This is a genomic window from Streptomyces sp. enrichment culture, from assembly GCF_964272895.1.
Classification (GTDB): Bacteria; Actinomycetota; Actinomycetes; order Streptomycetales; family Streptomycetaceae; genus Streptomyces.
Genome location: NZ_OZ186832.1, coordinates 1 through 57,671 on the forward strand (window position 1 = coordinate 1; position 57,671 = coordinate 57,671).

General features: G+C 68.6%; 40 protein-coding genes and 6 pseudogenes (1 of these 46 running past the window's edge). 25 read left to right on the forward strand and 21 right to left on the reverse strand.

Translation table 11 applies throughout. The features are described 5' to 3' along the window. Positions 1 to 496: 496 nt before the first annotated feature. Complete coding sequence (locus ACSU6M_RS00005; protein ID WP_437065873.1) at positions 497 to 1,360, forward strand: helicase associated domain-containing protein; 864 nt, start codon at positions 497 to 499, stop codon at positions 1,358 to 1,360. 120 nt (positions 1,361 to 1,480) lie between these two features. On the opposite strand, the gene ACSU6M_RS00010 is transcribed toward ACSU6M_RS00005, so the two are convergent. Beyond that, positions 1,481 to 2,251, reverse strand: coding sequence for a transposase (locus tag ACSU6M_RS00010; RefSeq protein ID WP_437065875.1), 771 nt, complete (start codon positions 2,249 to 2,251; stop codon positions 1,481 to 1,483). Positions 2,252 to 2,323: 72 nt separating this feature from the next. Here ACSU6M_RS00010 and ACSU6M_RS00015 point away from each other — a divergent pair, with 72 nt between their 5' ends. Together ACSU6M_RS00015 and ACSU6M_RS00020 are read left to right on the forward strand one after the other, a co-directional pair. Further along, positions 2,324 to 2,707 (forward strand): hypothetical protein, encoded by a 384-nt coding sequence (locus ACSU6M_RS00015; RefSeq protein WP_437065877.1) that lies wholly within the window; start codon positions 2,324 to 2,326, stop codon positions 2,705 to 2,707. Positions 2,708 to 2,850: 143 nt separating this feature from the next. Continuing rightward, on the forward strand, positions 2,851 to 3,036 hold the full coding sequence (locus ACSU6M_RS00020; RefSeq protein ID WP_437065879.1) for a hypothetical protein: 186 nt from the start codon (positions 2,851 to 2,853) through the stop codon (positions 3,034 to 3,036). Between the two features lie 997 nt (positions 3,037 to 4,033). Here ACSU6M_RS00020 and ACSU6M_RS00025 read toward each other — a convergent pair. The 5 genes and pseudogenes from ACSU6M_RS00025 to ACSU6M_RS00045 form a co-directional block, all read right to left on the reverse strand. Next, the gene (locus tag ACSU6M_RS00025; RefSeq protein ID WP_437075459.1) at positions 4,034 to 4,615 is read right to left on the reverse strand and encodes a hypothetical protein; all 582 of its coding nucleotides are present in this window, start codon (positions 4,613 to 4,615) and stop codon (positions 4,034 to 4,036) included. A 797-nt stretch (positions 4,616 to 5,412) separates the two neighbouring features. Beyond that, positions 5,413 to 6,112 (reverse strand): annotated as a pseudogene (locus ACSU6M_RS00030) (hypothetical protein); the annotation flags it as partial. 3,432 nt (positions 6,113 to 9,544) lie between these two features. Then, positions 9,545 to 10,141: a hypothetical protein gene (locus ACSU6M_RS00035; RefSeq protein ID WP_437065881.1), complete on the reverse strand. Its 597-nt coding sequence runs from the start codon at positions 10,139 to 10,141 to the stop codon at positions 9,545 to 9,547. An 858-nt stretch (positions 10,142 to 10,999) separates the two neighbouring features. Next, the gene (locus ACSU6M_RS00040) at positions 11,000 to 12,736 is read right to left on the reverse strand and encodes a LamG domain-containing protein (protein ID WP_437065882.1); all 1,737 of its coding nucleotides are present in this window, start codon (positions 12,734 to 12,736) and stop codon (positions 11,000 to 11,002) included. A gap of 222 nt (positions 12,737 to 12,958) precedes the next feature. Beyond that, a complete protein-coding gene (locus tag ACSU6M_RS00045) occupies positions 12,959 to 14,704 on the reverse strand; it encodes a hypothetical protein (RefSeq protein WP_437065883.1) in 1,746 nt (581 codons plus the stop codon). 974 nt (positions 14,705 to 15,678) lie between these two features. On the opposite strand from ACSU6M_RS00045, the gene ACSU6M_RS00050 reads away from it, so the two are divergent. The 4 genes from ACSU6M_RS00050 to ACSU6M_RS00065 all read left to right on the forward strand — a co-directional run bounded on the left by ACSU6M_RS00050 (position 15,679) and on the right by ACSU6M_RS00065 (position 22,039). After that, on the forward strand, positions 15,679 to 18,741 hold the full coding sequence (locus tag ACSU6M_RS00050) for an FG-GAP-like repeat-containing protein (RefSeq protein WP_437065885.1): 3,063 nt from the start codon (positions 15,679 to 15,681) through the stop codon (positions 18,739 to 18,741). A gap of 183 nt (positions 18,742 to 18,924) precedes the next feature. Continuing rightward, on the forward strand, positions 18,925 to 19,680 hold the full coding sequence (locus tag ACSU6M_RS00055) for a calcium-binding protein (RefSeq protein WP_437065887.1): 756 nt from the start codon (positions 18,925 to 18,927) through the stop codon (positions 19,678 to 19,680). Positions 19,681 to 19,851: 171 nt separating this feature from the next. Beyond that, positions 19,852 to 20,910, forward strand: a complete 1,059-nt coding sequence (locus ACSU6M_RS00060) for a helix-turn-helix domain-containing protein (protein WP_437065888.1) — start codon at positions 19,852 to 19,854, stop codon at positions 20,908 to 20,910. A gap of 196 nt (positions 20,911 to 21,106) precedes the next feature. Then, positions 21,107 to 22,039: a hypothetical protein gene (locus ACSU6M_RS00065; protein WP_437065889.1), complete on the forward strand. Its 933-nt coding sequence runs from the start codon at positions 21,107 to 21,109 to the stop codon at positions 22,037 to 22,039. 362 nt (positions 22,040 to 22,401) lie between these two features. On the opposite strand, the gene ACSU6M_RS00070 is transcribed toward ACSU6M_RS00065, so the two are convergent. The 5 genes and pseudogenes from ACSU6M_RS00070 to ACSU6M_RS00090 form a co-directional block, all read right to left on the reverse strand. Beyond that, positions 22,402 to 23,088: a GNAT family N-acetyltransferase gene (locus ACSU6M_RS00070; protein WP_437065891.1), complete on the reverse strand. Its 687-nt coding sequence runs from the start codon at positions 23,086 to 23,088 to the stop codon at positions 22,402 to 22,404. 1,486 nt (positions 23,089 to 24,574) lie between these two features. Beyond that, positions 24,575 to 25,039 (reverse strand): annotated as a pseudogene (locus ACSU6M_RS00075) (hypothetical protein); the annotation flags it as partial. Between the two features lie 424 nt (positions 25,040 to 25,463). Beyond that, positions 25,464 to 25,904, reverse strand: coding sequence for a transposase (locus tag ACSU6M_RS00080; protein WP_437065893.1), 441 nt, complete (start codon positions 25,902 to 25,904; stop codon positions 25,464 to 25,466). 373 nt (positions 25,905 to 26,277) lie between these two features. Further along, positions 26,278 to 26,388 (reverse strand): annotated as a pseudogene (locus tag ACSU6M_RS00085) (hypothetical protein); the annotation flags it as partial. A gap of 232 nt (positions 26,389 to 26,620) precedes the next feature. Beyond that, entirely contained in the window at positions 26,621 to 27,346 is a 726-nt protein-coding gene (locus ACSU6M_RS00090; RefSeq protein ID WP_437065895.1) for a hypothetical protein, read from the reverse strand. A gap of 504 nt (positions 27,347 to 27,850) precedes the next feature. Here ACSU6M_RS00090 and ACSU6M_RS00095 point away from each other — a divergent pair. The 3 genes and pseudogenes from ACSU6M_RS00095 (at position 27,851) to proS (ending at position 30,244) form a co-directional block, all read left to right on the forward strand. After that, positions 27,851 to 28,102 (forward strand): discoidin domain-containing protein, encoded by a 252-nt coding sequence (locus ACSU6M_RS00095; protein ID WP_437074934.1) that lies wholly within the window; start codon positions 27,851 to 27,853, stop codon positions 28,100 to 28,102. Positions 28,103 to 28,336: 234 nt separating this feature from the next. Next, a pseudogene (locus ACSU6M_RS00100) lies at positions 28,337 to 28,678 on the forward strand (hypothetical protein); the annotation flags it as partial. Positions 28,679 to 28,831: 153 nt separating this feature from the next. After that, positions 28,832 to 30,244, forward strand: a complete 1,413-nt coding sequence (gene proS, locus ACSU6M_RS00105) for a proline--tRNA ligase (RefSeq protein WP_437065897.1) — start codon at positions 28,832 to 28,834, stop codon at positions 30,242 to 30,244. A gap of 697 nt (positions 30,245 to 30,941) precedes the next feature. On the opposite strand, the gene ACSU6M_RS00110 is transcribed toward proS, so the two are convergent. The 6 genes from ACSU6M_RS00110 to ACSU6M_RS00135 form a co-directional block, all read right to left on the reverse strand. After that, entirely contained in the window at positions 30,942 to 31,703 is a 762-nt protein-coding gene (locus ACSU6M_RS00110; protein WP_437065898.1) for a maleylpyruvate isomerase family mycothiol-dependent enzyme, read from the reverse strand. 100 nt (positions 31,704 to 31,803) lie between these two features. Then, entirely contained in the window at positions 31,804 to 32,214 is a 411-nt protein-coding gene (locus tag ACSU6M_RS00115) for a peptidase inhibitor (protein WP_437065900.1), read from the reverse strand. Positions 32,215 to 32,492: 278 nt separating this feature from the next. Beyond that, entirely contained in the window at positions 32,493 to 32,963 is a 471-nt protein-coding gene (locus tag ACSU6M_RS00120) for a protein kilB (RefSeq protein WP_437065902.1), read from the reverse strand. A gap of 93 nt (positions 32,964 to 33,056) precedes the next feature. Continuing rightward, entirely contained in the window at positions 33,057 to 33,257 is a 201-nt protein-coding gene (locus ACSU6M_RS00125) for a hypothetical protein (protein ID WP_437065904.1), read from the reverse strand. A gap of 172 nt (positions 33,258 to 33,429) precedes the next feature. After that, positions 33,430 to 33,921 carry a hypothetical protein gene (locus tag ACSU6M_RS00130; protein ID WP_437065906.1) on the reverse strand — a complete coding sequence of 164 codons (492 nt, stop codon included), beginning with the start codon at positions 33,919 to 33,921 and terminating at the stop codon, positions 33,430 to 33,432. 237 nt (positions 33,922 to 34,158) lie between these two features. Continuing rightward, on the reverse strand, positions 34,159 to 34,737 hold the full coding sequence (locus tag ACSU6M_RS00135) for a GNAT family N-acetyltransferase (protein ID WP_437074935.1): 579 nt from the start codon (positions 34,735 to 34,737) through the stop codon (positions 34,159 to 34,161). A 655-nt stretch (positions 34,738 to 35,392) separates the two neighbouring features. Here ACSU6M_RS00135 and ACSU6M_RS00140 point away from each other — a divergent pair. Continuing rightward, positions 35,393 to 36,316: a squalene/phytoene synthase family protein gene (locus ACSU6M_RS00140; RefSeq protein ID WP_437065908.1), complete on the forward strand. Its 924-nt coding sequence runs from the start codon at positions 35,393 to 35,395 to the stop codon at positions 36,314 to 36,316. Between the two features lie 214 nt (positions 36,317 to 36,530). Here the strand turns inward: ACSU6M_RS00140 and ACSU6M_RS00145 are convergent, their stop codons facing one another. Continuing rightward, on the reverse strand, positions 36,531 to 37,196 hold the full coding sequence (locus ACSU6M_RS00145; RefSeq protein ID WP_437065910.1) for a hypothetical protein: 666 nt from the start codon (positions 37,194 to 37,196) through the stop codon (positions 36,531 to 36,533). A gap of 221 nt (positions 37,197 to 37,417) precedes the next feature. On the opposite strand from ACSU6M_RS00145, the gene ACSU6M_RS00150 reads away from it, so the two are divergent. The 7 genes and pseudogenes from ACSU6M_RS00150 (at position 37,418) to ACSU6M_RS00180 (ending at position 43,868) form a co-directional block, all read left to right on the forward strand. Then, a complete protein-coding gene (locus ACSU6M_RS00150; protein ID WP_437065912.1) occupies positions 37,418 to 37,624 on the forward strand; it encodes a hypothetical protein in 207 nt (68 codons plus the stop codon). A 32-nt stretch (positions 37,625 to 37,656) separates the two neighbouring features. Further along, positions 37,657 to 38,086: pseudogene (locus tag ACSU6M_RS00155) on the forward strand (IS630 family transposase); the annotation flags it as partial. A gap of 385 nt (positions 38,087 to 38,471) precedes the next feature. Continuing rightward, positions 38,472 to 39,464 (forward strand): acyl-ACP desaturase, encoded by a 993-nt coding sequence (locus ACSU6M_RS00160; protein WP_437065914.1) that lies wholly within the window; start codon positions 38,472 to 38,474, stop codon positions 39,462 to 39,464. Next, the gene (locus tag ACSU6M_RS00165; protein WP_437065916.1) at positions 39,461 to 39,727 is read left to right on the forward strand and encodes a phosphopantetheine-binding protein; all 267 of its coding nucleotides are present in this window, start codon (positions 39,461 to 39,463) and stop codon (positions 39,725 to 39,727) included. Before ACSU6M_RS00160 ends, ACSU6M_RS00165 begins: the two co-directional genes overlap by 4 nt. Further along, positions 39,717 to 40,979 carry a beta-ketoacyl-[acyl-carrier-protein] synthase family protein gene (locus ACSU6M_RS00170; RefSeq protein WP_437065917.1) on the forward strand — a complete coding sequence of 421 codons (1,263 nt, stop codon included), beginning with the start codon at positions 39,717 to 39,719 and terminating at the stop codon, positions 40,977 to 40,979. The genes ACSU6M_RS00165 and ACSU6M_RS00170 overlap by 11 nt, the downstream gene beginning before the upstream one ends. 146 nt (positions 40,980 to 41,125) lie before the next feature. Then, positions 41,126 to 42,211 (forward strand): type III polyketide synthase, encoded by a 1,086-nt coding sequence (locus ACSU6M_RS00175; RefSeq protein WP_437065919.1) that lies wholly within the window; start codon positions 41,126 to 41,128, stop codon positions 42,209 to 42,211. A 28-nt stretch (positions 42,212 to 42,239) separates the two neighbouring features. Further along, positions 42,240 to 43,868 carry an MFS transporter gene (locus tag ACSU6M_RS00180; RefSeq protein ID WP_437065921.1) on the forward strand — a complete coding sequence of 543 codons (1,629 nt, stop codon included), beginning with the start codon at positions 42,240 to 42,242 and terminating at the stop codon, positions 43,866 to 43,868. Positions 43,869 to 44,183: 315 nt separating this feature from the next. Here the strand turns inward: ACSU6M_RS00180 and ACSU6M_RS00185 are convergent, their stop codons facing one another. Beyond that, entirely contained in the window at positions 44,184 to 45,017 is an 834-nt protein-coding gene (locus tag ACSU6M_RS00185; protein WP_437065923.1) for a hypothetical protein, read from the reverse strand. Between the two features lie 332 nt (positions 45,018 to 45,349). On the opposite strand from ACSU6M_RS00185, the gene ACSU6M_RS00190 reads away from it, so the two are divergent. Continuing rightward, entirely contained in the window at positions 45,350 to 46,150 is an 801-nt protein-coding gene (locus ACSU6M_RS00190) for a hypothetical protein (protein ID WP_437065925.1), read from the forward strand. Positions 46,151 to 46,601: 451 nt separating this feature from the next. Further along, on the forward strand, positions 46,602 to 47,009 hold the full coding sequence (locus ACSU6M_RS00195) for a TIM-barrel domain-containing protein (protein WP_437065927.1): 408 nt from the start codon (positions 46,602 to 46,604) through the stop codon (positions 47,007 to 47,009). Here the strand turns inward: ACSU6M_RS00195 and ACSU6M_RS00200 are convergent. Beyond that, a complete protein-coding gene (locus tag ACSU6M_RS00200) occupies positions 46,993 to 48,408 on the reverse strand; it encodes a non-reducing end alpha-L-arabinofuranosidase family hydrolase (RefSeq protein WP_437065928.1) in 1,416 nt (471 codons plus the stop codon). The two genes, ACSU6M_RS00195 and ACSU6M_RS00200, sit on opposite strands and share 17 nt — an antisense overlap. Before the next feature lie 62 nt (positions 48,409 to 48,470). Then, a complete protein-coding gene (locus ACSU6M_RS00205) occupies positions 48,471 to 49,901 on the reverse strand; it encodes a glycoside hydrolase family 43 protein (protein WP_437065930.1) in 1,431 nt (476 codons plus the stop codon). A gap of 464 nt (positions 49,902 to 50,365) precedes the next feature. Between ACSU6M_RS00205 and ACSU6M_RS00210 the strand changes: the two genes are divergently transcribed. From ACSU6M_RS00210 to ACSU6M_RS00230, 5 genes and pseudogenes are all read left to right on the forward strand, one after another. Beyond that, positions 50,366 to 51,790, forward strand: coding sequence for a family 43 glycosylhydrolase (locus ACSU6M_RS00210; protein ID WP_437074936.1), 1,425 nt, complete (start codon positions 50,366 to 50,368; stop codon positions 51,788 to 51,790). 65 nt (positions 51,791 to 51,855) lie between these two features. After that, positions 51,856 to 54,164 (forward strand): annotated as a pseudogene (locus tag ACSU6M_RS00215) (beta-L-arabinofuranosidase domain-containing protein). Between the two features lie 146 nt (positions 54,165 to 54,310). Then, positions 54,311 to 55,921, forward strand: a complete 1,611-nt coding sequence (locus ACSU6M_RS00220; RefSeq protein WP_437065931.1) for a glycoside hydrolase family 43 protein — start codon at positions 54,311 to 54,313, stop codon at positions 55,919 to 55,921. A gap of 190 nt (positions 55,922 to 56,111) precedes the next feature. Next, complete coding sequence (locus ACSU6M_RS00225) at positions 56,112 to 56,609, forward strand: SRPBCC family protein (protein ID WP_437065933.1); 498 nt, start codon at positions 56,112 to 56,114, stop codon at positions 56,607 to 56,609. Continuing rightward, positions 56,602 to 57,671, forward strand: the 5' portion of a protein-coding gene (locus ACSU6M_RS00230) for a phytoene desaturase family protein (protein ID WP_437065935.1). The gene runs 550 nt beyond the window's last position; only the first 1,070 of its 1,620 coding nucleotides appear in the window; it begins with the start codon at positions 56,602 to 56,604; the stop codon falls past the right edge of the window. The genes ACSU6M_RS00225 and ACSU6M_RS00230 overlap by 8 nt, the downstream gene beginning before the upstream one ends.

Consider the following 57,671-nt stretch of genomic DNA (forward strand, 5'->3'; position numbering starts at 1 on the left):
GACGCGCCCTGCGTATCCGGCCCGGCGAAGGGAAAATTGCGTCCTTGGTCGTGCCGGTGTTCCTCGCACCAGGTGAAGAGCCCGATGAAATGCTCACCTCACCGGCCTACGGCACCCTCGCCAAGGTCCTCGGTGCGTTGCGGGCGCATGACAGTGACACCATCGAAGCCCTCGCCGACCCCCGCCCCCGCACCGGCCACCGCGGCAGTCTCGAACACAGCGAGCGCGGTGCACGCTTCACGGATCGCGGGGACGGCCAGGCCCTCGAAGACCAGGTTCCGGGCCTCGAGGAGGAGGCTCTAGTCGAAGAGGAGAGCACGGTCACGGGGAGCCGGGCGGCGGCCCAGCTGCTGCGGTTCAGCGAGGAACGCGATCCCGCCCTCCTGGCCCAGTTCGTGCAACTGCGGGTCATCGACCCCGAGAACACCTACTGGCGCCGATCGGCATCCAGGCCGCCACAAGGTGGCTCCGCGAAACCGGCAACACGCAGCTACGCGTGCCCCAGGACTACCGGGCCCCCGACCAGTGGGCCGGCACCGCCGGGTTCCCGCTCGGGGTATGGATCGCCGACCAACGCCGCTACTACAACGCCGGTGACCTCGACGCGGGGCGCGTCGAGCAGCTCGAGGCCCTGGGGATGGTCTGGTCCCACCACGACATCGCCTGGGAACAGGGCATTGCCGTCGCCCGCTCGTACACCGCCGCCCACGGACACTTCCTCCCACCCACCAACGCCGTATGGGAAGGCTTCCCCATCGGCGTATGGGCCAAGAACCAACGCGCCGCCGCCCGCAGAACTTTGCACAACGCTGAACGACGCGCTGCGGGCGAGACAGTGCCCTCCGGGGCCGGGGAGCCTCCTGACAGCCGTATGGAGGCCCTCGAAGCCCTCGATCCGGCCTGGTGCCCTACCGGATGGGACATCGCCTGGCAACGCACCTTCCACCTCACCCGCACCCACCTCGCCGCCGGCGGCACCCTCCCACACAACCCAGGCCAGATCATCGCCCAAGGCGAAGACCTCGGAGCCTGGGTCAAGGCGCAGCGGCACGCATGGGACACACTCCTGCCCGCCCAGCAATGGCTCCTCAAAAGCGTCCTCGGACTCCAACCCGCCGAAGACGAGGCGGAACAGCCCAAACGACGATCACAAGACGAACGATGGAACGCCAGCATCACCGCCGCACGACAGTTCTACGAGCGCGAAGGCCACCTCGTCGTACCCAGACACCACACCGAACACCTCGACGACGGCACCCAGGTACGCCTCGGCACATGGCTCAACAACGTCAAACGCCGAACCGCAGGACTCACAGAGGCCCGCCGCGCAGACCTGAAGCAGCTCGGGGTGAAGTGGTAGCCGGGTCGTCAAACGATGTCCAGGGCCCGTTGCGAAAGTGCTGGCAGTGGCTGCTGTGGTTGAGTAAGTGTTGTCCCGTAAATGATCTCGGCATGCTGGTTGACCAGCGTTGTTTCCCGGTCATCCGGCAATGGTGAGGGTGTGGAGCCGGGCGATGCCGAGCATGGCGTAGTGAACCCCGTTGCCTTTCAGGCGGCAGTCGCGGAGGATTTTCCAGGTCTTCATGCGGGCGAAGGCGTGCTCGATGCGGGCGCGGACCTTTCGGTGCGAACGGTTGTGCTCTTCTTTCCAGGCCGGGAGTTCGGCCTGGCCGCGTTCACGACGGTGCGGGATGACCAGACCGGTGCCGCGGTAGCCGCCGTCCGCGATCACCGTGGTGTGGCCGACGGTGTTCTTCGCGCCAGACGATTCCCACGCCTTGCAGTCGTTGCGGTTGCCGGTCACTGGCCGGCCGACGGCGACGACGAGCCGAGTGTCCGCGTCGATGACGACCTGGTGGTTGGTGGAGTACCGGTAGTTCTTCGACTGCTCGGCGATGCTGTGGTCGCGGGTGGGCACCAAGGTGCCGTCCACAATCAGCACGGTGTCCTTGCGGAACCTTCTGCGGGGCTGGAACGCGAGCGACGGGCCGAGGTCGTCGATGATGCGGTCGGCCGCCGACTTCGACACCCCGAACAGCGGCGCCAATTGGCGCAGTGTGAGGTTCGTGCGCCAGTAGGCGGCGACCAGCAACACTCGGTCCTCCAGTGGCAGGCTCCAGGGCCGGCCTTTGCGGATCGGGTCGGCGCCCTCGCGCCGCAGCGCGGTGACCAGCTTGCCGAACTGCCGAGGGCTCAGCCCAGTGAACGGGGCTATCCAGGAGGACTCCGACGCCGTGATCACACCAGCCACAGCGAGATCATTTCAGTTGCTGGTGGCCTTCCCTGAGGCCGATCCTGTGTGCACGGTCAATGAGGAGGACATGTGGGGCTCGTTCTGTTCCCAGGAGACGATGACACCAGCAGCCCAGACGTCTCGTGGTCCTACACCGGCTTCGGAGTGTTCCGGCGGTGGCTGGCACAGGCCGAGGGGTTCGCACTGGACGAGATGCACGGCTTCGGCGGACAGCGCCCTTGGAACGACGTCTGCACCACCCTGGCACCACTCCTCAATCATCCCGATGATGACGGCCCCGACCTCACTCCGGCCCAGTGCGCCAAGATCCTGCCCCGCCTGCAGGAGATCGCCGAACAGTCCCAAGGCGGAAGCACCGACCCACTGCTCCAACGGCACATAGACGACGCCCGCCAGTTGGTGGTCGTCCTGCAGCTCTGCATCGAGAAGGACGTCGACCTCCTCTTCGGCTGACGCCGGTGGACAGTACCGGCTCGCTCCGACCAGCAGTTACGGGACAGCCATTAGTTCGAGGTGAAGGAGGGCTGGGGTGACATCTCGGCTGCCCTTAGCTATGGCAAGGTTCGGCAGTACTGCCCGGCCTTGTAACCGCCGAGATGCTCGCCCAGGCCATATCGATCGGCCTGGGCGAGGCGGAGGACCTCGACTGGAAGCGCGACGCCGACGGCGTCAAGGACAACCGAGAGAACGCCAATGATTGCGCCGCGCTGGCCAACGCACGCGGCGGGCTCATCATCACCGGCGTGGGAGAGGACGGTGCCGACATGCCGCTGAACTCCTAGGCGTGGAGAATGACCGTGCCAAAAGCCTCCTAGGCGTGGAGAATGACCGTGCCAAAAGCCTCGTCGGCAGGTTCCGACAGGTGGCCGGTTCGGGACGATGTCGATGCGGCCAGGGAGGCTGGGACGATACTGGTCGAGACGGCGAGGGTGGCTCGGGCAGCGTTCCCGAACGGGGAGCTCGGGGTGCTCTGTTAACCGATGAGTGTTCCTCGAGCTGATTCCGGCGCGGGGCTAGCCGTCGTGGCCGCCGGGACGGTTCACACCCCGGAGCCGTGGGAACCCGGCGCCCACTCGATGCGCCACCAGCATGCCCGCAAGCGGAAATCTCCCCTCTGCAGGAGCAGAAAGGGTCCGTCAACAAGCTGACGAACCCTCTGCAAGGTCGAGGTTAGAGTGGCAGTGCCGGGCCCTTGAGAGTGATGCAGGCATTGTCGTGCCCCAGCACAGTTCACTGGGGGAAGTTTCCCCGTGATCTTGGACACGGGGAAACTTCAGTGCGGTGTGGGCCTCTCACCCCTGCAGCAAGGTGACTCGTTCATCGCAGGATGAGGGCGCGCCCCTCCCCTCCCTGCGTAGCCCAGAGAACCGTCCTACCCTCGGACTCACCGGCCCACAGAGTGGCAGAGCAGCCATCTTCGAACCGAATCAATACGGATGTGGAGCCACCATCTTCGATCGTGCTCCAGCTACCATCACCCGACTTCCGCTGGATTCCATCCGAAGGACACTGGAAGTACCTAAGCTGGAGCCTGGACGCCGAGAAGGCATCGTTCGCCTTCAGGACCAACTGTTCCCCTTCGCCAGTCCACTCGCGCACCAATGACCCACTTTGGACTATCTTCCCTTCCGGATATGTTCCGTAGTCGGTGGAGGCGTAGCAGCTGGACACGCCGACGATTGCGACGCACGACAGCGCTGCCCACCTCAAAACTGCTTCCCCTCGCTTGCGCATGGCGTCTGACTGTGTCGATGCTCGGTCACGTACCCGTCCTGTCCATCACATGGGAATCATCACACGGAAGGTGATCGTCATGAAGTGCGATTGCATCGCGCTTCCCGACGTGAAGGGTCGACTCGCTACGATCCCATCATGATCATAGCGCTGCACCATTCGGTCTGCAGCAGTGCCATAACCAGTCGCTATGTGCGCGAATGAGGACATCGTCATGTTGTTCTCGATCGTTATCCTTGCCTGGATACCTGTCGTGTTCGCGCGAAGGATCTTGTAACGCGCCGTATATGAGCCTAGAACCGCGGTCGCCGTATTGTGGTCTCCGGTCGCGATGGACCACTGATCGGCTAGAAATTGTTTGATTTTACCCGCCGTGTCCTTGCTTCCGATGAAGTACGGCTCGAGATCGCCCTCTAGCTCACCCCGCATCCATAGACGCTGAATACTCTGGCGCTGCGCGGCCGTGATGTCGCTCATAGCAACCTGTTGGGCAACGCGGCTGTCGTCACCGTAGGTGGTGGAACCGTCGAGGAGCCCGGCGGCCCACTTCAGACCGATCGTCCGAAGGTCATCGTCGCCTCCGCCCAGGATTGCGTCCTCGGGATTGCAGCTGAGCAGAACAGGCACAACGGCGCAGTCCCGCGCCTTGAGGTAGTCGGGGTGCGCGATGCCGGGGGGTATGTAGGGCAGGTTGGACGGTCCGGGGCCGACGTCGGGGCCGGGTGAGTATCCGCACAGGGCGAGCGGAACGACACCGCACGTAGGCGATCCTGTCGGCTGGCCCGGACTACCTGCGCTTGCGGTGCCGCCACCCCCCTGGCTGGGAGCGGGACCATCGCTTCCCCTGCTGTCGCCGTAGTTGAGGCCATTGCCGGAGTCGTCCGGTCCCTCGGGCATGGGGTCGCCGTCGTCCGGGCATCCGTATGCCCCGCCATTACCACAGTCAAGGGCCATACCGCTGGGGTCGGAGAAGGTGGCCGGGTTCTGGGCGGTGTAGGAGTAGCCGTTGACTGTTTGGTGCTTGTCGAGTTCCAGGAGCGGGTCGACGCTGATGAATGGCCGATGGCCGGATCGTATTCTCGGGCCCCGATGTGTGTCAGGCCGGTTGTGCTGTCGGCCGGCTTGCCCAGGAAGGCCTTGTCGTCGGGCCAGGTGCCGGGGCTGGTGCCACGCGGGGCGCCGAACGGGGTCGTGTAGCGCTTCGTGAAGGTGAAGGTGCCTGCTTCCATGGCGACGTTGGAGGTGCCGTGGTGGTCGGAGGCCAGGAAGCTGAGCTTCGAGCCCGTGACGCCCGAGGTCGCCGTGCGGACGGCGATGGTCTGGCCGTTCGCGGTGTAGTAGCGGGTGCCGCTGAGGGTCTTGGTTGTGCCCTTAACAGTGAGGCGGACTTCGGTGTCGCCGAGGTAGAGGATGGTGTCGCCGTCGCCCGTGGCCCTGCGGATGAGCAGGTCGCCGTTGGCGTCGTAGAGGTAGCCGGTTTGCTTGGTGCCTTCCGTCAGCTTGGACAGCTCACCCTCGGCGTTCCACTCCATGGTCTGGCCGTCGCGGCGGTAGCGGGTGCCGCTGAGGGTCTTGGTTGTGCCCTTAACAGTGAGGCGGACTTCGGTGTCGCCGAGGTAGAGGATGGTGTCGCCGTCGCCCGGTCTGCTGTGCGGTCGGTCCGGGGCGGGAGGTGGTGTTTCCGCTGCTGTCGTAGGTGTAGCTAGCGGTTCGGGCGCCGGTGGTCTTGTCGAGTGTGTGGGGTTTGGTGTCCTTGGTGGTGTCGTTGTAGGTGTACGTCGTGGTCGCGTCGCCGGTCGACGTGTGCTTTATCTCGGTCGCGCGCTGGCCTGCCTGGTTGTAGGTGTAGGAGGTCCAGTAGGGGGCCGAGCCGTCGATGCTGGCGACGGTGCGTCCGGTTGCTGCGCAGTCGGCGGTCTTGGGGGTCCAGGCTTCGGTCATGCGGCTGTAGCCGTCGTAGGTGAAGCACTGGTGGTCGGGCTTGGCGGTGCCGCCGAGTGTGGTGGTGTCGAAAATGGATGTGACGTTGCCGGCGTCGTCCTGGGTGAAGGTGAGGTCCTGCAGCGGGTAGCTGTGGATGTCGTCGGTGACCTGGATTCCGGTGAGGCGGCGGGTGCCGTTCTCGCCGGACACGCCGTCGGTGCCGAGCCTGAGGAGTTGGTGATGTATGCCTGCTTGCCGGACACGCCGTCGGTGCCGAGCCTGAGCTGGCGGAGGTCGCCTTGGGGGGAGAACGCAGCTCCCTGCAGGTAGCCGGTGGTTCCCTTCGAAGTGAGCTGCTGGCCGGTGGCGTTGTAGGTGTAGGAGACGATCTCGGACGGCAGGCCGCCCACGGCCGGTGAGCCGGTCTGGCTCACGGTGCCGTCAATCCGGTAGGCGGCAGTGAACTTCAGTGGCGTCGTTCCCAGTTGTGCCTTGAGCGGATCACCGTCGGGGAGGAGGAGTTCGCTGCTGGTGACGTTGTAGAGGGTGTCGTAGGCGTTGATCCTCTTGGTGTACGCCTTGCCGGTAGCGACGGCACCGCCGTCGTAGCGGGTGGCTTCGTAGGGCTGTCCCTTGGCGGTGGTGTCGAAGGTCCAGGCGGCGAGCTGGTTGGCAGCCGTCTTGTCCTTCTGCCACATGCCGGTCTTGCGGCCGAGTTCGTCGTAGCCGTACAGCAGCTTCTTGCTGTCGTCGGCGTTCGGGGTGGTGCTGATGACCTGGTCGAGGTCGTTGTATTGGGTGGCTGTGCTGCCCTTGTCGGGGTCGGTGGTGGCGACCTGGCGGCCGAACAGGTCGTAGGTGTAAGTCCACTTGGACTGATCGGGGCCGGTGATGGTCTTCTGCTGGCCGGCCGGGTGGTAGGTGAAACCGGTGGTCGTGTACTGCGTGCCGGTCGGCTGCGGGCCCGCGTATTCCCGGCGTTCGATCACCTGGCCGAGCGCGTTGGTGACGACGGCTGTGGCCTGGCCGCCGTTGGGAGCGCTGGAGGAGACCGTATCTCCGGTGTAGGTGGTGGTGGTCGTCCAGCGGGTGGCGCCGTAGATCTTCGTTTCGGCCTTGATGGCACGGCCGGCGCCATCGTATGTGGTGTCCGTCTGGATGGGTGCCTGGCCGCCGTAAGTCTCGGCTGCGTTTGGTTCGGGCAGAGTGGTGCTGTCCCAGATGTCGTTGTGCTGGCTGACAGCCATACCGCGCGTGTCGTAGAGGGTCACCGTGATCAGGCGGCCGCCCTGAGGGGTCGGTGACTGGGTCTGACGGGGGCGCAGCTGAGAGTCGTAGAAAGCGTAAGTGGTGTTGTAGCCGGTCGCGTCTCCCTTGAGGGTGCTGGTGGACACCCATGACATGTCGGTGCTGGTGACGTTGTAGGCGTAGACGTAGTTGGGAGTCTTGCCCAGGGCCTTGAGGCGGTTGGGCAGCCAGACCTTGGTCAGGCGTCCGAGGCTGTCGTACTCGGACTCGGTGACCTTGCCGTTCGGGTCGGTGACCTTGGTCGTCGCGCCGGTGGCGAAGTCGACCGTGGTGGTGGTCTTGTGGGCCTTGACGTTCTCGACTGCGGTGGCGGTCAGCGGGCCTGTGGCTGCCGGGGTGTAGGTGGTGCTGGCGACCAGTTGGCCGTTGGTGTCCTTGACGGTCAGGGTGCGGCCGAGGGTGTCGTAGCTGGTCGGTGACCTTGTGGCAACCTTCTGCCACAGGGGGGCGTCGTCGGTGCCGTAGCCCTTGGCTCGGCCGGCCCAGGTCGCCTCGCCCTTGGTGGGCCGCTGGGTTGCGGACCAGGCGGTGGCGGTGGGGTTGTCGTAGACGGTGGCGATGTCAGTGATGACGTCACCGGGGCGGGCTGAGTCCGCGGGCAGGTCCAGGCTCGTGTCGGTGGTCGCACAGGTCTTGGCGACGGTGCGACTGCGGGAGACGAGGGCGTTGATGCCTGCGCTGTCGTTGCGGGCGTACCAGGTGCGGGTGCACTTCTCGTCGCCGGTGACGGCTTCGTCGCCTTCGTCTTCGACGGTCTCCGCCATGCCGTAGTCGTCGTAGGTCGTTCTGACGGTACGGATCCGGTCTCGGGGTGTGATGCCACTGGTGATGTTGGTGCGGGTGTGGGTGGCCGCGGTGCGGACGTAGTAGGCCTCGGTGTCCGCGTACGACTTGTGCTGGGTCGCTGTGCGCTTGGACCAGGGGTCGTTGACCGTGCCGCCTACTTCGGTGCTGCCGTTGTAGGTGACGGTCTCGCGGGTGAATCCGGCGTACTGGTCGAGGTCGGTGATCTCTGCGGCCTTGATGCCGGTGACGGTGGCGGTCTTACGGGCGGTCGGGTCGGGGGTCTTGCCGTCGGGGCCCAGGACACGGTCGCCGTGCATGCCGCGCATGAAGACAGTGACGGTCTTGCTCTGGGTGCCGGTGGAAACGCCGGTGAGGTGGGTGACGCGCTCGAAGCCGCGCCAGATGGACCAGGTGCGTTCCTTGGCAGGGGTCAGCGGGTCCTCGTTGTAGTGCCAGGCACCGCCGGTTGACGGGTAGTGGTAGGAGTGCTGTACGGCGAGGCCGCCGCCTTCAGGGTCGGTGACGGAGACGGCGCTGACCGGGTACTTCTGGAACCAGTCGAGGATGGGTTCCTGTTCGCCGTTGGGTGACCAGTACACCGGGTAGCAGCGCTTGGTGTTGGTGTCGACCTTGGGCATGGTCTGGCCGTAGGCGCAGTCGGCGGGCAGGTAGGTGACGATCGTCTGGGCGCCGGTTTCGGAGGTGACGGTCTTCAGCCGCGGCCGGTGCAGCGGCAAGATGTTGTCGGGGCCGTCGACGCGGTTGGCCATCATCTCGTGACCGAACTTGACCGGGTCCAGGGAGAGGTCGGTGCCGCGCTTGCCGGTGTGACGGATTTCTTCCAGCCACAACGACTGGTCGGCAGTGTCCCCTGTGTCGCCTGGATCGAGGTAGCGCTGCTTGAGCGCCCATGCATCGACGGGTTCGTAAGCCGGGGTGGCGGCGTTCGCGTTCCAGGCGTAGGTGGTGATGGCAGTCAGGCGCTTGCGGGTGAAGAACGTCGGCCCGGTGTTGCCGGTGCACTTCACGTCGGCCTTGCACACCGCGTCGAACGGCACGTCGGGCCAGTTGTCGCGCGTCGTTTCGGTGAGCGCGTCGCAGCCGGTGCCGGTGGCCTCGCAGCGTTCGTCGTAGCTGAAGACGACCTTGTTCGAAGCTGCCGGAGTGGCAGTGAACAGGGCACCGAGGCGCTGGCCGTAGCGGATTTCCCGTAGGTAGCCGCCGCGCACGTACTCGGTGCCGATGGTGTCGTCACCGAGCTTGTCGTAGTGGTTGGTTTCGGCGGTGTACCAGTAGGAGCTGGCGTTGCCGTGGGTGTCTTCGACGTAGTCGAGGTTCCATCGCCATGCCTGGGTCCTGGCGCGGCTGGAGAAGGTGGTGCCGTCTTCGAAGCCGGGTTCCTTGTCGTCATCACCGAAGACCGGGACCGTCCAGACGGAGTTGGTGCGGTCGTCCGTTCCCGCGCCTTCGAGCTTGTTCAGGCCGAAAACGTATTTGGTGCCGTTGCCGGTGATGACGGTCCAGTACTCGCCATCGTCATCACCGTTCTGAACGCCGTTGCCCTGGATGACGGTGGAGGCGTCGTCGTTCTTGAGCCGCCAGACGCCTTCTGTGTCCTTGACCGTTGACCAGTTCGGTGGCCTTGCCGTTCAGGACGAGGGAGGCATTGTCGTACTTCCAGCACAAGTCGTGCTTGTCAGTCTGGCCGTCGTCGTCGCAGGAGCCGTACTTGCGCTCGATGTAGGACGAGGTGATCTCGAAGCCCTCGCCTACCTGGCTGGCCTGGTTGTTGGTGGTGGCGGTGCGCCCGTCGACGTTGCCGGAGTCGTAGGAGATCGCGAGGCTAGGCTGAGGGCCTGCCGCGGCTGGGGGGACTCGCAGGGGGTAGGACCAGGTGAAGGTCCCCGAGCCGCCGCCTGCTTCCCAGGTGGAGGACGAGGACAGCGGGGTGGCCTTGTAATCGCCGGCACCCGACTGGGCGCCGGCGGCCAGTGCCAGCATCATCGGCTCGCTGCGGGCCGGCATGCTCAGCGTGCTCGTGACGTTCTGCTGGACGCGGTCGTTGGTGGAGGCCAGTTCGGTGCGGGTCCGCAGGCGTCCGGCCCAGTCACCCCCGTATGCGGCGAAAGCCAGCACGCCTTGGCTGGGCTGGTGTCGGCACAGTCGGGCAGGCGGAACATCCGCAGGCGTCCGGCCCAGTCACCCCCGTATGCGGACGCGAAAGCCGAGTAATTCACGCCGAGGCGGGCCTTGCCACCGGCAGGGGCCGTGATCTTGAGCACTACGCCCTTGACGCCCAGTGCGGTCGCGTCCCTGTGGTCCAAGACCTCAACGACAAGGGACTTCGCCTTCTTGCCCTTGGCGGGGGCGGCGGCCGTAACGGGCAGAGATCCTGCTGCCGTCCTCGCAGTGACCTGGGCTGCCAGGTCCAAGGTTGCCTTGCCTGCTGTGGGCCAAACGGTGGCGTGCTGCTGGTCACGGCGGGCACGCTCGGCCGCCGTGCGGTCAGCCTGGGCGACCTTGTTCACGATCGCCGCGGTTCTCTTGTCCGCCTTCGCGCTGAAGGGGGTGACCTTGGCCGAGCGGGGCGACGGGGGTGAGCAGGCCGGGGAGCAGCGCCAGGCCGGTGAGGATGGCCAGGCGCCTGGTCCAGCGTCTGCTGCTTCCGCTCCCGCGGCCCGGACCGGGCCGGGGTATGCCGAAGGGATTCACGTGATGTCTTCCTGACTCGAGCCAGGCAGCACTGCGCCTGGCCATGGACAAGAGGGGATCGCCGTGCCGCGAGCGCACGGCAAGGGTGAGGACTGTGCAGGCGACAGACGTATTGGCGTCTGTCGCCCTCACAGCGGGCGGGCAAAGCTCAGATGCGGACCGGGTTCAGGACCTGGGAGCTGACCTGATCAGCCGTCATCGCGCCAGTCCACACGCGCAGACTCTCCACTCCGCCGGGCAGGTAGTTTCCGGTGGTGCCAGCCGCAGTTCCACGGCCCAGGCTCACCTCTCCGCTGCCCTGCTCGACGGGGCTGGTGAAGCCGGCACCCAGTCACTGGACATCGTCACGACCTCCGGCACGACGGCACTCTGCGCAGGTGCCTGCTCGACGAACAGGCGCAGCTTGCCGTCCTGGGCATCGAAGACCCCCGTGACGGCCACCCAGTCACTGGACATCGTCACGACCTCCGGCACGACGGCACTCTGCGTGGCCGTTCCGTCGGAGCCCACAGCGGTGCGGGTGAACTCCCATAGGTACGTGGTTTCAGACGGTTTGGTCACCCACAGCGCCCACGACGACTCCCCGCCCAGACGCTGTCCGGCTATCTGAGCCCGGTATCCGACCGGCTTACTCGCCAGGCCTGCCGCGTCCAACCGCAGCTTGGCGGCAACGGTGAAGGAACCCGTCTCGTCGACCACCGGCCCTGCGGCGGAGGCGTAACTGGCTGTGCCGTCCAGGAACAGCGCGTTGTCCTCCTCGTTGATCACCGTACCGGACACCGTCATGGCGGGCACCGGGTAGGCCGAGAGTTCCCGCATCTGTGTGCCCGTGGCTGTGGTGGCGTCCCAATGGGCGACGAGTTCGTTGCAGCACCCGGGCTTCCCCGTTCTGCAGCACCCGGGCTGGTAAGAGCTGTAGGCGCCTGCGAGCTGCTCAGGGGCCATGAAGCGCTGCCATACGGCGACCTCGTCGATCAGACCGACGTGGTAAGAGCTGTAGGCGCCGGCGGACTTGAAGCGGCCGAACTGCAGTCCGCCGGTGGCTGTCCAGGGGGTGTAGGTGCTGGCCGTCTGGGACAGGACGACCGGCTGGCCCTGGGGGCGGCCGTTGATGAACAGCTGGATGGTGTCGTTGGCGGGATCGGTGTCGGGGAGGTTGTCGTCGCCTTCTGTCTTGAACACGCCCGCGACGTGGGTCCACACATTCAGCTGCGGACTCTCCTGGTCTGCCACCGACCGGATATAGGCGGGGCTGGCCACGTCCTTGTCCGTGCGGTTGAACACCCACTTCTTCGCGGCGCTCGAGTAGTACAGCGCGAAGGCACTGCCGTTGGTGCCGGGGGCCGACAGCACGACCCGGTTGGCGGAGGCGTCGGTCAGCTGCACCCAAGCGGAGACGGTGAACGAGTCACGGGTGTTGACCGCGGGTGCGGATGTGGCCGCGTAGCCGGTCTGTGTAGGAACCGTTGTGTAGTCGTTCAGGCGCAGGGAAGAGTCCCCGCGGGTGTTGACCGCGGGTGCGGATGTGGCCGCGTAGCCGGTCTGTGTAGGAACCGTTGTGTAGTCGTTCAGGCGCAGGGAAGAGTCGTCTTCCCCGCGGCGCGCCTGGTCGGACCATCCCGTCCCGCTGCCGGTCAGAGTGGCGTGGTGTCGGGTGGTGCCCTCCTCGGCGGTGTCGGTGGCGGTCGTCGTAGCAGCACCCGGAACCATGTGCCAGCGCCCCACGGCACCCGACGCAGGGGCCACCTTGAAGATGAACTCCTGCCAGGCGCCCAGGCGGTACGCGTCCTTGGCTCTCACGGAGAGCACCTGGGTGCCTGCCAGCGGTGGGGTTACGTTGTTCACTGTCGTCGAGAGGGTGGATCCGCGGGGCACGCTCTTGGCCGGGGTGGACAGCAATTTCCACTCGTAAGCCGTGACATCGGTGGTGCCGTTGATGATGTCGGCGGTGTTCGGCTCGAAGCGGAACGTTCCGGGTATGCCCGGGCCGCCCTTGCCCTCACAGACCGTGGAGCACAAGGTGTAAGGGGAGACCGACGTGATCCGCGGCGCCTTTGGCGCGGTGGAGCATCCACGGTGTAAGGGGAGACCGACGTGATCCGCGGCGCCTTTGGCGCGGTCGCATCCACCTTGAAGTAGCACCAGGAGCTGTAGGAGGACCACAGGTCGCCAGGGACGGTGTTGTAGGTCCAGTGCGACTGGGTACGCGCCTTCACCCGGTACATGTACCCGTCGGCAAGCTCAGCCGTTTCCATCCTCTCCACGGTGTTGTCCGGATCCCAGCCGGCATCCGGGCTGTGGCCCGTCCAGATCTGGCGCCAGATGTTGTCGGTGCCGCGCCGCTCCAGGGCGAACTCGGCCTGCAACAGGGCGCCGGACGTCGAGGGGACCTGGGTCTGCACCCGTGCCTGAACCTTCGGTGTCTCCATCGTGACGACGAGAGGGTCGGCGGACGGGTCGCAGTATGCGGTCGTGCCGGTGCCAGGGATGATCCCGACGTTGGTCGGGACACCGGGCTTGTAGGCGTAGATGACCTGCAGTTCGGCGTTGTCGTCGAACCGTTTCCAGGCGCGCGGCTCGGTCTCGTCGTGGGCGCGCAGCATCAGCGTGAGGCGGCTGAAGGAGCCGCTGGCGAAGGAGCGGACGGTGCTGGTGCTGGCGAAGGAGCGGACGGTTCTCGTCCGTCTCGCCGGCATTGTCGTTGAACTCGATCCACGCGTCAGGCTGGTCGGGTGAGCACAGGGTGCCGCGGCCGGCGGACACGGAGCGGTCGCCCAGGTGGTCGAGCTGGGATGGTCCGGGCCAGCTGGTGGCTTCGGAGATGTTGTTGGTGCGCTTGAGGTCGACGGTGTGGGCGTCGCAGTTGAAGGACCAGGTCTCGCGGGCTCGGAAGGTGGCGTCCAGGATGTGCTTGCCGGACAGGGCGGTGGGGGCGAACTCGAAGTACATGCGGTCGATGTAGCCGCCGCCGCAGTAGTAGCCGTCCGCGCTGCCGCACTTGCCGACGCCCTTGTCGCCGTCGAACATCCAGAACTTGTCGCCGTCGGAGGAGATCTTGGTGCGTTCCTGCGCGCCGAGGCCGACCGGCGGGTCGATGTAGACGGGGTAGACGGTGTCCGGGCCGCGCAGCAGGTCGAGGTCGGGCTGCACGGTGATGGAGCCGTCCTGGACCTGCACGGGCAGGATCGCGCTGGCGTCTCCGTCGCCGGGTTGCGCCGGGTCTTCGGGCTCGCCTTCGCCGGTTTCGCCTTCGCTGGTTTCGGCGGTGGTGGAGGCGCGCATCAGCTGGGGCTGGGTGCCTGATTCGGTGTCACCGGCGGAGTCCCACATCTGGCCTGCGGGCCCGCGGAAGATGGCGTTGCCGTCGTCGTCGAGGGCGCGCAGGCCGCCGCCGGCGCCCGGGACCACCGTCAGCCCGTCACCGCGGGCCGTGAGCTCCACCTGTTCGAGCGCGGGGTTCTGTGCGGCCTGGGGCGTCTTGACGACCAGGACTTCGCGGTAACCCTCGGCGGTGGCGGTCAGCTGCAGGTCCACGCCGTCGAGCACGTTTGGGTAGGTGGCCGTCGCACCGTCAAGGACCGGTGATGGGAGGGTGTTGGCCCAGCCCAGGGTGAGGGACCGGCCGTCCTTGCCCAGACGCAGCATGTCGGCGCCTGAGCCGCCACCGGAGAACGACAGGTCGACCACCGCCCCCTTCGGGGCGATACGCCCATCCGAGCGCCGCTCGAGCGTGGGGTCAACCTGTCCCCAGGTGCCGTCGTCCTGCTTGACGCGCTGGGGAGTTGTGGACTGTGTCAGCGTGAGTGTGCCGTCGGGATTGGCGTGCGTGGTGGTGTACTCGCTGCGCGCCGCCGTCACCTCCACCTGCTGCCCGGAGGCCTTCGCCTGCGCTATCGCGGTGGCCTCGTCGACCACGCTCGTGGACGTCTCAGCCGCGGCTGCGGAACCGGCCGTCGCCGGTATCGGCAGCACGGGCAGCGCCGTCACCACCAGCGAGGCGGCAACAAGGCCCCCCAACACCCCTGCTCTTGTTATTCGCGCCCGCCGTACCGGCGCCCCACCCCGCCAAACTTTCACAGATCCCATCTCCAGGACACATAGCTCTCACAGAATGCAGAGAGTAAAAGCGGGGTCACTGATTCGGGTCAATCAGGTGTGGTGCAGGTCACGAAAAGATGTCCGAATATGCCCTGACCAGCCGAAACGCGTTCCCTGACGCTCCACCAGACGATCAACTAGATGTCCGGACATTACGTGCTTCAGCCCGCTTCCCGGGTGAAGCAACCAGTTCCGGCCGCTCCTCATGCGCCCGCGAATACCAAGGCCCCAGTGGATGCCACCGGCTCCGGCCGGCGGGCCCCCTGTGACACCGACCGGTTGCCGCAGGCCCGTAGCAAGCCGAAACCCGGCATCGATCCGGTAGCCGCAGCACACGGGACCAGGCCGCAGGTGGACCAGCGGGCTGCGCTGCCCTGCAGCGCCGGACCCCGGCACCTTGGCTGGACAGACCCTCCGCTCTCCCTCCGGTCGTTCCGACCGGTCATGGCGTCAGCACCCATCGGTGCACTCACGGGCCCTACGCCCGGCGCCCACGCATGGACGCCAGCCAGAAGCAGCCCGCGCCATGCCGCCTTGAGCGCACCGTCAAAAAGAACCGGCGTTCGTCTCAACACAGCGCGCTCCTCGCCGGTGTGTGTCTGTCCGGCAACACCCAAACGACAGAGGGAACGTACAAAGAAACCGGAACCAGGGCGTCTGTTGGCGAAACGGTGTGACCAGAAACCCCTTGCTCCGGGACCCGCGTACGGGCTGTAAGATCACCTGACTTTCGATGAGGCGGACGCGATCGGCCGGGGGCTGGCGACACCCAATGCGGTGCGTGTTCTGTCTCGTGTCCTTGGGGAGGGGTCCTGTTGGCTCGTCATGCCCGTGCACACCTGCGTGCGGCTGCCGCTGTGGCCGTGGCGCTGTCCTTGACGGTCGGCCCGGTCGCCTGGGAGGCGTCCGCTGAGACCGGAACGTTCGGCGAGACCATCATTCCAGCGACGTTGCGTGTCACGCCGGGCTACGGCTCCGTGGCAAGCGTCGGACCCTCCGGGTTCCTGCACTACGCCACCACCACCGGCGGTCCCTCAAGCCTGCAGTGGACCGGAGTCGACGGATCGACCCGCAAGCTCGAGGGCACGCACCCGATGAATCCCCTGGAGTACCACGGGGCGGCGTCGGACGTCGTGGCCCTGCGTCCGGCCGGCAGCCGCGACGTCGTGCTGCGGAACATGGTCACCGACGAGACCGCCACCGTCACGGTTGCGGCCGGGCAGACCTACGACAGGACCGTCGGGACCACCGTGGTGACCAAGGGCGGGGCCACGGCCGAGGGGCAGTGGACCGAGTTCCACCTGCTCAACAGCGACAACGGGACCACCATCGACCGCCGGGTGACAGGGCTTCCCGAAGACTCCTCCATCATCGCCGTGGGGCGGGCAGGTCTTCAGGGATTCCTCGCCGTGCTGAAGAGGCCCGGGCAGGACGCCGGCCTGACCGTATGGGTCAACCTGGACACCGCGCAGGCCACGCTGCTGCCCGGCGGCACGAGTTTCACGAACACCGTGGTGACGGCCCGGCACCTGGTCCTCCCCCAGCCGGGCGGCGTGCAGATCTACGAGCAGGCCCGGCTCGACACACCCGTGCGCGAGGTGCAGATCAACCTGACCGACGCCAAGGTTGTCGGTGTCGTCGGCGACTCGCTGATCGTCGCCCGCTACGACCCCTCACTCGGCTCCAGGACGCACGGGGCGTCGATCTGGAGAATCGTGGCCGCTCCCTTTGACGGATCGGGCGAGCGTACGCTGCTCGCCCGGGCGGTGGCGGACCGCGTTGCCGTGCGGCCGGACGGCGGAGTGCAGCTCGTCGGCGGACAGTCGGCCGAGGACTACGGCTACCAGGCCGTCACCGCCGCCGCGGACGGCGTGCCGCGGGCGACCAGAGTCCTGCGCATCGCTCCCGTCCCGATGCAGATTCGGCAGCTGACACTCGATCACGGCACGGTCCGCAGCCTGGAGAGCGGTGACGGAGCCACCCTGCCCTACGCCCGGCCGCTCACCACGGCCGTACCCGGCTACGGTGCGCGAGTGCGGGCCGGCAGCCTGCCTGAGCTGTATGACACCTGCAACCCCTACGAGCTGTCATGCCCCGAGCTGTTCCCCACGGGGGACGGCCGAACCGTGTACCGCGCAGCGGTGATCGGAGACAGTGGGCTGGAGCCCGAGCTGTTCGTCGTAGGAAACGGCGAGGTCTTTCCCGGCACCCCGCGGGAGACGGGGCTGCAGGACTCCTTCGACGACGTCCGTCCCCAGATGAGGATTCTGGGGGCGTCCGGGAACCTGGTGCTGGTCGCCGGGACACCGGCGGGCGGCAGTGAGGAACTGCGGGTCATCGACATCGACACCGGCAAGGTCCTGCACACCGAGCCCTACCGCACGAGCGCGCTGTGGGGCACCACCTTGTTCACCTCCGCCCCCGGCGGCACGGTGACCGCGAAGGACGCGCGCACCGGCGCCCCGCTCACCTCTTTCGCGGCGGGCACCGGGTGCACCAACATGTTCGAGCTGCAGGGGGTGGGCCGGTGGCTGTACTGGAAGTGCAACACCAGCACGGCCGACACCGCAGGCGTGTACGACCTGCACACCAAGAAGAACATCCGGCTTGCGTCGGCCGGGCAGGCGTTCCTGGGAGACGGTCTCGTCGCCGTCCGCAGCGGGCAGGCGCTGGCCGTGTACGGGCTGGGCACGGGGACGGCCGTGCGGCAATGGTGGACCGATGCGGCGGGGCTGGTGGCGATCGACCCCCGTGACGGTGGCCTCGCCTACACCACCGCCGGCCAGGCCGTCCACGTCCTGCACACCGGCCGGCCCGCAGCGGCCCTCATCTCCCCGTACAAGAGCGTCACCACCCGCACGGAGACGGACTCCACGCCGCTGTCCTGGCGCGGTGAGTGGTGGTTGTCCGAACCGGCCGCCTCCTGGAAGGTGGAGCTGCGGCACAAGGGCACCGGGCGGTTGGTGGCCACCCGCAGCGGCGGAGCAGCGCAGTACTCGATCGCGGCGAAGTGGGACGGCCGCGATGCCCGCGGCGGACTGCTTCCGAACGGCTCGTATACCTGGACACTGACCGCCCAGCCCGCGGACGGGCAGGGCGCACCCCTGGTGCAGTCCGGCACCGTGCGTCTGACCGGCGGCACAGCCGTGTGGCGCGACCACATCGGCGCCTCGTCGCTGCCCGACGGCATCGGCGACCTGCTGACGGTGAACTCCGCCGGAACGCTGACCTTCCACCGGGGCGACGGGGCCGGGAAGTTCTCCGGGACCGTGTCCTCGACCGGATGGCCCGCATCGGCCCGCGCGATTCCGATCGGCGACCTGAACAACGACCGCTGCGCCGACGTCCTCGTCCGGCCCGGCGACGGCAGTCTGCGGCTGTACAAGCCCGCCTGCGGCACCGTAGCGAAGGCGACGACGCCGTACACGGCGCTGGGCACCGGATGGAACCAGTACGACGTGCTCACCTCACCCGCAGACGTCACAGGCGACGGCCTGCCGGATCTGATCGCCCGCAACGCCTCGACCGGCACGGTGTACCTGTACAAGGGCACCAGAACCGGCAAGCTCGCGGCGCGCGTGAAACTCGCCGACAACTGGACGATCTACAAGAAGATCGTCGGCGCCGGCGACCTCAACGGCGACGGCATCGGCGACCTGCTCGTGCAGGACAAGTACAACAACCACTACCGGTACACCGGCAGGGGCAACGGCACCTTCACCGCCCGCGTGAAACTGGCCGCCGGCTGGGGCAGCACGTACGACACGGTCGTCGGCGTCGGGGACATCACCGGTGACGGCAAGGCCGACCTCGTCGCCCGCGACACCAGCGGAAACCTCCACCGGCACGCCGGTGCGGGGACCGGGACCTTCAACCGGGCAGTGAGAATCGGCACCGGCTGGCAGACCTACAAAGCGCTGTCCTGAGCCGAACCACCGTCCGGCCGCCGCCTCGGCCGTTGCCCCGGTGAACCCCACCGGGGCAACGGCCCGCACATCCAAGAGGTGATCAAAAGGACGTGTGACGCCAAGCAATAGAATCCGCCCGCCGCATCGATCCTCCCTGATCGCGCAGTTCAGGGACCGGCGTTCCACCTGGGGGTTTCACACATGGGCAAGCGTGCCGCCGCAACCGGCGTCGCCTCACTCACGGTTCTGTGCCTGAGCGCATCGACGGCCACAGCGGAAACCCGACAGGGCGACACGCAGATCCTGGCCGCCCCCGTCAACGGCGGCCGCCCTCTCGTGATCGCGGCTCCCACGCAAACCTCCTTCACCGCCACCGTCACCGCCACCGACCCCGCCGGCATCGACTACATCGACGCCTGGTTGTACCGAGGACCTGCCACCGCACCCACAGGCGGCTTGGGAGCCGCAGACAAGCCCCCGTGCACCGCCTTCGACGCAACCGCCACGCGGTGCACCTTCGAGTTCTTCATGGACGAGAACTGGTTCCAGAATGCCGACGCCGGCACCTGGCGCCTCTACGTCAACGCCGTCGCACTCGACGGCGACTACCACCGCAAGTCAGCAGCGTCCCTCAGCCTGCTGCGCGATTCCAACGTGACGGCCAACGCCGCCCCCGAACCCGTCACCAAGGGAAAGCCGATCACCGTCACCGGCGCCCTCAGCCGCGTCAGCTGGAACGACTCCCGGTACTACCGCTACGCGGGCCAGCCCGTACGCCTGCAGTTCCGCACCCCCACCGGCACCTACACCACCGTCAAAACCGTCACCGCCAGCTCCACCGGCTACCTCAAGACCACCGTCACCGCCACCCGTGACGGCTACTGGCGCTACAGCTACCCCGGCAACACCACGACCGGCCCCGCCAACGCCCCCGGCGACTACATCGACGTCCGGTAAAGCGCCAGGGCCTTCTCAGCCCACGTGCAGCCGTGCGGCGGGCAGCGACATCCTCAAGCCACGGGACGGCCGGGCGAGTACTGCAGCACCCGGTGCCGCCAGGCAGCGCACAGGCACCGCCAGACGACCGCGGACAGGCCGGACACCGGACAGTTCGACCAGGCCCTGCGGGTGAAACTGCGGCAGACCGAGCAGGCGGCCCGGGACATCCTCGACGCCCTCGACGCGCCGGAGGCTGCCGTGTCCGAACCCCTGCAGCAGATGGTCCGCCTGCAGGTCTTCGCCGAAGACCTCACTGCGAACATGGTGGCCAGAACCAAGCAGCGCGGCGCCTCCTGGGAACAGATCGGAGCGCTGCTCGGCATGAGCAAGGACACCGCACGTAAGAAGTTCTCTCTGCCGATGCGCCGATCCGCTCCGCGAACGGCCATGCCCACGGCGTTCCCGCCCGCCCGAGCCGGCCAGGCCCCGAGAGGGTGCGCTGGGGCCGACAGCAGCGGCGACGGCACGGACCGCTCCTCACCCGCGCCGGTGTCGGCCGCCGTGCCGGGCGTCCTGGCCTCCACCGCAGGGCCCGGAGACCTGGCCTCCGTCCTCAGCAGCCTCCAGCGGGCCTCCGGGCTCAGCCTGCGCGCTCTGGCAGGCCGCAGCAACCTGTCCCCCAGCTTCCTGTCCCGGACGATGTCCGGGGAACGCTTCCCCGCGTGGAAGAACGTCGCCGCTCTCGCCCGGGCCTGCGGCGCCGACCCCGAGGTCCTGCGCAAGGTCTGGGAAGCGGCCAACGCCCGCCGCGACACCCAGCCCAGCCCCCTGTCGCTCGCCTCCGCACTGCGCTACCTGCACCTGCGCGCCGGCAGCCCGACCCCGTGGGCCATCTCCGTCACCAGCGGCCACGACCTCGACCAGGACCACGTGGCCGAACTCCTCGACGGAACCGTCTACGGCCCGTGGGAGGACATCGAGCGTCTCGTCCGTGTCCTCGACGGCGAACCCTCCTTCTCCCTGCCCTTATGGGAAGCCGAAACCGCCGCCGCACCAGACCCCTCCCCCGCCTCCCCGCCCCAACCCACCAAACCCCCCGCCCGGGAAGAAACCCCACCCCCGGCCACCCGCGTCGAAGAACTCCTCACCGCCTTCAGAGAAGCACTCGGCCCCCCGCGCCTGGGCGCACCAGCCCGCCGCTACCTCGCCACCCCCATACCCAGCGCCACCCACTGGAGCCCCCGCTGACACACCCCCAGACCAGCCGCAGCCCGCAGGGCACAGCGGACGGTGGCGAGACCCCTGCGCCCTCCGGCCTGGCCGGCACGTTGCCGGGCACGCCACGGTGGAACATCCGGGTGATCCCGGCCGACGCGCAGCGCACCCCTGGGCGACGACACTAGCGCCCCGGTTCCGGGGCGCGGCAGCAAGAAGACCGGGCCGGATGGACCCGGCCACGTTGTTGACGTCAGGCCACCCGATCGCCGTATCGATGCAAGCGGCTCTCATGGCCGATGAAGAGGGCATGGTCGACTACACATGCTGGATTGAAGTGCGGCTTTCCCCGGCCGAGCCGTGGCGCCGCTATGACGTTGTCTCCTCCGGGAGTGAGTGCCGCGGGGTCTACGAATACGACGAGTGGCCCTTCACGCCGGTGGAGCTGGCGCAGCAGGAACTGTCGTATAACGTGCCGGAGATCATTTGCGACCAGGCAGGCTTGAAGGACTTCCCGGTACGGGCCAGGGTGTGGGAGGGAACGGATACCGAAGCCGACCCAGTCGTCGTGCTGCTGGCAACGGCGGCCGACAAGGCACCGGGCTGGCTGCGAGCGGCAAGTGCCGCTGTGCGCAAGGCCGAGGCACAGCGGACGAATGCCTGGTGCGAGCTGCGGGAAGCGGCAGTGCGCGGGCTGTCGGCGGGCATGTCGGAGCAGACGATCATGTGGCGGTCCAAAGGTCTGCTGGATGAAGCAGCACTGAGTGCAGCGCGGGAGGCTTCCTACGTCCGTCGTCAGGTGGGAGTGCTGGCTCGGTGCGCCCTGGCCTCAGGGGATCAGGAGCGCGTTACGGTCCGGCTGAGCGAGGCGGGCGTGGCCGTCACCGTCTCCTTGTCCTCGCCTGCCGGCCTCGACCCGGATGAACTCTCACACGAACACGACGAGGGTTGGCGGGGAGAGCTGGCGCGCGAGCGTCTGGCCAGCGACCAGGCCTGCGCTCGCAGGTTCCTGGAGAGTCTGGCGCCCCGGTTCCAGGCGGTCACCGAAAGCGGTGAACCGGCCGAACCCGCTTCGATGGTCCCCGGCGCCTACCAGTACGCGCCTGTGACCGTCCGCCCGCTCGCAGTCCCCGCCACGGCACCGAGGGTCGCCTTGCCGTAAGCGTGGGACAGGGGAAGCGGTGCTGCCCGTCGCCGTCGATGTACAGGGGAGCCGTTAGACGCGGACCGCGCCGCGATCCACACTCCGCCGCGGGGCCTGTCAGCCGCCGCGCTCGCCGCCCAGCCCCTCACCCCACGCGGCGCCTCGGCCTGGACACCGGAACAAGGCGTACGCCAAACACCAAGGCGCCGAGAGTCCCTTGTCGCGGTCACCGAAAATGTCAACCAGGCCAAGGGCGACAGGGACCGAGCCGAGTGGCTGCCGCCCGCTGCGCGCTCCCGTTGGCTCCCCAGTGACGGGGGCCGCGCGATTCCCGGGCGTGGTGCGACCGCCGACGGACACCGTCCCTGCACCATCAGCTCTCAAGGACTGACTGCGGGCTCGGCTTTCGTGTGCAGAAGCGCACGGGCCTGTGGGTGGACTCTGGAGGATCTCACTGTCACGTATGTGCCCGCTCCCATCCGGGCGCGGCGCAGCGATACCCCAAGTCCTTTCAGGGCGAGTTGGTAGCCGTCGTTACCGTCGTCGCACCGAAGATCAAAGCCTGGCAGTGATGCCCAGAATGGCTCCTGTTGCGCCGCGATCAGGTAGCCGCGCCTGCGGTACCAGCGCATCACCTCATAGTCACCGCGGGCGACCTTCGCCATCACAACCCGGCATCCCCGGCTCTCGAGCCACCGCTCCGCCTCGCCCAACACGGCGGTGCCAATGCCCCGTCCTCGCACATCGGCGTCCACCGCAAGCAGGTCGATCTCCGCGATCATGCGAGCGAGCACGCTCTGCGCGGCCCTCCCCTGGGCCGCGTGGTGGCGCATCAGCCGGCCTGGAGGAACCACATACGCCAGGCCGCACGCTCGGCCGCCTGCCTCCCGCTCGGCCACCACTGCTCGCGCCCGCCCGAAAGGCTTCACGGAGAACTCGCCGCCGAAGCGGGAGACGATCGCCCCGAGAGTCTCATCCTGTGACTGCGCCAAGGACGATCGCTCCCCCATGGCAATGTCGGACAGCCGGTCGAGATCATTACTGTCTTCACGGCTGGCAGTTCTCACACCCAACGCTGAAGGCCCTTCCTACTGCATCTCACTCAGGACCTCGTCCGCATCAGCGGAGGATCTGCCGCATTCAACGACGCCCGCCCCGTTCCGAAACGGACACACATTCCGGTGGCGGAGAGCACCAGGCATAGGGGGCTGCGTACGTGGAGTCAGTCCACGGTGGCTTGGGCCATCAAGTCCATGGTGTGCACGTCGACGGCGAGGTCCAGCTTGACCATTGAGGCCACCGCCTGGCGGCGGCCTCCCAGGGCGTACCAGTGTGCGGTCGGTGGGGACGGCCTCCGCACCTTTGCCGGTCTCCCCGACCAGGCGGCCCGCCTTCCAGGACTGACCAGTCGATCAGCGTCATACGATCCCCCACCCCCGTGATTACGGTTTCCCACCGGGACGCTGACCGCGGGTGGTGCAGCTGACCGCACTCGAACTGGCGGCGGTCCGCATCCAGCGGGGCACCGGCCGGTCCATCTCAGCCTGGCGGTTCACGAATCCTGCATGGCCCGCGCCGTCGAACCCCCGTAACACTGTCCAGCATCGAAGTCCGCTGTGACACAGCTATGCCCGGAACGATCCGCCAAGTCGGCTGCGTGAATCTCCGCAACGGGCCGTGGTCACAACTGGTTGACCCAACTACCTGCACAAATGTACGAGTCGCCACAGGTCAAAGGTCGGGTAAGGAAGTCGGACAGCCGGAGCCGACGCCGGGCACTATTGATGGAAGGCATACTTTTTGGTCCTCTTGTGAATCAGAGATCGTTGAACCGATTGAGAACACGTCCGGGCATCGATACAAGCGCACCGCCCACCGACAAATTCCGTGTACAGACGCCCTCAACAACGAGCGCGACACTAATGTCGAGGGCGTCCGCCTCGCCGAAGCAGGTCCCCGAAATCGTGCGGGGCTTCCTCCAACTGGATCGTGCCATTTGCACACCGGCACCGTTCCGAGCTAGTTCGTGCCCGCACTTGCCGCCCCGCTGTGCGTACGGATAGGAACGCCCCTTGATCTGAATCCGCAGGGCACGGCCCTTCGTCCCGGCCACCATGCATGTCCGAGAGGACGGCGGGATCCCAGTCGACACGAAACTCGCCGCGGGCAAACAGCGGCCGTCGAAGGTACCGGAGCCCGAGATACGTGGTGAGTGGGAAGCTCTCACCGCTCACCGCCACCTCGCAGTACTCCGATGGATAGTCGCTGTGCTCCGTGGGAAAGGCCAGTTGGATTCCACCGAGCCCGTTCACCTGCCCTACCCACGACAAGACCTCCCCACGGCCCCCGTTGACGGACGCAACGCGTTGCAGCTCGAAGGTGACCCCACTCATATTCCTGACGCCTCTCGTTCCTCCGCCGACCAGCTGGAAATGCGCGGCCGGGCGGTCGTGAACCGGTAGGCGGATCCGACCCTTCCGACACGCCAGGCCATCGTAAAGGGCAGGTAGTCGAACTCGGCCCATACAGGTGGCCCGAGCCCTTTCTCACTGCTCATCGGTTGATGGCCTGGATTTCCTGCACGGTGACGGCCAGGTCGTTACCGAACGTGCCGTCGGGCAGGTCGCCGCCGGCGCCGCCGGTGCCGGTCCAGGTGATGTCCCAGGTGATGGTGGCTTTGAGGGTGAAGGTGCCGTTGCCGGAGGAGCGGAGGTAGCGCAGGCCGCAAGGTGGGGTCCGGTCGGCCTTGCCCTTGGCGTAGGGCTCGCCGATGGAGTCGGCGGCGTTCAGGGCGCATTCGCCCGAGGGCGGGTACGTCTCGGCGTCGGGGGTGCCGGGTTCCAGCTTGAGGGCGGCGGGCTTGGCGGTCGTCGTGGCCTCGACGTTGAAGCCGGCGACGCTGAGGGAGGCGGTGGCCTGGACCTCGTCGAAGACGGCCTTGTCGAGCCAGGCCCAGGTCGGGAGGTTCACCGTGGTGGTGTCCTCCGGGGCGAGGCTGACCTTGGCGTCAGGGAGTGCATGTGCTGGCAGGCTCAGCCGCCCGAGACCAGATCACCTTGCCTCGGATGTCGGTACGCGCATTTTGATGGCCTCATCCGCCGGCCGCGTGCCGACGTACAGCCAGCCCAGGAGCTGTTCGTCGTCGTCGATGCCGAGGTATTTGCGGACCGTGGTGCCTGGACTGCGCCGCCGGTGCGCCAGATCGACGCAAAGCCGTGGCCGTGCAGGAGCGGCGACAAGGTGGTGACCATGCCGGCGGTTGCGGCCAGTTGCTCCCACTCGGGGGCCTTCGGGTGGTTGAGTACGGGCCGGTGCACGATCGTCAGAAGTAGGGTCGCGCGCAAGGGCTTGCTGGCGGCGCGGCGGGCCTGTTCCGGTATGGCGGCGGCTTCTGCAAGCGCGTCGCCGAGCCGGCCCCGCTCGTTGCGCTCACCGCGACCAGTCACCAGGGGCGAAGCCGCCCGCGGCGGGTCGTACTGCGCCGGGTGAGGACCACATCCAGGACCCGACTGCCAGCAGCGGTCGACGTCCGCCGGGTCCGGCACCGGTGCGCGACCACCAGAGCCAGACTGGCCGGTTCACCCCACCTCTGGGCAGCTTCTCGAGCGCCAGCCGGATCACGGTGCCCCTCGATCACCGGCAGCGGTCCGTCGTGCTCCAGCCAGGCCACCACCCGCTCGACGCCCCAGGTGGCGGGGTCACCCAAGACGAACTCGCCACCGTGCTTGGGCGACCGGCCACCGGCCGGGTTGGCGGCGGCGAACTCCACGCGGCTGGGCGCCGGGCGGCGCATGCCCCGGTCCGAGCGGAGCCGGCCGAGGACCTGCACCGGCAGGTCGCCGAGCAGGTGCGCGATCCGCGGGGCGTCGTAACCGGCGTCCATCACTACCAGGATCTACGGATCACCGGCCTTCCACTGCCCGGCACCGGTCAACCGGACTGCCGTGCCGCGAGGGGAGGCAGTGACGGACGCGATGTCGGCGCCGGGCTCCAGCCGCACCGCGTCGAGCACCGCCGATCACGACGTCCGCCCGGTCTCCAGCACGACCACGGACGAGTAGGGCCAAGCCGGGATCATCTGGTGCTTGGCGTCGCCACGGCCGAAGGTGTGGCAGAACGAGTGTGGCAGAACGAGCGGTCCGAGCACGTCTACGCGTCCGGCCGCAGCCACGGCGAGACGTCCACCCCCAGCACCAGGGTCCGTCTGCGGCCCTCGGCAGCGGCAGGCCGGCCAGATCCGACCGCAGCCGCTCGACGTCCACCCGGCCGCGGTTCAACGCACCGTACTGGGCTCCGTGCCCGCGCCGGTGCTCGGGCGCCAGCGCCAGGCCCGCCAGCGTCCTGGCGGGCCCGTGGCTGCACAGCACCGCGTCCGTGAGCTCGAACAGTGCGTCGCGCCGCCCGGTCAGGCAATCGTAGAAGACCCCCGGAACCGTGACAGTTCCGCAAGCGGATCGTCCAGCACGCCCTGTTCCACCACGCTCACCAGCACTGTCTTCGCGTCGGGTCCTGTACCTCCTGGAGGTCCAGAATCATGCGGGGGCTGGTCCGCTGTCCTGGAAAACCCCATGCGGGTGACCTGCGCTCGCCGCCGGACCGCTACTGCGGCAGGCAAGGATCCCCGATCGTCGGCTTTCTCCGATCGCCCTCGGGGGTGAAGGTCAACGATCCGCGGAACGAGCCGCCGCCGAAACGCACTGCGAGGAGCAACGGTTGCGCATGCCCGGGCGGCCACGTTTCGGCCCCCGGCTCGCTGCCGTTCCATAGGTGGAAGACCACCGTCGGCTGCTGCGGATCCTCCGAGAGATAGCCGAGCGTCTTCCCGTACAGAGGATTGCTCCCTCCGAACAGCACAGAGGGAGGGCCGAACTCCGCCGTCACGTCGGCCCAGGTACGGTCAACTGCGGCCCACCCCCGGACTCGGCTTGTGAGGGCCTCGTACTCCTCAGCTGTGAGAACCCGATCGGGCTTGAGCCAGCCGCGCCGGTGCGCGAACTCCGCGTATACCGAGGCCACTTCGCAGCAGTCAGCCTGCGCCGGGAAGACATCCTGGAATGCCCCGCTGGGGCCGATGGGGGTCCAGAGCCCCTGCTCTTCCCAATTCTGCTTCAGCTGGTTCCACGCCTCGGGCTGGTGCTCGATGAACAGCAGGTGGTCAATCAGGCTCCGGAAAGCCACCTCGCCCCCGTACATCCCGGGCCGGCGCAGGACGAGGTTGAGCTGATCAATGAGGTGATCGTAGATCTCTTCAGCAGCGGCAAGCGGAGTAGGAAGCGTCACGCACACAGTCTTCCGCATGATGATCACCACGATCACCTGTGCCACTGACAAAGACGAGTGGATAAAGCACAAGCTGAACGGCCTGCAATGTGGGGGACACCGCCCGCGCGGCAGCGCACTGTGCCCACTGGGTGACTCTGGCCCTCGGCACGCATCAGTACGCAGGGAGGGACCACAGCCTCCGCTGGGGAAGGATGGCGAGAGCGACTACGGGGCGTCGTTCGGCTGACGATCGATACCGAGACCGAATACCTCCAAGCAGGCGGTTGCTGCTCCAGGTCGCCTACGGCCTGCGCCCAGCCGTCCCTCGCGGCTGGCCTGGCGCCCCGGTGGTGAACGCGTTCGCGGGACCGCAGGACCTGAGCGACGAAGATATTGGGGACGGTTGGAGCGACCGGATGCTGTTCGAGATGGTCGCATCGCTGATGCCAGGGGCGCTCTTCTGCGCCGGATCGCTGAAGTGGGCGGGACCGCTTCGTACGACGACGTGCAGCGGCGCCGGGCGCCGAGACCCTGCTCTCCCAGGGCAGACCGGCCACCGCCTCCTCCATCCAGGGCGCCGGCTACGAGCCCGGCAAGGCCGTCGACGGGCAGACCGCCACCCGCTGGGCCTCCGCCGAGGGCAGCGACCCCCAGTGGCTCGCCGTCGACCTCGGCACCACCGCCGCGCTCTCCCGCGTCCGGCTCGACTGGGAGGCCGCCTACGCCTCCGCCTACAAGATCCAGTCCTCCACCGACGGAACGTCCTGGACCGACCTCACCCCACCGTCCACAGCGGCGACGGCGGCAGCGATGAACTGACCGTGAGCGGCAACGCCCGCTACGTGCGGATGTACGGCACCCAGCGGAGCACCCCGTACGGCTACTCGCTCTACGAGTTCAAGGTCTACGGCACCACAGGCGCCTCCCCCTCGCCGACCCCCACTCCGACACCGACACCGACACCAACGGCACCGGACAGCTGGCAGACAGGCATCGCGTACGCCATGGGACCAGGTCACCTACGCCGGAACCGGCTGCCGCTGCCTCCAGGCCCACACCTCACAGACAGGCTGGGAACCGCCCAACACCCCCGCCCTCTGGGAACGCTCACCTGACCCAGCACCGGGGGAGCCCGGTCCGTCCGGCGTGCCACCTGTGCCGTGCCGACCCGCTCCCCGGCCACGCCACCGGCCCGCGTCCCCGCACCCGTACAACGCGAAAGGCAGTCATGGACCTCACCAGACGGACCCTTCTCGGCACCGCCCTCGGCGTCGCGGCGGGCACAGCTGTGGCCGGCCAGCACCACATCGGCGGCCGCGGTGGGCACGCGAACCCCCACTCTGTGGGAGGAGTTCATCGCCAACCCGTACGCCCACCCGCAGATCCCTTACATAGCACGCGCCGGCTTCCACTCCGGCCACCTCGCCTTTCCCAGTCCGCCCGTGCGCGCCGATGTCCTGCGTAACGGTGCCCGGCCCGATGGCTCTGGCGGCGGCCCGCACGTAATCGGGTCGCGCCTTGGTGGAGCCACGTCCTACTCTGCGCGTCATGGCAAAAGCACCCGTTCTCACACCGCAGGCGGACGACTTCCCCCGCTGGTACCAGGACCTGGTCAGCAAGGCCGAACTGGCCGACAACGGGCCGGTGCGCGGCACCATGGTCATCCGACCGTACGGATACGGCCTGTGGGAGCGGATGCAGCAGGAGATGGACGCCCGGATCAAGGCGGCCGGCGCACAGAACGCGTACTTTCCGCTCTTCATCCCGCAGTCGTACCTGACGAAGGAGGCCGAGCACGTCGAGGGCTTCGCGCCCGAACTGGCCGTCGTCACTCATGGCGGCGGCAAGGAGCTGGAGGAGCCCATCGTCGTCCGCCCCACGTCGGAGACGATCGTCAACGACTACTTCTCCAAGTGGGTGCAGAGCTACCGCGACCTTCCGCTGTTGATCAACCAGTGGGCGAACGTGGTCCGCTGGGAGCTGAGGCCGCGCGTGTTCCTTCGTACGACGGAATTCCTGTGGCAGGAAGGCCACACGGCACACGCCACCTACGAGGACGCCCGGGACTACGCCGCACGCATCCACCAGGAGGTGTACGCCGACTTCCTGGAGAACGTCCTCGCCATGGATGCCGTACCGGGTCGCAAGACGGTCAGGGAGCGGTTCGCCGGCGCGATCAACACGCTCACCCTGGAAGGCATGATGGGCGACGGCAAGGCCCTCCAGCTGACCACAAGCCACGAACTGGGCCAGAACTTCGCCAAGGCGTTCGAGACGCGTTACCTGTCGAAGGACGGCCGTGAGGAATACGTCTGGCAGACGTCCTGGGGTTCCACGACCCGGATGGTCGGCGCACTGGTGATGATGCACGGCGACGATGACGGCCTTCGCATCCCGCCGCGTCTGGCCCCGGTTCAGGTGGTCGTCGTGGCCGTCAAGGGCGACGACGCGGTCCTGGACACGGTCCGCGGGATCGCTGACCGGCTGAAGGCGGCTGGTCTCCGCGTACACGTCGATGACCGCACCGACACGCCGTTCGGCCGCCGGGCGGTCGACTGGGAGCTCAAGGGAGTGCCGGTACGTATCGAGGTCGGGCCACGTGACGTGGAGAACGGGACTGCCGTGCTGGTCCGCCGCGTAGCGGGAAGCAAGGAGCCGACGCCGATCGGGGCACTGCCCGAGATCCTGCCCACGGTACTGGAGGACGACCAGGCGCTATTGCTGGCGCAGTCCCGTAAGCGTCGCCACGACCGCACCGTCGAGGTGACCACGGTCGAGGAGGCTGCGGAGGCGGCGAGCACCGGCTGGGCGCGCATTGCCTGGGAAACGCTGGGCGTGGAGGGTGAGGCCAAGCTCGCCGAACAGGGCGTCACCGTGCGGTGCCTGGTCGCCGCAGACGGTTCGGTTCCCGAGAGCGACGACCAGCCCGGCAACATCGCCGTCGTGGCACGCGCCTACTGACCCTGCCGAGATCGATGCTGCTGCTCCACCTGGTCACCGTGGGCGGACCGGGCGGCCTCACGGCACGGATCGCTGCGCCTTGCGCAGCCCACGGCGCAGCGATCCGCTGGTCTCTCCCGCTTCCTCCCGTTGTGCGGCGAGTTTTGAGGCAGAGAAGGTCAGGTCGTCGGAGAGGGCGGCCTGACCCGGCTCGACGGCGCGGACGGCACCGGAGACGACTGCTGCATCGCCGGAGTGGTTACCCGCAGAGGGGTCTTCATCTGGCAGACCTGCGAGAGGTCCAGCGCCACTCAGGGTCAGTTGGTGAAGTACAGGTACTTCCATGCGCCGTACGTTGTGTCGAGCACTGCACCTTGCTCGATGACAAGTTGACGCCCGAGGAGTGCCAGAAGGATGCGACGCGGATCACCCTCGCCCTCGGCTCGTGTCTGGCTTTCCGCGCCCACGCACCCGTGTGAGAGGCCGGGTGACACGGGCACATCTTCGTGGGTGTAGCAGGCGGGCTGAAGGACGACGTCAAGGTTAGAGACATCGTGGTTGCCACCAAGGTCTCACCACGACTTGTCGGATAGAGCCAATCGCCCCCTGCGTCACCCGTCTCCTGAGTCGGCATGGGGCGCCTGCTTACCAGGCAGTGGCGTGTCTGGGATCTGACTCGGGGGGGAGGTCCGCCAGCCCTCGGCGCTCCGAGACATGGCTACTCCTCGGGCTCCCAGGCGATCAGCTGCTCGAACACCTGCTGGTCGCCCTCGACCTTCAGGTCGCTCAGGGTGAGGCGGCCCCAGACGAAGAGGAGCAGTTGCTCGGCCGTGCCCGTGGCTGAAGCGGAGGCGGGCGCGGCGTCGTGTGTGAGGGGTGCGGGCCAGGCGCCGGTGGCGTCCAGTGAGAGGAGCCAGGAGCGGCCCTCGGTGGCGTGGTAGTGGATGGTGGCGGGCTCGTGCGGCCAGGCCGCCGGGGTGGAGTTGCAGGTGTCGAGGAACTCGGCCACGCCGTCGAGCGCGACATCGGCCGGCATCGGCTGCACGGCTCCTGCGGCGAGCTGGGCGTCGTAGGTGTGCACCAGCACCTCGTGCACCCGGCGCCGGGCAACGCCCCAGGCGTTCGCCGGTGAGACGCCGGCGCGCCACCATGTCCAGCACTCGCGTTCCGGGCCGGCCTCGCGCAGCGCGCTCAGCAGCAGTTCGTTCGACTCGTCGTACCAGGCCAGCAGCGCCTCCAGCTCGCGCGGCACCTGCGCGGTGTCCTTGGCCGGCGGGGCCTCGGCCGGGCCGGCGGCAACGATCGCGGCCCACCAGCGCTGGCCCGTACCCAGGTGCTGCACCAGATCGAACAGCGTCCACTCCGGGCAGGACGGCACGGGCGCGTCGAGGCTGGGCGCGGCCTCAACCGCACTACGGAACGCGGCCGAACGCTCGTCGATCAGTTGCAGCAGGGCGGAATACTCAAGAGTCTCTGTCACATCGCTTGCCTATCACCCCGGCTCAGCCGACCGCACCTTACTTTCCGGGCCCCTCACTGATGGTCGTGTGGCGGTGCGGCGGCATGGCGGTGTGGCGGTGTCAGACCTCTTCGAGCACCGGCGGCCAGTACGGTCCGGCGCCGCCCGTGCACATCAGGTTCGCCTCGTCCAGGGCCTGCGAGGTGTTGCTGCTGGAGCCTCCGGGACGGGTGGTACCGATCAGGTAGGCGGTCGTCTGCGTCGCCTTCCAGTAGTCCACCTTCACCGGCAGGTTGTTGTCGTAGGACCAGATGCTGTAGAGGCCGGGACCCAGGTCGTAGTCCGCCAGTCTGAAGCAGCGGTCGGTCCTCCCCGTCTCGAACATCATGGTCCGGTACAGCGTGCTTCGGTACAGACACAGCTTTCCGGCGTCGCACGACTCCGCGGCCGATGCCTGTGGTGCGGCGGCCAGGGAGCCGAGGACCACGGCGCCCGTGGCAAGAAGAGCCGAGATGTTCCTGCTAGAACGCATACTCATCCTCCGTTTACTGACTTATTGGCTGACCGCCATCGGACCCGCACCCCGGCGGCACAGGCATCGGGCGGCTCCCGGCCAGAGTCTTGCCGCTGGGTGATCATCCTTTCCACGGTGGGAAAGTGCAGATAATTCGGGCCGCCCTGGCTGGTGCCCGGGCTCAGCCCGAGTGGACAGGGCCGTGGGGCGTGCCGCCGCCGCTCACAGGGAGCGCCCTCGCCAAGGGCAACCCGCGAGGGCTGCAAGGGGGTACCGGCCTGCAGGTCCCCTTTTACTCAGCGGTTGTCTGGGCTCAGCAGCGCGGCGGCCGCGGAGACGAACGCCGTGGCCGCTTCCTTGGCCGCATGCCGGCGGGCGTCCAGATCGGTGCGGTCGCTGGCCTTGCGGAGCGCGTATGTGGCGTCTGCGGCCTGCTGAGCGGGGCCGGCCAGGTCGGGGATCAGGACCTGAAGGCGGATGTGCGGCGCGGTGACGGCCGCCCGGGTCTCGTGGGACCTGGTCTGGGCCTCCATCTGGTGCTCGGTGCCCGCCGCGGACAGGGCCAGGCGTTCGCGGTGGAAAATCGCCGAGCGGTGCGCGTCCAGGGCGGCCGCGAAGTCGGTGACGGCGGCGAGTTGGTCCTGGCGGTGGTTGTCGGCGCGTTCCTCGGCGCGTGCGGTGCGGGCTGAGCGGTGTTGGAGGAGGCCGGCGGTGAGGGCGCCTGCGAGGGTGCCGAGTACGGCCACGATCGACGGCCATATGGACATCTGGGGATCTCCAGTCGGGTGGGCGGCGGGTAGGGTCGCGGGCGGGCCGGCGTCCGAAGCCAGGTCCGGTGGTTGCGGACGCCTTCTGTGTTCTTACCGGGTGAGGGCGGACGCCGGGACGGCGGTGCCGTCGTCCAGGAGCACCGAGCCGTGCGCGGCCACGGCGTGCCTGCGTTCGTGGCGGTACTTGAGGGCTGAGCCGGTGGCGTGGAGGAGCGCGGCCAGGGCGTCGGCGAATGAGCCGTCGGGGCGCGGGACGATGTGGATGCAGGCGGTGCCGGTTTCGTCGTGCACGTGGACGCTCTCGGCCTGCTGTGTCCGGGGCTGCTCGGCCAACGGGCTGAAGGCGCGTAGGCGGTGGGCGAGTTCGGCGGCCGTGTGAGCGCGCGGCTTGGGTTTCAGCGGCCGGTCGCCGTTGAGGTGGCTGCCTCTTGAGCGTTATCGCCTTTGTGTGGAATCGGCGATGTCAAGCTGTGTACGTGTGCATCACGTCGAGGTAGTGACGGTCTCGGTGAGGCACGTGGTTGTCCCGGCCCGGGAGGCTGAAGACGGCGTAGACGTCAGCGGGCCGGGTGAGGATGCTGGACTGCTGGCCGAAGGTGAGGGTGTCGTTGACGTGATGCTCACAGCCTGCGGTGTCGAGGGCCGTGATCAGTTCCTCACGGAGTACAGCGGCCTCAAACGACTCTGACTCGGGCAGGACGAGAGCGGGCAGCTTTGCTGTCGAACCGGGCCAGAGATGGATCCAGATACCGCTGACCGCCCGCCTGGTGACGTCCAGCCTGAGTCCGCCCCAGGAGTACGGGTAGCCGTCGATGTCGGGCCCCTTCAGGACGTGGGCCGGGTGCGGCCGCCCCGGACCGAGGAGTTCCTCGGCCTCGGCCAGGGGCATTCCACAGTGGAGCGGACCGATCCGGCCGGTTCGCGCAAAGTCGACGAGCACGTTCATCAAGGTCACGGCAGTGACTGTCTCACTCCCCCGGACCGGTACGCACACCGATTTCATCGCGGTGCGGAGCCCGGCCCACCCTGTCGGACGTGGACGAGCGGCAGAAGCCGTGCCCTGGTGGTGCCTTTGGCAGTCACCCTGCCTGCGGGCACCGGCCGCACGCTGATGAGCGCGGCGCACCATGGAGTCGACGCTCGGGTCCCACCTGATCGCAGTCCATCGCCTCGGCCAGGGACTGGCACCGGGTTAAGGTTCCCGTGCCACGTGCCGTTCCGCTGCCATCGGCGCGACAGGTCGTAGACGGGGGGACCGCAGGCCGAGCCACTGCTCGGCATCCCAGGCATGGAACCGCTCTACCTCAGTGAACCCCAGCTTTGCCGCGAGGCGCATCGAGCCGACGTTGGCGGTCTGGGTGTGGAGTACGACCGGGTCGCCGGGAAGGACGCCATCGAACCAGTCGAGTGCTGCCGCGCATGCCTCGGTGGCATACCCGAATCCCCACGCTCGCGGCAGGAACAGGTAGCCGAGATCGATCTCCCCCGCAGCAGCCGGGCGACCGTGCCCCGGTACTCTCCTGAACAGGATCTGGCCGATCATCGCCCCGCCGAGATCGACGACGAAACTGCCGGGCCACCGTTCGGGCACCTCGGGCATCTCGCGCTCAAGCTCGTCACGCGGGCGGGGCCCGCCGAGGTAGGTGTGCACCTCTGGCGACGCCAGCAGCTCGATGAACGCCGCACGGTCCCGGGCCTCGGGCTCACGGAGCAGGAGCCTCTCGGTCCTTATCGGCGCAGGTGGCCAGGCGGCCGGTCCAAGATCAGACATGTCAGCCACCCAATCAGCAGGCTCGGCGGCAATCAAGACTCGCGGGAATAGCGCCGGTTTCATTGAACTCCTCGGCGATGACGGCCATATGGTGCCGGTCACCTTCACCTCCGGCCCCATGAGGCGGGTTGTTCCGCCCGCTTGTCTCGAACAGGGGGGCCGGAGGTGAGTCGGTAGCGCGGGAGTCGTGACACTGGGACTGATGAGCAGTCACCTCGGCATGGCGCAGGCGGCGAGCGGGCCGGAGACGACTACGTGGATCTCACTGACCTGGGGTATGGCCACGGCCGCCACGTCTGCTGGCGAGCAGCCCGCACCTGCCGTGCCAGCTTGGACTCCGCGCGGCGCTCGAGGCGGCTCTCAGCAAACCGGAGCTGGAAAATCCGGAAGGCCCGGAAGTTCGGGAACTCACGGACACCATGCTCTCCCTGCCGACGAAGCACCGCCGCCATATCCTTCCGCTCATCAAGGACACGCTCGGTCTTGTCCGGCCGAGAGGCGGTCCTGCCTGGCGGGTCCGCACCTGGTCATACTTCGTCGGCGCGGGCTGCGAGCTGGCGACTCGCGTGAGTGCTCGAACGACGACGCGAGGAGGCCCGGATCCTCGACCTCCGCGTCAGCGGGGGGCGAGCTGCCGCTGGCCTACGATCAGCCCATGACCGCATGGAATCGCTGCCTGGAGTCTGCGGGGATCCAAGGACCGGAGTTACGCAGTGCCTACGACGCCCAGCGCAGAGCGGTGAGGCGGTTCCGCCCAGCCTCGTACGTGGCGGCGCGAGTCCTGCTGCCGCCCGCCGTGCTGCCCCACGTTGTGGCCGCTACCGCCTTCATGCATCAGGGGGACAACCTTCTGGACACCGGGTCGGCGTCGCAGCGAGTCACGGCATGGGAGAAGTGGGAACAGCGGGTCCGCACGGCACTGGAGACCGAAGAGTGCGATGACCCACTGATCCTGGCACTGTGTCACACGATCAGTGCCTATCCGCGGCTCCGAGAAGTCGTGGAGGAGTATCTGGCCACTGCCACGGCCGAGTTGGAATTCTCCGGCTTCACCTCCGAGACCGACTACCAGGTCTACTTGGATTCCTATTCGCTGCCCGCCTTCATGCTGGTCGGCACCTTGCTCGGCCCGCACAACGACGACGGCAGGTTCCGCAGTGCCTGCCGGACGCTCATCGACGGCAGCCAGCGACTCGACTTCCTCAACGACCTCGCCGAGGACCTGCGGGAAGGGCGGATGGGCATCCCGGAAGAAGCACTGAAACGCTTCTCGCTGACCGTGGACGACCTCGCTGCAGGCCACGAATCGCCGGAGCTCGAAGAACTGGTGGCCGATCAGGTCCAGACAGCGCGCAGATCCCTGCTGGCTGCCAGGGAAGTGACCCACGTGGCCGCCGTCCCCGGCCAGGCCCTGCTGCGAGCAGTGGTCGAGATCGAACTGCTCACCGCAGATGCAGCCCTCGCCCGCGGTGCCCGACTGCTGCGCGGCCCGGCCAAACCCCCACTGTGGGGCACACTGCGGACACTGCTGAGGGCCCGCCGGAGGGCGGGGCGCCACAGCGCCCCCTCCGCCCGTTAAGGACGGGGCTCACACCAGTTCCGAGCAAGACCTGAATTCTCAGCCTTGACTCGTCGGAAGGGCTGGCGGCCGATCCCTACGCTTCGAGATGTCGAGTCACGAAGTGCAAGACAACGGGCGTTGCGTATCCGTCTGTCCGTCGATGCGCTCGCAGGCGAGGCGTTGGACGTGTTGTCGAGCTCTTTCGGGCCGGGTCCTACAAAAGGCTCTACGCTCACACCCATGCGCTCTTCGAGCTCACCGACTCGGTGCTGTTCGCGAATGGCTCGTGAACGCGCTGGTCGACCCTACGGGCCGATGGTGGGCGCAAAACGCAGGGCAAGGCTGGATGCGCGGCGCACAGTACCGCGGGGGACTTCGGATGTGCCTGCCGCCAGGACCGACTCAGCCGCGCCCTGCTGCAGTGGCCGGGCCGGTGATGCGGCTGCGCTCGGACCCATACGCTTCTCGGGCCGCCGGTGATCTGGTCGGCCCCGTGGCCGATCAAGGATGCGGCTTCACTGTCGTCGGTGGGCAGGGCTGCCAGGAGGACGGGCATGTCGATCTGTGCGAGTAGTGCGGAAACGTGCACCACTTGAGCCGTGGCAAGGGTGGTGGGTGGGGGCCCGAAGGGGCCGACGGCGTGCGGGTGGGTGGTGAGGAAGCGCAGGTCGAGAGCGGTGTCGCCGCTGGTCGCCTGGCGGAGGGCGTCGAGATGGACGTCGTCGAGCCCGGCCGGCTCACCGGCGCCTATCAGCAGGGTCGACGCCCAGTCCAGGTCCAGCACGTCCGGCGGCGGCGGATCCCAGTGAGGGTCGCCGTCGGGGGACGCGCTGGCGGACTGGCGGCAGGCGGCGAGATACTCCGCCGGGATCCGGGCGAGCTGCTGGGTAACGGCCATGACGGCAGTATCCCGATGGCGTCCACCGAATTCTCAGCTACCTTCCTGGAGGATGATCCCGCTTCTCGGTGGGTTGTTCGCCGCCTGTCGGGGCGGTAACTCGGGCCGTTGATGATGGCCCGGCGGCTGGTATTGATCAGCCGGTCGAGGAGGGGGATTCCCGCTGACGAGGTTGGGGAAGCGGGAGCACCAGTCGCTAATGCCGCGTCAAGCACCTTGTCGTGGGTCGGCTGAACAGGGACGAGGCCGATCGCTGGGCGGCCAGGTGGGTGATGGAGGACGGGATCGTCTGGGACGACCTCTCCTGGTGGGCGCTGAACCGCCTCTACGGAATCGATCTCCCTGCGGGCGAGAGCGGCGGCTACCTGCACGACGACGAACAGGTGCGGACATGGCTTGCTGAGCTGAGGAAGCGCCGAGCGATGTGAAGCGGCCGCAGCCCCGTCCCAGAGCCCGGTTGCTGTCAGGATGTGCGCGTGGCCGAACGGGTCTAGGTACGGGGATCGAGGGCCGAAGACTTCTGCGGATCATCCGCAGGGGCACGGGATCGGTGGTGGCCTGGCGGCGAGCCCAAAGAGCAGTGCTTTCCGCGCAGGGCGTGCCCGTGCCGAAGATCATCGAGGTGGCATTCACCAGCGCGGGCCGCCCGTCCGGGACGTGATCCACAACTTTGACGCCGACGGCTTCGAGGCGCTCTATCCCGAGTGCAGGGCGGCCGACCCGGAGCCTTGGTGGTCGACGACATCAGCCACGAGGGCCTACGGATCCTGCTCCGCGAGGAGGGTGTCTCCTTTCAACGCATAGAGATCTGGAAGACCTCCCTCGACCCCGGACTACGCGGCCAGCAGGCCCGCGTCGAGCACTTCTACGCGATCACCGACGGTGAGGTCAGGGTCTGGCGCCCACCCCCGCCATGCCGGCGCGGGCTGGCGGCGGCCCCAGCGACCGCGCACCCGCCGCCGCATCGGCCGGAGCGGCGAGCAGCGAGCGGCGAGCAGCGAGCAGCGAGCAGCGAGCTTCGGACCTTCCCGGTGGCCCACCCCGCTGATCCCGTCTCCGGCCCATGGGCCGCGCGCGAGGTCCGCTGCCTGTGCATTCGGCGTGTGGGCTACCTGGCGCAGCCGCGGAGGCTGCGCGTACCTCGGTGAGGTGACCTTGGGAGGGGTCGGCTGCCACCGGTGCCGGGGATGGTGAAGGGTCGTTGCCCGACCCGCCGTACATCCGTGACACAGAGATGTACGGCCGTGGCCGCGCAAGACGACCAGGAGGGGATGCATGACTGAGGCCGCTGCGGGAGCGGCGCGTGTCCTGCGGGAGCTGGAGCCGTCGGTGGAGCGTCTGCTGGAGCGGCATCTGGACGCCGCACGGGACTGGTTTCCTCACCAGTACGTGCCGTGGGGCGCGGGCCGGGACTACGACGGGCCGCTGGGCGGCACGGCGTGGGCGCCGGAGCAGTCGGGGCTGCCCCGCGCCGTTCAGGACGCGCTGATCGTCAATCTGTTGACCGAGGACAACCTGCCGAGCTACCACTTCGAGATCGCCATCCGGTTCGGACGGGACGGGGCCTGGGGTGCCTGGGTGCACCGGTGGACGGCGGAGGAGGACCGCCACGCGGCGGTGCTGCGCGCCTATGTCCACGCCCGCCGGGCCGTGGATCCCGTCGTCCTCGAGGATCTGCGGATACGGCAGGTCGGGACCGGTTTCCGGTCGGATCTGCCCACTGTTCTGCACTCGTTGGCGTACGTCACCGTCCAGGAGCTGGCGACCCGGCAGGCCCACCGCAACGCCGGTGAGGCGTGCGGGGACGCGGCCGGACGGAAGCTGATGGCGCGGATCGCCGCCGACGAGAACCTGCACATGATCTTCTACCGGGATCTGTTCGCCGACGCGCTCGCCCTCTTCCCCGATGCTGCGGTCACCGCACTGACGGACGTGCTGGTCGGCTTCGAGATGCCCGGCGCGACGATTCCCGGCTTCCGGGCGAGGGCGGCGCGCATCGCGGCCTCCGGCATCTACAACCTGGATGTCCACCTCGAGTACGTCGTGACTCCCCTGCTGCGGGCGCTGAGGGTGATGTCCCTGACCGGCCTGGGGCCGGACGGGGAGCAGGCGCAGGAGCGGCTCCGCCTCCACATCGGACGGCTGAGCGCTCAGGCCGCCCGCGCCCGGGAGCTTTTCGCACGCATGAACACCGACAGGGACATTGGTCGGCCCACCGACAGGCGTACCGCAGCCGCTGCGGTGCGCGGACAGGAGGCACAGGTATGAGCCGGGCGGTCGAGAGCACCCTTCCCGAGGAGCTAGTGACGTTGTTGACCGACCACTTGGACCTGAAGGTCGCCCCGGCGAGCCTCACGCCGTCGGCCAGCTTCGAGAGTCTCGACGTGGACTCCCTGGCCCTGATGGAGCTGGTCGTGGCCGCCGAGGAAGAGTTCGGGATCATTCTGCCCGAGGAGACCCTCGACCTCTCTCCCGCGTCCACGCTCGCCGAGGCGGCCCGCGCCTTCGACGAGGCCCGCCGTGCCCGCTGAGATCGCGGTCACCGGTCTCGGTCTGGTCACTCCGGCGGGCCACACGGCCGAGGACAACTGGACGGCGCTGTGCGAGGGACGCTCGTTGGCCACCCGCGACCCCGAACTCGCCGGGTTACCGGTGGACTTTTCCTGTCAGGTGACCGCGTTCGACGCCACCGGCGAGCTGGGCCGACCGCTGGCCCGGCGCACGGACCGGTTCATCCAGTTCGCCTTGGTGGCCGCCCGCCGGGCCGTCGCCGGCGCCGGCCTCGGTGACGACCTCCGCCCAGGCGCCGGCGGGGGTCTGGGCGCCGGCGGTGGCGGAGGTCTGGGCGAGCGGGTCGGTGTCGTCCTCGGGGTGGGGTCCAACTCCCTGAGCACGTACGTCCCGGAGTTCGGGCACCTCGGTGCGGGCCGCCCGGAACGGGTTTCACCGCTGGCGCTGCCGCGCAGTGTTCCCAGCATGGCCGCCGGGGAGGTCGCGATCGACCTGGGCGCACGGGGGCCGAACTTCACGACCGCGAGCGCTTGCGCCTCCGGTGCCACGGCCCTCGGGGTGGCGCGCGATCTGCTGCGGTCGGGCACGTGCGACATCGTCCTGGCGGGCGGCAGCGAATCGGCCCGCTCACGGATGACGGCCACCTGCTTCACCCGTATGCGCGCGCTGTCCCGCCGCCGTGACCAACCCGCGTCGGCCAGCCGGCCGTTCGACGCGCGGCGGGACGGTTTCGTGCTCGGCGAGGGCGCCGCCGTCCTCGTGCTGGAGCGGGCAGCCGACGCGCGGGCGCGCCGCGCCCGGGTGCTCGCCGTGCTCCGTGGATTCGGAGCCGGTGCCGACGCCTACCATCCCGTCGCCCCGCATCCGTCCGGTGAGGGTGCCGTGCGCGCCATCACGGCAGCGCTGCGGGACGCGGACTGCGGGCCGGGGGACGTCGGACACGTCAACGCGCACGGCACCGGTACGCCTCTGAACGACGCGGCGGAGGCCGCCGCCCTCACCCGCGTGTTCGGGGACAGTGTGCCGCCGGTGACCGCGGCCAAGGGAGTCGTCGGCCATGCGCTCGGCGCGGCCGGGGCCGTCCAGGCGGCCTACACCGTGCTCGCTCTGCGCCACGGCACGGTGCCGCCCGTCGCCAACTTCGAAGGGCAGGGCGGCGAGCACAAGCTCGACATCGTGGCAGGTCCGCCCCGGCCGACTGCCGGCGCGGGAATCAGCTGCTCCTTCGGCTTCGGCGGTCAGAACGCCGTTCTGCTGCTCACCGCGGACTAGCCGGCCACGGCACTCCGCCGCCACCGCCGACCGGACCACGCGGAACCCAAAGGAAAGGCCACAGCCCCTTGCAGACAAGCCGGACGACGACCCTGCCGACGACCACGCGCCGCGACGGCTGGGGCCCGAGCGCTCCCGGACCTCGCGTGACGGCCATCCGCACCGCCGTGCCACCGCACCGCTTCCCCCAGGAAGAGATCATGGAGGCGCTGACCAGTACGACGCTGGGGCGGTCCCGAGCCGGCCGGCTGATGCTCCGCAAGATCCAGTCCAACGCCGGCGTGGCCACCCGCCACTTCGCCCGGCCACTGGCGGAACTCCGCGCCCTGACCGACTTCACCGACGCCAACCGGGTGTGGCTCGACACCGCCCTGGAACTCGGTGAACGGGTTCTCACGGAAGCTCTGGCGGCGGCGGGTGTGTCGCCCGGCGACGTGGACGCCGTGATCAGTACGACCGTCACGGGTCTGGCCGTACCGTCGTTGGAGGCCCGGCTCGCGCACCGGATCGGTCTGCGCCCAGACGTACGCCGGATTCCGCTGTTCGGCAACGGATGCGCAGGGGGCGCCGCCGGACTCGCCCGGCTGCGCGACTACCTGCTCGCGCACCCCGGCCACATCGCCGTGCTGCTGTCGGTCGAACTGTGCTCCGTCGCGTACCAGATACAGGACACCTCCATGGCGAACATCGTCGCCGGCAGTCTGTTCGGGGACGGCGCAGCGGCCGTCGTGGCCACCGGGGCGCGGCGGCACCGAGAGAGCGGCGGGGGCGGTGAGGACGGTGGGGACGGCTGCCAGGGCGCCCCGGAACTCGTGGACAGCCGCAGTCATCTGGTGCCCGATTCGGAGGACGTGCTGGGTTGGGAGATCGGTTCGCACGGCCTGCGGATCCTGCTGTCCCCCGACGTACCCGCCCTGACCGCAGAGCACCTGCCCAAGGCGGTCCGCGAGCTTCTCGGTTCGCACGCCCTCACCCCCGAGCAGGTCGCCGCGTGGATCGTCCACGGCGGCGGGCCGAAGGTGCTCACGGCCGTCGAGCGGGCTCTCGACCTGCCACCGCACGCGCTCGAACCGACCCGGCGGTCGCTGGCGGACAAGGGCAATCTGTCCTCCGCCTCCGTCCTGCACGTTCTGCAGGCGTACCTGCGGACGCCGCCGCCCGCGGGTGCCGCCGGTGTCGTCGCCGCCATGGGCCCCGGGTTCTCCATCGAACTGGTTCTCACGCGGTGGTGAACACGAGAGACGAGGGGGCCGCCCGCCCATGACGTCCACCCCGACCGTCCCGGCCGCCGCCACCGTCGTACTCGACCCGGCCGCGCGCCGACGCGTCCTGACCTGCATGTGCCTGGCCCTGATGCTCGTCGTGGCCTTCATGCCTGCCCTGAACTTGGCACTGCCCGACATCGGCCTCGACCTGTCGGCCTCCTTCACGGCGCTCACCTGGATCGTCGACAGCTACACGGTGGCGCTGGCAGGTCTGGTGCTCCCCCTGGGCGCCCTGGGTGACCGTGTCGGGCGCCGCGCCGTCCTGGTCGCCGGGACGGTCGTCTTCGGCGGCGCCGCGTTCGCCGCCGTGGCGTCGTCGAGTTCGACCGCCCTGATCGTGTGGCGCTCGGTCATGGGCCTGGGCGCCGCGATGATCATGCCCGGGACCCTCTCGACCGTCACCGCGGTCTTCCCGCCGGACCGGCGCGGCAGGGCCGTGGCGATCTGGTCCGCCTGCGCGGGCGTCGGCTCCATCCTCGGCATGCTCGCCTCCGGAGCGCTCCTGGAGTGGTTCTCCTGGAGGTCCGTCTTCCTGGCCGGCGGCTGCGCGGCCGCCGTCATGGCGCTGGCGAGCGTTCTCTGGGCCCCCGAGACGAAGGACCCCTCGCCTGGCCGTTTCGACACCGCGGGCGCCGTGTGCACCGCTCTGGCGCCCGGCGCCCTGGCGTACGCCCTCATCGCGGGCAACGAGGAGGGGTGGGGCGCCCCTCACGTCGTAGCAGCCATGGCCGTCGCGGTGACCGCCGGCATCGCCTATGCCGTTCTGGGAAGACGTGCCGAGAATCCGCTGCTGGATCCGCGTCTGTTCCGCGTGCGGGACTTCGCCGCCGGCAGCATCGCGCTCACCGTGCAGTTCATGGTGCTCTTCGGCTTCTACTTCGTCGGCCTGCAGTACCTGCGGCTGCTCCTGGAGTACGGGCCGCTGAAGTCGGCCGTCGCCCTGGTGCCCGTAGCCGTCGTCGTCGTGCCCGTCTCGCTCGTCGCGCCTCCCCTGGCGCAGCGGTACGGCGTGCGCGCGGTGCTGGCCTGCGGTCTGGCCCTGCTGGGCTCCAGCCTGGTCGCACTGTCCCTGCTGACGGCCGCCTCCGGTTACCTCCCCTTCCTCGGCAGCCTCCTGCTCGCCGGTGTCGGCCTGGGCCTGACCGGGCCCGTCGGCACCACCGCCATCACCGGTTCCCTGCCCGCCGACCGGCAGGGGGTGGCCTCCGCCGCCAACGACGCCACCCGCGAGGTCGGCGCGGCCCTCGGCGTCGCCCTCATGGGCTCCGTCTTCGGCAACCGGTACCGCTCCTCGCTCACCCTGGACCTCGCAGGGCTCCCGGAGTCCGCGACCGACGCCGTACGCCGTTCCCCGGTCGGCGGACTGTACGTCGCCGACCGCCTCGGACCGCGGGGTGCGGCGCTCGCCGAGGACGTGCGGAACGCGTTCATGAGCGGTATGTCCGCGTCGGTCATCGCGGTCGCCGTCGTCACCGCCGCTGGGGTCTGCGCGCTCGCCGGGGGCAGGAGGCGGCGGAAGCCCGGTGGGGCTCGTACGGGCCAGGTCGGCGAGGCGCACGAAGGCATGGCCAGGCGGTGCGGCGGGAGTGGGGGAACGGACGCTGGGTGGCGGGCGAAGCCGTAGGTGAAGAGGGGAAGGAGCCGTCCTGAGGTACGGAAGGGGGTCGACAGGATGGTGCAGGACTTGTGAGGAACAAGTCGGAGGCGCACAGACGTGCCGATCCCTCGGGTCGCTGCCGAAGCGGGTAACGGGTGGCGCCTTGTGCTTCCTTCCATGTCCGGCGAACTTTGGGGAAGTGTCACGCCGATGAGACCCGCCATCTCCCAGTGGCCGAAAGGGTCACGTACCCAGGGCGGGGCCGCTCAGGGGCCGGCGGCGTAGCGGGGCCGCACGAGCCCACAGGGCGTCAGCAAGGAATCAGGCGCTACCTGCACCGGCTCAGTATCGGGGGTACTTGCCCTGGAAGGAGCCGATCGCTACGCCGATGACCGTCGCGTCGACGATCAGCCCGAGGACGAGGAAGCACAGGGCGCCGAATGTGTCGCTCGCGCGGCTGGACCGCGTGCCGATTTCGATCACGATGCCTGGCTTGTTCGGGTGATAGGCGACCTGGACCGTCGCGGATCGGCTCTTGACGTTCACGCTACGGTCCACGCCGCGCATGTCGGTGTACACAAACACCCCGAACTCACCGCCCAGAACGCGCGTTTCACCGACTCTTCTCGCTTCGACGGTGACGCCGTGACGGAGCAGGTACCGGGCGCGGTACCGCAACCGCACCATGTCGGCACCGACTGCTGTGAGCAGCGCACCGATGGGGCCGATCAGCATGATCAGGAACGCGAAGGTCCACACTCCATGGGCGGCGACGGCCACCGCAAGGCCGGCACACACCAGGACGACAGCGGTTCCCCACCGCCTGCGCCGTCGCTTGTCCCTCTCCTGTTGGGACTCGGTCACCGCACGGGTGGTGACGAGTTTCGAACCGTCTGCGCTCGCGGGACGCTCAGGCAGGACCGCGCTGACGGCTTCGGCGAACACGTTTGCAGCAGCCTGGCTCACGTCGTCAACACGGTGCACCGCAGGCAGCGTGCCGGGCGGGGCAGTGAGTTCGACGGCCAGGCTGCGCCCCTCGGAACGGATGCACCCTATCGCCAGGAGGGGAATCCGGACTTCCTCGGTCTTCCGGCTCAGAACCAGTGCGTCACCGTCGAATCGGAGCAGGGTGCCATCGGAGGAGCGTAGAACCGGTATTGGCGATGTGATCGACATGCGCCCGATCGTAAGGGGCTGGGCGGGGACAGCGGGGACCTGACGAGCAGCGCGGTGGGTGCCGGTTCTGGGTCGCGCTGAGCGGCGATCTGGGGCGGGACCGGGGAGCTTGCACCCATGCCGAGTCGGCGTTCGACGGGCGGATGCGCTTCGAGCACGACAGTGGCGCCTCCTCCGCCGTCCGGGCAGACGGCTCGTTCGGGTGACGGCAGCCGCCGACCGGGGACCGGACAAGTGCCGTCCGGCGTTTCCGTCGGGCCCCGTAGCCGTCCGGTCCATGGAGTAACCCCGGCGAACCCATGCGGTCCGAGCACTAGCCTGTTACCGGTCTGGTGAACGACCGTCAGGGGTGGGCAGTGGGCGGCAGACAACAAGCGCGATCGAGGGCCATGCAGCGGGCCGGGACGAGAGCCGTGCGGCGGCGTCGGGAACTGCGGGCCGAGGAAGCCCGGATCCAGTCGGAGCGGGAGACCTTGACGAGGACTCGGACCCGCGCCGAGAGCTGTGCGCTCATCGCGGCGGCCGTAGTGGGTGCCGTCAGTCTCGCGGTCTCCGCGTGGGGTACCTACTGGACCGCACAGGTGGCGGAAGACCAACTCGCGCAGTCCAAGGAACAGGACGCCGACGAGAAGAAGGACCAGGCATCGAAGGTCGTCTTCTGGGTGGAGGGCGGCAATGGGATCTTTCCCGGGATCGGAACGCGCCTGGTGATCACCAACCAGTCCCCGTACCCGCTCACCCTCCTCACGGTGGGCCTCAGGATCACAGAGCAGCGCGACGAACGAACCGAGTGGTCAAGCGTCGCGAGAGTAGCGAGGGGAGGGGTGCCTCCCTGCTCGGAGCTCCGGGTAGAAGCCGGCGACCTGCGCCACACCAATGGCACACCCGTTGGCGACGGTCCCGCCGCCCTTGGGGTGCTGAGCCTCGGGTTTGTCGATTCCAAGGGGGAAGCGTGGTGGCGAGACGAGAGTGGCCGCCTCCAAGCGGCCAGGGATTTCGTTCAAGGCCAGTCCACGGAAACAGCCTTCGAAGTGAACGGCAAAGCTAGGAACCTGAAGGACCTCGATCCGAGCCAGCCCGCAATCACCTTCGGCGAGTTCAAGCCGATGGAGGGCTGCGGCTCGGACCAGTGACCTGGCGCCCTCCCGCAGGTGGAAGGGCTTCAGGCGCGCCAGTGACGCCTACCCGCACGGGCGTTGCGGCTCGCCCATAGATGGCCTCCTTTTGTGACAGTGCGTTAGCAGTTCTGCGAAGCGGCGAGCTGGGTGCTGAGTGGCGGAAGCTGTAATCCCAGCCGGTCACCCTGTCGAGACACCGTCCTACTCGACCTGCAACAGGCACCCGCAGGCTGGCGACCTCGCCGCCTAGGCGGCCGAGCCGGTGGCCGTTGTCCCAAACCCCTCTACCCCTGCCCGCCAGCGAGGTGGCCGACGGCCTGCGCGCGGCGGGCGAGTACCGCCCACTCTTCCTGGCCCGCTCTGCGTGGGCAGGCAGCCAGTGTCACGGTGCCCTGCTGGGTCCGGCGACATCCTCACCACCTTCGACTCCCTGCCCCGCCTGATCAGGTCCGGGCTGGACGTCTAGATGAGCGGCGTCCCCTGGTCGGACACCGACGTCGGCGGCGACCCGGACGACCCCGCATACGGCGAGCTTCTGATCCGGTGCTTCCGGTACGGCACCTTCAGCCCCGTAGTGCGGCTGCACGCGGATCGCGACCAGTTGTTCCTGTGCGAGCGACTGCGCCCCTACCTGCGCGGGCTGTCCGAGGACGCCTACCGAACCGGCCCCATCGACCCGGCCGCTGTTCCTCCACTTCCCCGAGCACGAGCCTCCGCTCGACACCGCGTGCCCGTCTTCGTCCGCCAGGTCCACGTCGCCGATGTGCTCGGCTGTCCCCCTGCGGCCACGGACACGCACAAGAGAGCAACCCCAGCCGACGTGCGGCTGGGGTTGCTCGGGCCGTGGATCGGGCGGGTCAGCGCTGGAGGGTGAGCAGGCCCGGGCGGTACGGCAGTTGTATGTAGGGGGTGTTCGGCGGGGTGTTGGGGGAATGGCCCTGGTAGAGGAACTGCAGGTTGCAGGGGTCGATGGTCATGGTCTGGTCGGGGTTGGTGCGGACCAGGTCACCGTGGCTGATGTCGTTGGTCCAGGTGGCGCCGCTGTTGGCCTTGCCCGCGAAGGGGTTGGACTCGGTGGCGGCCTGGGGGGTCCAGGGACCGTTCAGGCTGGAGGCGGTGAAGGAGCGGAAGAAGCGCTGCTCGGTCGCGCCCCGAGCCTCGACGATCATGAGGTACTGGTTCTGGCCCTTGACCTTGTAGACCTCCGGCGCCTCGAAGAGGTTCTTCACCGTGTCGCTCATGATCGTCGTGTACGACGAGCCGAAGCTGGCCGGGAAGTTGCCGATCGGCATGGTCGACCTGTAGATCTTGCCGTTGTCACCGGCGAAGAACATGTACATGTTCTGGTCGTCGGCGATCATGGTCGGGTCGATCGCGCTGCCGTCGGGGAGACTGCCGGTGAACAGCGGCTGGGCGGCGGACCAGCCGTTGGGGTTGGTGGGGTCGCTCGACGTGCGGTAGACGAAGGGCCATGGGGTGCCCCACCCGTTCGAGGTCAGCACCCAGATGTTCTTGGGCGCGAAGTAGAACAGTTTGGGAGCCACCGCGCCCTGGTTCATCTGGGTCTGGCCGGCCGTCGCCATGTCCGACCAGTTGGTGAAGGGGCTGAAGCCCATCGACTTCCACGACGATCCGTCGGAGGCGGTCGCGTAGACCAGGTGCTTGCCGTTGTACGTCACCGTGGTGAAGTCCTTCAGCGAGGCCCACCCGTTCGCCGGCTGGGCCAGCGGTCCCGTCGAGGTCCACCGGTACGTCGACGGCAGCGCACAGGTGCCGCCCGGCGGCGCGGACAGGCCGGTCCACTTCTGGTTGCTGCCGCCGTTGCAGTTCCAGAGCTGCACCGCTGTGCCGTTGGCCGTGGCGCCGCCGGTGACGTCCAGGCACAGCCCGGACTGCACGCCGACGATCGTGCCGTCGGAGTTGACCCGCCACTGCTGGTTCGCGCCGCCGGAACAGGTCCAGATCTGCACCCGGGTACCGGGTGTGGTGGCGTGGCCCGGAACGTCCAGGCATTTGTTGCCGTACACGGTGAGCTGGTTGTTGTCCGTCAGGGTCCACTGCTGGTTGGCGCCGCCCCAGCAGTCGTAGATCTGCAGGTTCGTGCCGTCGGTCTGGCTGGCGCCCGGCACATCGAGACACCGGCCGGAACCGACACCGCGCAAGGGGCCACTGGAAGCCGCCTGGGCCGGGTTCGCGACGAGTGTGGCCGCCGACGCGACCAGGGCCGCGAGCGTCATCGACAGATGTCTGCGGCTGAAGATGCGTCTGTGCATGGGGTCCTCATTCCTTGAGTAGGCGTTGCGGGTTGGTGCGGGGCAGCTCGGGCCGCGTCGGGTCAGCTCGTCACGCGGAAGGTGGCGTCGCTGCGGCCTGTCGCGGTGGTGATCGGATCGAGGCGGAGTAGGTAGCCGTAGTGGCGGATGTAGCGGTCGGGGTGGTTGTACGACTGGAAGGACGACCAGGTCGGGTCGGCGAGTCCGGCGACCTGGCGGAAGCTGGCGTCGGCGGCGAACTGGGCGGTGCCGTCGTGGTGGGCGAGCCGGAAGTCGTAGTCGAAGTGGCGCAGGAAGTAGCCGGGGTAGTTCACCGACTCGAAGGAGACGGTGCCGGAGCCCGCGAGGCCGGGTCGCAGCCGGAACTGGGCGTCGGGGCCGGTGACGTTCTGGTCGATGCGCACGTCGAAGTCGGCGTGCCGCACGTACCGGTCCTGGAAGTTGTACGACTGGAGCCGCCTGGCCGGGGTGTCGGCCCAGCGGGCGAGCACGCGGCTCTCCTCCGCGGCCGTGAGGTTCAGGATCGAGCCGTGGCGCTTCTTGGTGCCGCCCATGTCGTAGCTTCCCGACGCCGGGAGGCGGTAGGTGCCGGAGGCGGACGGGTCGGTCGTGGTGACCGGCAGGTAGCCGCGGTTGGAGGCGTACTGGTCGAGGTAGAGGGTCCACTCGTTGCGGTCCCGGAACTTCATCCACATCGGGCCCTCGACCTGGGAACCGGTCAGGCCGATGCCGGAGAGATTGCCGAGGTGGGTCCAGGTGCCGAGGATGGAGTTGCTGCCTTCGAGGGTGATCTGGCCGTCGCCTGAGGCCCGTACGTAGCGGTGGGTGCCGACGCCGGCCGGCAGCTCGACGATCTGGGTGTCGATGATCTCCTGGGTGCCGGGGCGCTCGATGTAGATCTGCGGGGTGGTGATGGTGCGGAAGTCGCGGGTGCGCGCGTAGTAGATGCGGTGCTTCTTCACGCCGTTGACGGGCTTGTTCGTCGCCCAGTACAGGACGTAGTCGTTGGTCTGCGGGTTCCAGATCGCCTCCGGCGCCCACGCGTTGCGCCCGTCGGGGATGGCGCCGGCGACGTCGAGCAGCCACGGCTGTGACCAGGTGACCAGGTTCGTGGACTCCCACACCACGAGGTTGCGGCTGCCGTCGTTGATGGCCTGGTCCCAGTTCTGTCCGCAGCCGATGCACAGGTCGGTCGCGATGATCCAGTACCGGCTGCCGTCGGGTGAGCGCACCAGTGCGGGGTCGCGCACCCCGCGCGTGCCCACCGTGGAGCGCAGGGTCATGCCGCCGCCGTTGAGATCCCTCCAGTTCCGGCCGTCCGTGCTGTGCGAGAAGTAGATCTGCTGACCGTCCGCCCCCTCACCGATGAAGTGCGTCATCAGGTAGCCGGGGTCGGCGGCGGCCGCCCGGTCCGGTGTGGTCAGGGCCTGGCCTGTGAAGAGGAGGCACGCGGCGAGCAATATCGCCGACAGCCGTGCGCGAAGCGCGGACATGCACATCTCCTGTCGTTCTGCCGTGTGGGGACGGCGGGGCGGGACGATGCGGCTGACTGATCCGAGCGCCGGGTGGGCGCGGCGCAGCAGATGGTCGGCGGGTTCTCGGCGGCAGCTGTTGCCCCCGGCCGCATTCCTCCCGGTGGTCGGCCGGGGCAGCTCCGCAGCCAACTCGCCGCCCTGCCAGTCGAGTTGTGCGGTATGTCGAACGGCGTTCGTAAGATCGGGCAGACAATAGGTGGGCGAAACGGAGTGCGTCAATACATCCGACCCGACCGGGCTCGGGCGCCGGATCCTCCGCCTCCGCCGCCTTCGCGACCCCGAACCGCCTTTTCTGACAGAAGCGTTGACCGGAGCAGGTGCAGGATCTATGTTCTGGCCGAGTTTACGAACGCTGTTCGAAATATCGGCACCGGAGGGTGTACTCCATGAGACCCGTGCTCGCCCGTCGAACGGTCCTCGGCATGATCACCGGCTCGGCCGCCGCCACCCTCGCCGGCGTCTCGGCCGGGACCGCCCACGCCGCCGTGCCCGCATCCCCCGGTGTCACGTACACGAACACCATCGCCGAGCAGCGGGCCGACCCGCACATCTACAGGCACACCGACGGCTTCTACTACTTCACCGCCACGGTCCCGGCGTACGACCGGATCGTGCTGCGCCGGGCCACCACGATCCAGGGGCTGACGTCGGCCACCGAGACGACCATCTGGACCAAGCACGCCGGCGGTGCGATGGGCGCCCACATATGGGCTCCGGAAATCCACTTCATCGACGGCACCTGGTACATCTACTTCGCCGCCGGCGACGCCAACGACATCTGGCGGATCCGGCCGTACGTCCTGCAGTGCACGGCCGCGAACCCGGTCACGGGCGCCTGGACGGAGAAGGGCCGTATCGCACTGCCGCTGGACACCTTCTCCCTGGACGCGACGACCTTCGCCGTCAACGGCACCCGCTACCTCTCCTGGGCGCAGCACGACCCGGCCGTCGGCCGCGGCACCAACCTCTACATCGCGCGGATGTCCAGCCCCTGGACCATCACCGGCACCCCGGTCATGATCAGCCGGCCGACCGCCTCGTGGGAGACCGCCGGGGGCCAGACGGTCAACGAGGGCCCGGCCGTGATCCAGCGGGGCGGCAAGGTCTTCATGACCTTCTCGGCCAGCGCCACCGACGCCAACTACTGCATGGGCCTGCTGACCGCGTCCGCCTCGGCCGACCTGCTGAGCGCGTCGTCGTGGACGAAGACCGCCACCCCGGTCTTCGCCAGCAACACCGCCACCGGCCAGTACGGGCCCGGGCACAACCAGTTCACGGTCTCCGAGGACGGCAGGTCGGACATCCTCGTCTACCACGACCGCGGTTACAGGGACATCAGCGGTGACCCTCTCAAGGACCCCAACCGCCGCACCCGCGTCCAGAAGATCTACTGGAGGGCCGACGGCACACCCGACTTCGGCATCCCGGTGGCCGACGGCGTCACCCCGATCCGGCTCTCCTCGTACAACTTCCCCGACCGGTTCATCCGGCACTGGGAGTACCGCGCCAGGATCGAGCCGAACGTCTCCCCGCTGGCCGACTCGCAGTTCCGCGTCGTCACCGGTCTCGCCGGCGGCGGCACCGTCTCCCTGGAGTCGGCCAACTTCCCCGGCTACTTCCTGCGCCACAAGAACCACGAGGTGTGGGTGGAGAGGAACGACGGGACGTCGTTGTTCGCCGGTGACGCCTCCTTCACCGCCCGGCCCGGTCTCGCGGACCCTGCCGGAGTCTCGTACGAGTCGTACAACCTCCCCGGCCGCTACATCCGCCACTACGACTACCTGCTGCGGGTCCAGGCTCTCGGCACGGCGACCGACCGGGCCGACGCCACCTTCTACACCCAGTGAGCCAACACCGCTGCCCCGCACCCCGGTGGGGCTTCGGCGGACTCTCTCGTCATGAAAGGTGCACGATGTCCTCCCCCATCAGCAGACGGCACCTCCTCCAAGCAGCCGGGGCCACCGCCGCCGCGTCTGCCGCCGGATCCCTCATCGGCGGTTCCCCCGCCCACGCGGCCGTCCCTCCGGCCAGGGCCGACATCGGGGTCTCCGCGCACCCCTTCGCACTCGGGCAGGTCCGGCTCACCGCGAGCCGGTGGCTGGACAACCAGGACCGTACGCGGAACTACCTGCGGTTCGTCGATGTCGACCGACTGCTGTACAACTTCCGCGCCAACCACCGGCTGTCCACCAACGGCGCGGCCCCCAACGGTGGTTGGGACGCGCCGGACTTCCCCTTCCGCACCCATGTCCAGGGGCACTTCCTCACGGCATGGGCTCAGCTGTACGCGGTGACCGGGGACACCGTCTGCCGGGACAAGGCGACCTACATGGTCGCGGAACTGGCCAGATGCCAGGCCAACAACAGCGCCGCCGGCTTCGACGCCGGGTACCTCTCCGGCTACCCCGAGTCGGACTTCACCGCTCTGGAGCAGCGGACGCTGAGCAACGGCAATGTGCCGTACTACACCATCCACAAGACCCTCGCCGGGCTGCTGGACGTCTGGCGCCACATCGGCAGCACACAGGCCCGCGACGTGCTGCTCGCCCTGGCGGGATGGGTCGACCGGCGCACGGGCCGGCTGAGCGAGCAGCAGATGCAGGCCATGCTGGGCACCGAGTTCGGCGGCATGAACGCCGTGCTGACCGATCTCTACCAGCAGACGGGCGACGCGCGCTGGCTCACCGTCGCCCGGCGGTTCGACCACGCCGCGGTGTTCGACCCTCTGGCGTCCAACCAGGACCGGCTCAACGGACTGCACGCCAACACCCAGGTGCCCAAATGGATCGGGGCCGCCCGCGCGTACAAGGCCACCGGAACGACCCGGTACCGGGACATCGTTACCAACGCCTGGAACATCTGCGTCGGCACGCACACCTATGCCATCGGAGGCAACAGCCAGGCGGAGCATTTCCGCGCCCCGAACGCCATCGCGGGCTATCTGAACCGGGACACGTGCGAGAGCTGCAACACGTTCAACATGCTCCTCCTCACTCGGGAGTTGTTCGCGCTGGACCCGAACCGGGTCGAGCTGTTCGACTACTACGAGCGCGCGTGGCTGAACCACATGATCGGCCAGCAGAACCCGGCCGATCACCACGGCCATGTCACCTACTTCACCCCGCTCAACCCGGGCGGCCGGCGCGGTGTGGGACCGGCGTGGGGCGGCGGCACCTGGAGCACCGACTACGGCACCTTCTGGTGCTGCCAGGGCACGGGCCTGGAGATGCACACCCGGCTGATGGACTCCCTCTACTTCCGCAGCGACAGCACGCTGATCGTGAACCTGTTCGTGCCCTCGGTGCTCACCTGGTCGGAGCGCGGGATCACGGTCACCCAGACCACGTCGTACCCGACCAGCGACACCACGACCCTCCAGGTCACCGGCAACGTCGGCGGAACCTGGGCCATGCGCATCCGCATCCCGAGCTGGACCACCGGGGCGACTGTCAGCGTCAACGGCACGACGCAGAACATCGCCACCACACCTGGCAGTTACGCCACCCTGAACCGCTCCTGGGCCTCCGGCGACACGGTCACCGTCCGCCTGCCCATGCGGATCGTCATGCGGGCGGCCAATGACAACCCGAACGTCGCCGCGATCACCTACGGCCCGGTGGTCCTGTCCGGCAACTACGGCGACTCGGCGCTCAGCTCCCTCCCGTCGCTGAACACCTCCTCGATCAGACGGACCAGCAGCGGCTCGCTCGCCTTCACCGCCACCGCCAACGGCTCCACCGTCGGCCTGGGGCCGTTCCACGACGCCCACGGCCACAACTACACCGTCTACTGGGACACGAGCGGCAGCACCGTCCGTCTCGCCAACGCGGGCAGCGGCCTGGTGCTGGGCATCCAGAACATGTCCACGGCCGACGGTGGCCGCGCTCTGCAGTGGCACGACTCGGGCACCGCCGACCACAACTGGCACATGATCACCGACGGAAACGCGGTCCGCTTCCGCAATGCCCACAGCGGAAAGGTGCTCGGCGTCCAGGACATGGCCACGACGGACGGCGCGACCGTCCTTCAGTGGTCCGACAACGGCACCGCCGACCACAGATGGACACTGCTCGACCAAGGAGACGGAACCTACAAGATCCGCAACGCGCACAGCGGCAAGCTGCTCGCCATCGCGAACAACTCCACGCGGTCGGCGCGTTCGCGGTCCAGGACTCGGACAACGGCACTGCCGACAACCGGTGGCGCCTCTTGAGGAACTAGGGGTGTGCGCCGCCGGCCTCCCGTGAGAAGGGTTGACGGGGCACGGCAACCCCCTATCATCCAGAATGCTCGACAGGTCGTACTTTGTTCGGTATTTCGAATGCGATAGAGCCGCTCCGACCACTGAACTCGAGGTGAACACCTCCATGGATCTGTCATGGTCGCATCAACCCCTCACTCGTCGCCGCACGCTGGCGGCGGCCACCGGCCTGGCCGCCGCCGCCCTCCTCCCCTCCGGACCCGCCCGCGCGACCGCGGCGCAGTACACGAACCCGGTGATCTGGCAGGACTTCGCGGACATCGACATCATCCGCGTCGGCGACACCTACTACGCCTCGGCCTCGACGATGCACTACTCGCCGGGCGCCCCCGTTCTGCGGTCGTACGACCTGGTGAACTGGGAGATCGCCGGCCACTCGGTGCCCGTCCTCGACTTCGGCGCCAAGTACGACCTGAACGGCGCCCGCGGCTATGTCAGAGGAGTCTGGGCGTCCTCGCTGGCCTACCGGCCGAGCAACAGGACCTTCTACTGGCTCGGCCAGATCGACTTCGCCCGGACGTACCTCTACACCGCCACCGCGGTCGAGGGGCCCTGGAACAGGCTGACCACGATCAGCACCCCCTACTACGACGCCGGGCTGCTCGTCGACACCGACGACACCCTGTACGTGGCGTACGGCAACACCACCATCAGCGTGGCCCAGCTCTCGCCCGACGGCCGCAACCAGGTCCGTACGCAGGAGGTGTTCAGGACACCGTCGAGCGTCGGCACCTTGGAGGGCGCCCGGTTCTACAAGATCAACGGCCAGTACTACATCTTCCTGACCCGCCCCGCGAACGGCCAGTACATCCTCAAGTCCACGAGCGGCCCCTTCGGCCCGTACACCATGCGCCAGGTCCTCCTCGACCTGCGCGGACCGATCCCCGGCGGCGGCGTCCCCCACCAGGGCGGACTGGTGCGGACGCAGAGCGGCGCCTGGTACTACATGGCCTTCGTCGACGCCTATCCCGGCGGCCGCATGCCCGCCCTGGCACCGGTCACCTGGACCGCGGACGGCTGGCCCGTCGTCCAACTGGTCGACGGCGCGTGGGGCACCACGTATCCCAGTCCGGCCGTGCCCACTCCGCCCCGCCAGGTCACCCCGATGACCGGCGTCGACACCTTCGACGGCACGACCCTGAAGCCGAGATGGGAGTGGAACCACAACCCCGACAACACCAAGTGGTCGGTCGGCAACGGCCTGACGCTGCGGACCGCGACCGTCACCCACGACCTCTACTGGGCCCGCAACACCCTTACGCACCGCATCCAGGGCCCCACCTCCACCGCCACGGTCCAGCTCGACCACTCCGCGATGCGGGACGGCGACCGGGCCGGGCTCGCGCTGCTGCGTGACTCCTCCGCCTGGATCGGCCTCAAGCGCGAGGGCGGTGCGACACGGGTGGTGATGGTCACCGGACTGACCATGGACAGCAACTGGAACACCACCGGCACCGGTACCGAGATCGCGAGCGCGCCCGTCTCCGGCGGCCGCATCTGGCTGCGCGCGAACGCGGACATCCGCCCCGGCGCACCTCGCCCCGGAACCTTCTCCTACAGCACCGACGGCATCACGTTCACCCGTCTCGGACCCGCCTTCTCCATGGGCAACGACTGGCGGTTCTTCATGGGCTACCGGTTCGCCCTCTTCAACCACGCCACGCAGGCCCTCGGCGGTACGGTCCGCGTCACGCGGTTCGAGCTGTCCACCCCCTGAACCGAGGCGGTGGCCAAGGGTTAGCCGCCGCCCTCGGCCGACGGGTGGCGTGGCCCCTCGCGGTCACGGCGGACCGCGCTCCTTGAGGCCGCCGTGACCGTTCCAGGTCTCCGGGGTGATTGTGCGCGTGGTCGGCGGGGCACTCGGCGGTGGCTGATCGAAGCCCGTCACCGGAGAGCTGGAGGCGCGCATGGCTGTTCGCCATCGTCTGATCAAGGCCAGTCCGGAGGTGGTGTGGGCGGCGCTGGCCGACGGTGGGGGGTATCCGCGGTGGGTCGTGGGGCCCTCGGAGGCCGAACCGGTGCGCGGGCAGTGGCCGCACACGGGAGCGGCGGTGCGGTACCAGATCCCGCTGGGGCCGCTGCGGCTGTCCAACGAGACCGTCGTACGGCGGTGCGACGAAGGCGTCGCCCTGGAGCTGGAGGCCCACGCCGGCCCGCTCGGCACGGCCCGGATCGCGATCGAGCTGCGGCCGTGGGGCGAGCACTGCCTGGTGATCGTGGACGAGCATCCGCTGCAGGGAGCGGGCGGCCTGTTGCACAACGCGGGCTTCGAGGTGCTCATCCAGCTCCGGCACCGCGCCATGCTCCGCCGCCTGGCCCACGTCTGCGAGGACCTGCAGAGGCAGCGCGGGGAGGCGGTCGTACCGGCCGCCGGGCCGGATCACGACGGGACGGGCCATGCCTGACGCCGTGGTCATCGGCGCCGGACCGAACGGTCTGGTCGCCGCCAATGTGCTGGCGGACGCGGGCTGGAGCGTGCGGGTGCTGGAGGAGCAGCCGGAGCCGGGCGGGGCGGTGCGGCACGACCGGGGCGTCCACCCCGACTTCGTCAACGATCTCTTCAGTTCCTTCTACCCGCTGGCCGCGGCCTCGCCCGTCCTGTCCGCGCTGCGGCTGGAGGACCACGGGCTGCGCTGGAGCCACGCCCCCAGCGTGCTCGCGCATCCCCTCAGCGACGGCAGCTGCGCCCTGCTCGACCGTGACCTCGACACCACGGCGAGCTCCCTCGACGCCTTCGCGAACGGTGACGGGGCCGGCTGGCGGCGCCTGCACGAGCTGTGGCAGCGCCTGGACCCCCACCTCCTCGATGCCCTGTTCACCCCCTTCCCGCCGGTGCGCTCCGCCACCCGGCTGGCCGTCCGGCTGCGCGCCGCCGGCGGACTGCGCGCGGCCCGCACCCTGGTGCTGCCGGTGCGCAGGATGGGCGAGGAGGAGTTCCGCGGAGAGGGAGGCAGGCTCCTGCTGGCCGGCAACGCGCTGCACGCCGATCTGGCCCCCGAGTCGGCGGGGAGCGGCGGGTTCGGCTGGCTGATGTCGATGCTCGGGCAGACCTACGGCTTTCCCGTGCCCGTCGGCGGTTCCGGCGCGCTCTCCCAGGCGCTGGCCCGGCGGCTGCACTCACGGGGCGGACGGATCGACTGCGGGCAGCGCGTGGAGCGGATCCTCGTACGGGACGGGCGGGCCGTCGCCGTGCGTACGGCGACCGGGCTGACCGTGGGGGCGCGCAGGGCGGTGCTGGCGGACGTACCGGTGCCCGTCCTGTACGGCGAGCTGGTGCCCCGCGAGCATCTGCCCCCGCAGCTCCTGGCCGACCTGCGGCGTTTCCAGTGGGACTTCGCCACCTTCAAGGTGGACTGGGCGCTGGACGGGCCGGTGCCCTGGCGCGCCGAGCAGGCCGGCCGGGCCGGGACCGTGCACCTGGCCGACGGCATGGACGAGCTGACCCGGTTCGCCGCGCAGATCGCCAT

Excerpts from the sequence above, each read along its gene's own strand:
- ACSU6M_RS00120 (WP_437065902.1), bottom strand. The coding sequence starts at position 32,963 with ATGTCCATATGGCCGTCGATCGTGGCCGTACTCGGCACCCTCGCAGGC.
- ACSU6M_RS00055 (WP_437065887.1), top strand. The coding sequence starts at position 18,925 with ATGGGCAAGCGTGCCGCCGCAACCGGCGTCGCCTCACTCACGGTTCTG.
- ACSU6M_RS00180 (WP_437065921.1), top strand. The coding sequence starts at position 42,240 with ATGACGTCCACCCCGACCGTCCCGGCCGCCGCCACCGTCGTACTCGAC.
- ACSU6M_RS00160 (WP_437065914.1), top strand. The coding sequence starts at position 38,472 with ATGACTGAGGCCGCTGCGGGAGCGGCGCGTGTCCTGCGGGAGCTGGAG.
- ACSU6M_RS00020 (WP_437065879.1), top strand. The coding sequence starts at position 2,851 with ATGCTCGCCCAGGCCATATCGATCGGCCTGGGCGAGGCGGAGGACCTC.
- ACSU6M_RS00210 (WP_437074936.1), top strand. The coding sequence starts at position 50,366 with ATGATCACCGGCTCGGCCGCCGCCACCCTCGCCGGCGTCTCGGCCGGG.
- ACSU6M_RS00165 (WP_437065916.1), top strand. The coding sequence starts at position 39,461 with ATGAGCCGGGCGGTCGAGAGCACCCTTCCCGAGGAGCTAGTGACGTTG.
- ACSU6M_RS00185 (WP_437065923.1), bottom strand. The coding sequence starts at position 45,017 with ATGTCGATCACATCGCCAATACCGGTTCTACGCTCCTCCGATGGCACC.
- ACSU6M_RS00220 (WP_437065931.1), top strand. The coding sequence starts at position 54,311 with ATGGATCTGTCATGGTCGCATCAACCCCTCACTCGTCGCCGCACGCTG.
- proS (WP_437065897.1), top strand. The coding sequence starts at position 28,832 with ATGGCAAAAGCACCCGTTCTCACACCGCAGGCGGACGACTTCCCCCGC.
- ACSU6M_RS00145 (WP_437065910.1), bottom strand. The coding sequence starts at position 37,196 with ATGGCCGTTACCCAGCAGCTCGCCCGGATCCCGGCGGAGTATCTCGCC.
- ACSU6M_RS00065 (WP_437065889.1), top strand. The coding sequence starts at position 21,107 with ATGGACCCGGCCACGTTGTTGACGTCAGGCCACCCGATCGCCGTATCG.
- ACSU6M_RS00115 (WP_437065900.1), bottom strand. The coding sequence starts at position 32,214 with ATGCGTTCTAGCAGGAACATCTCGGCTCTTCTTGCCACGGGCGCCGTG.
- ACSU6M_RS00140 (WP_437065908.1), top strand. The coding sequence starts at position 35,393 with ATGACCGCATGGAATCGCTGCCTGGAGTCTGCGGGGATCCAAGGACCG.
- ACSU6M_RS00080 (WP_437065893.1), bottom strand. The coding sequence starts at position 25,904 with ATGGACGCCGGTTACGACGCCCCGCGGATCGCGCACCTGCTCGGCGAC.
- ACSU6M_RS00135 (WP_437074935.1), bottom strand. The coding sequence starts at position 34,737 with ATGTCTGATCTTGGACCGGCCGCCTGGCCACCTGCGCCGATAAGGACC.
- ACSU6M_RS00225 (WP_437065933.1), top strand. The coding sequence starts at position 56,112 with ATGGCTGTTCGCCATCGTCTGATCAAGGCCAGTCCGGAGGTGGTGTGG.
- ACSU6M_RS00205 (WP_437065930.1), bottom strand. The coding sequence starts at position 49,901 with ATGTCCGCGCTTCGCGCACGGCTGTCGGCGATATTGCTCGCCGCGTGC.
- ACSU6M_RS00200 (WP_437065928.1), bottom strand. The coding sequence starts at position 48,408 with ATGCACAGACGCATCTTCAGCCGCAGACATCTGTCGATGACGCTCGCG.
- ACSU6M_RS00195 (WP_437065927.1), top strand. The coding sequence starts at position 46,602 with ATGAGCGGCGTCCCCTGGTCGGACACCGACGTCGGCGGCGACCCGGAC.